Source organism: Burkholderia sp. Bp9142, from assembly GCF_003853415.1.
Classification (GTDB): Bacteria; Pseudomonadota; Gammaproteobacteria; order Burkholderiales; family Burkholderiaceae; genus Burkholderia.
The window spans coordinates 1-41,382 of the sequence record NZ_QTPP01000058.1 but is presented as its reverse complement, the minus strand read 5'-3'; the positions used below and the strand labels follow the sequence as shown (position 1 = coordinate 41,382).

41 protein-coding genes are annotated in these 41,382 nt (G+C 61.0%); 29 read left to right on the top strand and 12 right to left on the bottom strand.

Going from position 1 to position 41,382, the window contains the following annotated elements; genetic code table 11:
- Positions 1-94: 94 nt before the first annotated feature.
- The 9 genes from DIE22_RS35895 to DIE22_RS35855 form a co-directional block, all read right to left on the bottom strand.
- Complete coding sequence (locus tag DIE22_RS35895) at positions 95-1,135, bottom strand: 3-oxoacyl-ACP synthase (protein WP_124607338.1); 1,041 nt, start codon at positions 1,133-1,135, stop codon at positions 95-97.
- A complete protein-coding gene (locus tag DIE22_RS35890; protein WP_260426849.1) occupies positions 1,132-1,683 on the bottom strand; it encodes a GNAT family N-acetyltransferase in 552 nt (183 codons plus the stop codon). Before DIE22_RS35890 ends, DIE22_RS35895 begins: the two co-directional genes overlap by 4 nt.
- A 38-nt stretch (positions 1,684-1,721) precedes the next feature.
- On the bottom strand, positions 1,722-2,831 hold the full coding sequence (locus DIE22_RS35885) for an acyl-CoA dehydrogenase (RefSeq protein ID WP_124607336.1): 1,110 nt from the start codon (positions 2,829-2,831) through the stop codon (positions 1,722-1,724).
- Positions 2,832-2,860: 29 nt separating this feature from the next.
- Positions 2,861-4,069 (bottom strand): pyridoxal-dependent decarboxylase, exosortase A system-associated, encoded by a 1,209-nt coding sequence (locus DIE22_RS35880; protein WP_124607335.1) that lies wholly within the window; start codon positions 4,067-4,069, stop codon positions 2,861-2,863.
- On the bottom strand, positions 4,066-5,685 hold the full coding sequence (locus DIE22_RS35875) for an acyl-CoA ligase (AMP-forming), exosortase A system-associated (RefSeq protein WP_124607334.1): 1,620 nt from the start codon (positions 5,683-5,685) through the stop codon (positions 4,066-4,068). Before DIE22_RS35875 ends, DIE22_RS35880 begins: the two co-directional genes overlap by 4 nt.
- Before the next feature lie 50 nt (positions 5,686-5,735).
- Complete coding sequence (locus DIE22_RS35870) at positions 5,736-6,683, bottom strand: 3-oxoacyl-[acyl-carrier-protein] synthase III C-terminal domain-containing protein (protein ID WP_124607333.1); 948 nt, start codon at positions 6,681-6,683, stop codon at positions 5,736-5,738.
- Entirely contained in the window at positions 6,680-7,579 is a 900-nt protein-coding gene (locus DIE22_RS35865; RefSeq protein ID WP_260426848.1) for a 3-oxoacyl-[acyl-carrier-protein] synthase III C-terminal domain-containing protein, read from the bottom strand. The genes DIE22_RS35870 and DIE22_RS35865 overlap by 4 nt, the downstream gene beginning before the upstream one ends.
- Before the next feature lie 121 nt (positions 7,580-7,700).
- Positions 7,701-7,979: an acyl carrier protein gene (locus DIE22_RS35860; RefSeq protein WP_124607331.1), complete on the bottom strand. Its 279-nt coding sequence runs from the start codon at positions 7,977-7,979 to the stop codon at positions 7,701-7,703.
- A gap of 32 nt (positions 7,980-8,011) precedes the next feature.
- Positions 8,012-9,271, bottom strand: coding sequence for an acyl-CoA dehydrogenase family protein (locus tag DIE22_RS35855; RefSeq protein WP_124607330.1), 1,260 nt, complete (start codon positions 9,269-9,271; stop codon positions 8,012-8,014).
- A gap of 230 nt (positions 9,272-9,501) precedes the next feature.
- Here DIE22_RS35855 and DIE22_RS35850 point away from each other — a divergent pair, with 230 nt between their 5' ends.
- Positions 9,502-10,335: a FadR/GntR family transcriptional regulator gene (locus tag DIE22_RS35850; protein ID WP_124607342.1), complete on the top strand. Its 834-nt coding sequence runs from the start codon at positions 9,502-9,504 to the stop codon at positions 10,333-10,335.
- A gap of 213 nt (positions 10,336-10,548) precedes the next feature.
- Here DIE22_RS35850 and DIE22_RS35845 read toward each other — a convergent pair whose 3' ends face one another.
- A complete protein-coding gene (locus DIE22_RS35845; RefSeq protein ID WP_124607329.1) occupies positions 10,549-11,973 on the bottom strand; it encodes an amidase family protein in 1,425 nt (474 codons plus the stop codon).
- A gap of 343 nt (positions 11,974-12,316) precedes the next feature.
- Positions 12,317-12,556 carry a helix-turn-helix domain-containing protein gene (locus tag DIE22_RS35840; protein ID WP_124520945.1) on the bottom strand — a complete coding sequence of 80 codons (240 nt, stop codon included), beginning with the start codon at positions 12,554-12,556 and terminating at the stop codon, positions 12,317-12,319.
- 250 nt (positions 12,557-12,806) lie between these two features.
- Here DIE22_RS35840 and DIE22_RS35835 point away from each other — a divergent pair, with 250 nt between their 5' ends.
- From DIE22_RS35835 to DIE22_RS35690, 28 genes are all read left to right on the top strand, one after another.
- On the top strand, positions 12,807-13,682 hold the full coding sequence (locus DIE22_RS35835; protein ID WP_124607328.1) for a branched-chain amino acid ABC transporter permease: 876 nt from the start codon (positions 12,807-12,809) through the stop codon (positions 13,680-13,682).
- Between the two features lie 3 nt (positions 13,683-13,685).
- Positions 13,686-14,759: a branched-chain amino acid ABC transporter permease gene (locus DIE22_RS35830; RefSeq protein ID WP_124607327.1), complete on the top strand. Its 1,074-nt coding sequence runs from the start codon at positions 13,686-13,688 to the stop codon at positions 14,757-14,759.
- Positions 14,759-15,493 carry an ABC transporter ATP-binding protein gene (locus DIE22_RS35825; RefSeq protein WP_124607326.1) on the top strand — a complete coding sequence of 245 codons (735 nt, stop codon included), beginning with the start codon at positions 14,759-14,761 and terminating at the stop codon, positions 15,491-15,493. Before DIE22_RS35830 ends, DIE22_RS35825 begins: the two co-directional genes overlap by 1 nt.
- On the top strand, positions 15,480-16,250 hold the full coding sequence (locus DIE22_RS35820; RefSeq protein WP_124607325.1) for an ABC transporter ATP-binding protein: 771 nt from the start codon (positions 15,480-15,482) through the stop codon (positions 16,248-16,250). Before DIE22_RS35825 ends, DIE22_RS35820 begins: the two co-directional genes overlap by 14 nt.
- An 8-nt stretch (positions 16,251-16,258) precedes the next feature.
- A complete protein-coding gene (locus DIE22_RS35815) occupies positions 16,259-17,437 on the top strand; it encodes an ABC transporter substrate-binding protein (RefSeq protein ID WP_124607341.1) in 1,179 nt (392 codons plus the stop codon).
- A gap of 52 nt (positions 17,438-17,489) precedes the next feature.
- A complete protein-coding gene (locus tag DIE22_RS35810) occupies positions 17,490-18,902 on the top strand; it encodes an amidase family protein (RefSeq protein WP_124607324.1) in 1,413 nt (470 codons plus the stop codon).
- Positions 18,899-19,453, top strand: coding sequence for an amino acid synthesis family protein (locus DIE22_RS35805; protein WP_124607323.1), 555 nt, complete (start codon positions 18,899-18,901; stop codon positions 19,451-19,453). The genes DIE22_RS35810 and DIE22_RS35805 overlap by 4 nt, the downstream gene beginning before the upstream one ends.
- Before the next feature lie 61 nt (positions 19,454-19,514).
- Positions 19,515-20,552: a porin gene (locus DIE22_RS35800; RefSeq protein WP_185640767.1), complete on the top strand. Its 1,038-nt coding sequence runs from the start codon at positions 19,515-19,517 to the stop codon at positions 20,550-20,552.
- A gap of 134 nt (positions 20,553-20,686) precedes the next feature.
- Positions 20,687-21,163, top strand: coding sequence for a hypothetical protein (locus tag DIE22_RS35795; RefSeq protein WP_260426847.1), 477 nt, complete (start codon positions 20,687-20,689; stop codon positions 21,161-21,163).
- 261 nt (positions 21,164-21,424) lie between these two features.
- On the top strand, positions 21,425-21,676 hold the full coding sequence (locus DIE22_RS35790; protein ID WP_124607322.1) for an AlpA family transcriptional regulator: 252 nt from the start codon (positions 21,425-21,427) through the stop codon (positions 21,674-21,676).
- Complete coding sequence (locus DIE22_RS35785; RefSeq protein ID WP_124607321.1) at positions 21,663-21,956, top strand: hypothetical protein; 294 nt, start codon at positions 21,663-21,665, stop codon at positions 21,954-21,956. Before DIE22_RS35790 ends, DIE22_RS35785 begins: the two co-directional genes overlap by 14 nt.
- Before the next feature lie 470 nt (positions 21,957-22,426).
- Positions 22,427-23,272, top strand: a complete 846-nt coding sequence (locus DIE22_RS35780; RefSeq protein WP_185640766.1) for a ParA family protein — start codon at positions 22,427-22,429, stop codon at positions 23,270-23,272.
- Between the two features lie 357 nt (positions 23,273-23,629).
- Positions 23,630-24,307 carry a lytic transglycosylase domain-containing protein gene (locus tag DIE22_RS35770; protein WP_124607318.1) on the top strand — a complete coding sequence of 226 codons (678 nt, stop codon included), beginning with the start codon at positions 23,630-23,632 and terminating at the stop codon, positions 24,305-24,307.
- Between the two features lie 47 nt (positions 24,308-24,354).
- Positions 24,355-24,696 (top strand): TrbC/VirB2 family protein, encoded by a 342-nt coding sequence (locus tag DIE22_RS35765; protein WP_124607317.1) that lies wholly within the window; start codon positions 24,355-24,357, stop codon positions 24,694-24,696.
- Positions 24,697-24,713: 17 nt separating this feature from the next.
- Complete coding sequence (locus tag DIE22_RS35760) at positions 24,714-25,034, top strand: type IV secretion system protein VirB3 (protein WP_124607316.1); 321 nt, start codon at positions 24,714-24,716, stop codon at positions 25,032-25,034.
- A gap of 1 nt (position 25,035) precedes the next feature.
- On the top strand, positions 25,036-27,504 hold the full coding sequence (locus tag DIE22_RS35755; RefSeq protein WP_124607315.1) for a VirB4 family type IV secretion/conjugal transfer ATPase: 2,469 nt from the start codon (positions 25,036-25,038) through the stop codon (positions 27,502-27,504).
- The gene (locus DIE22_RS35750; protein ID WP_124607314.1) at positions 27,501-28,664 is read left to right on the top strand and encodes a type IV secretion system protein; all 1,164 of its coding nucleotides are present in this window, start codon (positions 27,501-27,503) and stop codon (positions 28,662-28,664) included. The genes DIE22_RS35755 and DIE22_RS35750 overlap by 4 nt, the downstream gene beginning before the upstream one ends.
- A 16-nt stretch (positions 28,665-28,680) precedes the next feature.
- Positions 28,681-29,376, top strand: coding sequence for a P-type DNA transfer protein VirB5 (gene virB5 / locus DIE22_RS35745; RefSeq protein ID WP_124607313.1), 696 nt, complete (start codon positions 28,681-28,683; stop codon positions 29,374-29,376).
- A gap of 203 nt (positions 29,377-29,579) precedes the next feature.
- Positions 29,580-30,275, top strand: coding sequence for a virB8 family protein (locus DIE22_RS35735; RefSeq protein WP_124607311.1), 696 nt, complete (start codon positions 29,580-29,582; stop codon positions 30,273-30,275).
- Complete coding sequence (locus DIE22_RS35730; RefSeq protein WP_124607310.1) at positions 30,272-31,096, top strand: TrbG/VirB9 family P-type conjugative transfer protein; 825 nt, start codon at positions 30,272-30,274, stop codon at positions 31,094-31,096. Before DIE22_RS35735 ends, DIE22_RS35730 begins: the two co-directional genes overlap by 4 nt.
- Positions 31,089-32,315 carry a type IV secretion system protein VirB10 gene (gene virB10 / locus DIE22_RS35725; RefSeq protein WP_124607309.1) on the top strand — a complete coding sequence of 409 codons (1,227 nt, stop codon included), beginning with the start codon at positions 31,089-31,091 and terminating at the stop codon, positions 32,313-32,315. Before DIE22_RS35730 ends, virB10 begins: the two co-directional genes overlap by 8 nt.
- The gene (virB11, locus tag DIE22_RS35720) at positions 32,312-33,430 is read left to right on the top strand and encodes a P-type DNA transfer ATPase VirB11 (protein ID WP_124607308.1); all 1,119 of its coding nucleotides are present in this window, start codon (positions 32,312-32,314) and stop codon (positions 33,428-33,430) included. The genes virB10 and virB11 overlap by 4 nt, the downstream gene beginning before the upstream one ends.
- 9 nt (positions 33,431-33,439) lie before the next feature.
- Positions 33,440-33,814: a hypothetical protein gene (locus tag DIE22_RS35715; RefSeq protein WP_124607307.1), complete on the top strand. Its 375-nt coding sequence runs from the start codon at positions 33,440-33,442 to the stop codon at positions 33,812-33,814.
- The gene (locus DIE22_RS35710; protein ID WP_124607306.1) at positions 33,811-35,529 is read left to right on the top strand and encodes a type IV secretory system conjugative DNA transfer family protein; all 1,719 of its coding nucleotides are present in this window, start codon (positions 33,811-33,813) and stop codon (positions 35,527-35,529) included. The genes DIE22_RS35715 and DIE22_RS35710 overlap by 4 nt, the downstream gene beginning before the upstream one ends.
- Positions 35,526-37,382 carry a PriCT-2 domain-containing protein gene (locus tag DIE22_RS35705; RefSeq protein WP_124607305.1) on the top strand — a complete coding sequence of 619 codons (1,857 nt, stop codon included), beginning with the start codon at positions 35,526-35,528 and terminating at the stop codon, positions 37,380-37,382. The genes DIE22_RS35710 and DIE22_RS35705 overlap by 4 nt, the downstream gene beginning before the upstream one ends.
- Positions 37,383-37,438: 56 nt before the next feature.
- Complete coding sequence (locus tag DIE22_RS35700) at positions 37,439-38,962, top strand: LPD7 domain-containing protein (RefSeq protein WP_124607304.1); 1,524 nt, start codon at positions 37,439-37,441, stop codon at positions 38,960-38,962.
- Between the two features lie 8 nt (positions 38,963-38,970).
- Positions 38,971-39,507, top strand: coding sequence for a plasmid stabilization protein (locus DIE22_RS35695; protein WP_124607303.1), 537 nt, complete (start codon positions 38,971-38,973; stop codon positions 39,505-39,507).
- Between the two features lies 1 nt (position 39,508).
- The gene (locus tag DIE22_RS35690) at positions 39,509-40,522 is read left to right on the top strand and encodes a relaxase/mobilization nuclease domain-containing protein (protein ID WP_124607302.1); all 1,014 of its coding nucleotides are present in this window, start codon (positions 39,509-39,511) and stop codon (positions 40,520-40,522) included.
- Between the two features lie 254 nt (positions 40,523-40,776).
- On the opposite strand, the gene DIE22_RS35685 is transcribed toward DIE22_RS35690, so the two are convergent.
- Positions 40,777-41,208 (bottom strand): hypothetical protein, encoded by a 432-nt coding sequence (locus DIE22_RS35685; RefSeq protein ID WP_124607301.1) that lies wholly within the window; start codon positions 41,206-41,208, stop codon positions 40,777-40,779.
- Between the last annotated feature and the right edge of the window lie 174 nt (positions 41,209-41,382).

The window sequence follows — 41,382 nt, the reverse complement described above, 5'->3', positions numbered from 1 at the left end:
TCGGCGGACTGTTTCGTTCGTTGGCCCCAGCTGCGAACGTCATCGACCGGCTCAGGCAGGTAGTAAGCGGTATGGACAATCCCGATGGATACGCTCATGGCGGGTTGAGATATACGAGCGGCCTGCCATGTGATTCGAACAATGCGCAACCGACGAAGCCGCCTAGGCCGATGCCCCACGTCAGGATTCGCTCGCACACTGGCAGGTCGTGAGATTCGAATACATTGGCGAGCTGCACGATAGGTTCGGCTGCGCCTAGATAGGCGCGACGGCGGTCGGAAAATTCAATGAGACTGCGACCGAGATGTCGGCAAATTGCTTCATCAAGTTGCGGATCTATTCCTGCTCCTACGACGGTGCCAACGTCGTTCGGTTGAAGCGCGTGTCGGAGCAGTATTGCGTCGATCGTCGATCGCAGAGCCCGAACCCAATCTGTGCGGATAGCTTGGTTTGAGAGCGGGGCGGATGTCGTGAGCCGGTGGAGGCGGTTGGCGCGAGCGTCGATCACCACCAGTCCGCAAGATGCAGGTCCGGAACGCTCCACCAGGATGGCGCCGGCTGCATCGCCCTGCACGATTCCCTGGTCGGTCCATCGCGAAAACGGCGAACACCACTTTTCTGCAGCGACGATCAAGATGGTGTGGATTTCGGGCTCCGCAATCAGCAGATCGCTGGCCAACTGCAGCGCAGTGAACGTGGAGGCTCCCTGCTGTTGGGAGACGGCGAACGGGAAGCACGGCGCGCCGATTACTGCGCGCAAGCGTCCAGCAGTCGTTGTGGATACGTGCTCGTTGAGGCTACTGTGGCAGAGCATGGCAATGTCGATCGGCGCTGCATCGGCGGGCCGCGCCGCACATATTAGCTGTGCCACTTTCGCGGCGAGTCCGGATAGATCGGTATCGCGCTCAACCGGCACACAACGAATTTCGTCCGCTGCTGCGTTAACTGCAGCGCTTCTGGTTACAGACGCTTTCTTTGTGGGGTGGGGAGCGTAATCCGCTTGCCACGACGCGACCCAAGCGTGCCAACCGGACCGTATCGGAGCATCATGCGTCGGCTCGATTCCGCAATCACGATAAACAGCGACTGTGCGCGGCACATAGCTTGCAAGCGCTGTGATCACGGGGGCATTCATGGTGTGCGCGGTAGCGCGAGGTCCGCGGGCAGCAGGTCATAAAGAAGCCGCCCGACGCGCGTGCCATCGACGGGATGACAGTCTCGTTGCAGTCCGATCAGACGAAAACCCAAGCGCGCGAGCAGACGTTGCGACGGAACATTGCCGTCGACAGCCCATGCAGTGATGCACCGCAGGTGATCACGGACGAATGCTTCCTGAAGGAGGTATGCCGCGGCGTTGTAGGCCATATTGACGCAGATTGGCCGCAACCGATCGCGAAGGATCCAGAATGAGCCCGTCGCGAAGCGGTGCGTGACATCACTGATGGCGACCACACCGCTCGGCACGGTATAGCCGGCCGAACCGAATACGCGTATTCGATGCTGTCTGCTATGGACCATCGCTTGCACCGCCAAGGCGGGCAGGGCTTGGCGGCCGAGCCCGAAGTCGAACCACCGACTGATGGTCGGCTGGGCGAGCCAGGCGACGATGTCGTCGATGTCATTCGGCCCTGGTTCGCGCAACCAGCACGTGGAGGAGGTTGCGTGCGATGCAGTGTTGTCCATCGAGGACTGGAGCGTGCGATCCGTAGGGGCGCAGCCATTCATGCGTCGACCTCCCGATTCGCCATTTGCGGTTCCGAGAGCCAGCCGAGCGCCGTGTCGATGCGCAGCAGGAGTTGTGCAATCCAATGGCTGCTCTGGAAGCGGGCTGCCGGCGGGAGACCTTCAACATAGCCGTGGCCGCCGCAAAGCTGCACGAATTCACGACTGACGTTGACCGATTCGGCCGCGACGTGTCGCAGTAACTGACGGACCTGCAAGGCCGGCCGCGACGGGCCGGCTGCACTGACAGCTTGCAGAAAAAGATGGGTGCCATGGGCGGCGATCAGCATGTCGGATAATCGCGCCGCGACGAGTTGATGGTTTGACAACGGCTTTCGGAACGCTTGCCGAGTTGCCGCGTAATCGAACGCGAACCGGATGCTATGTTGCATGGCGCCCGTCAAGAGCGCAGCGAGATAGAGGCCGATTTCCGTCAGGTACGTTTGCGCGGGAGGAGTGCTATCGCTGCCGGCTCGCGCAATCACGGCAAGCGGCGTTTCGGCCGCGGCCTCGTCAGAATGCAATTGCTCCAACACGAGGGCGCCGAGCGTGGCGATGCCTGTCGATCTCGAAGATCGCTGATCACGGGAGCGCTCGGTGAGGAGGAGGTGCCGCTTGTCATCTATCCGCATGGTGAGGGTCGCCGCGCCGCCCAGTGGACCAAGTTGCCATATTGTTGCGTTGTCGATGCCGGGTACGGATAACGCGATCGCTGTTGTGCCATCGAAATACGCCTGAACAGGCCGAGCCAGAACTGGACCGAGTGTATTGTGCGTCCGGAGCACCATGAGCGTGGGTGCGGTCAGTGTCAGCTCCAACGCACGCTCGAGCGGTCCAGCGGCGAGCGCTTCGACAACAAGTGCCAGACCGTGACGATCGATTCCCAGGCCGCCGTGTTCCTCGGGTAGGACCATTGCTCCAAGATCAAGCGTTGCGGCTGCGAGTCTGACGGTTTCTTGCCATGCTGCTACGCTGGGTGAACCGGTAAGCAAGGGCTCCAGTCGGTCGCGCGCGAAGCGTTGGCTGGCAATATAGAGGTTGCGTTGATCATCGGTCAGTGCCCACGGCGCCGGGGCCGGCCCCGACGGGAAGGAATCAGGGGAGAACATCACAATCCTCCACAAAGAACGAGGGTGGATCAGACGAGCATCTCGATCGCATTCGGGTGGCCGAGAAAGTCTCCAGGGCTAGCTGTGCGTCCATACGCACCCGATTGGAAGACGACCACAAAGTCCCCAATGCGAGCCTCGGGAAGGAGCACGTCATCGGCGATCCGGTCGAGCGGCGTGCACAGGCATCCGACGATGTGGCAACGCTCCGTAGGGGTTTGTGTCTGGCGATTCCCGATCGCGACCGGAAAATTGCGGCGCAGGATCTGCCCGAAGTTCCCGGATGCAGCCAGGTGGTGGTGCAGGCCGCCATCGGTGATCAGGAACGTTCGGTCTCGGGATACCTTGCGATCGATGACGCGGCACACATAGATGCCGGCTTCCCCGACCAGGTATCGTCCAAGTTCCAGGGCCGTGCGTGTGTCCGGCAAACGATCGCGGAATACGCCGAGCCAATCGTGCATGGCATCGGCGACCGCGGCGAGGTCAAGTGGTGTTTCCCCTGCGAAATAGGGGATGCCGAAACCGCCTCCGAAGTTCACGTATTGCGGAGCGGGCGACAGGCCAGCGGCCAATCTCACGACGAGATCTGCGCTTTTCCGTTGAGCCTCGATGACGGTCGGGGCGTGCAGACACTGGGATCCCCAAAAAATGTGAAAACCGGCCAACGTCACTTCTCTAGCATCGAGCTCGCGCAGTAGCTCGGGCACCTGTTCCGCATCGAGCCCAAAAGGGGTGGCCCCGCCACCCATGCGCATGCCGCTGTGATCGACGTGAAAGTCCGGGTTGACTCGTATGGCGACCTTCGGTTGCACACCCAGCTCCCAGCCGAGTGCTGTCACTAGGTGCAACTGGGTGACCGATTCGAGGTGAATGTTGACACCGCTCGCGACGGCGCGACGCAATTCGTCGCGGCTCTTGCCTGGGCCGGCGAAGCCAATCAGTTCTGCGGGCATGCCCGCATTTAGCGCAAGTGCCATCTCGTTGGCCGATGCCACGTCGAACCCGTCCATTTGTGGCGCGAGATGATGAACGACTGCGGCCATCGGGTTGGCCTTGATCGAGTAATGTAGGTCGATACCGGCTGGCAGCGTATCGCGCAGCGTGCATACTCGCTCGTCGAGCGTTGCGCGATCATAGGCGAAGAACGGTGTGCGCCCTGCGCGATCGGCCAGACGAGTGATCTCGACGCCGCCGACGGTGAGGACGCCGTCGCGCTCGCCAAACAGTCCGTTCATGATTGCCCCACTTCGGCGGTGGCGTCAGGGCTCGAGAAGGCGGCGCGCAATGCGGCCCGATCGAATTTCCCGTTAGGGTTGCGTGGAACCGTCTCGCGAACCACGATGCGATGCGGCACCATGTAGCGCGGCAGATGCTCCACACACCAGACCTGAAGCGTTTGAGCGTCGAAGCCCGTGGCGGCCGGCACGACCAACAAGACGATCGCTTCGCCAAGTTCATCGTCAGCGATGCCGAAGGCAACCGCTTCCGTGACAAGGCCACTGTCATGAACGACTTCTTCGATCTCTTCAGGGCTGATGCGATAACCGGAGCTCTTGATTTGCGCGTCGTTGCGCGCGACGAAGTACAGGAATCCTTCTGCATCTCTCCGTACTAGGTCGCCTGACCAGACCGCACGATCTCGTGGCGCGCCGCCCGGCTTCAGTTCGGGCGAAGGTCGATAGCGCTGGGCTGTGCGCGTCGCGTCGTTCCAATAACCGAGCGTGACGCAGGCTCCGATATGGACCAGTTCTCCGGTTTCGTCGGGTCCGCAAGGCGAGCCGTCATCGCGCACGACCAGAATCCGGGCATTAGGGACGGCTTTTCCGATTGAATCGGGGCGGTGGCCCACCTCTGCGGGATCGAGAAAAGTTGAACGAAATGCCTCGGTCAGGCCATACATCAAATAGGGTTTGGCCTGCGGAAACAATGCCCGGAGTTGCTGCAAGACGGGCGTCGGCAGCTTGCCGCCAGTGTTCGCGAAGTAGCGCAATGTCCGGTGTGCCGGCTCGGGCCAAGCCGCACGGACCAGGTGCATCCATAATGGCGGCACGCCCGTGAATGCTGTAATACGTTCGCTCGCGCAGGCATCGATGACGTCTTGCGGTGCAAGATAGTTGATGAGCACGGCAGTAGCCCCAGCGGCCCAGGTGGAAGTGAGCTGACTCAGGCCCGCATCGAAACTGAGCGGCAGAGCGGCGAGGATTCGATCCGATGAGACGTGGCTCAGATAATGGGCAACGCTCCAGGCGCCCTCGAGCAGGTTGCGGTGGCTCAACATCACGCCTTTCGGCAATCCAGTCGAGCCTGATGTGTAGAGAATGGCGGCCAGATCCGTATCGACATTGGCCGGCGCCGGTGATTGTGGTGGATTTTCACTATCGCGCTCCGTGCGATTTCCGCTTGCGGACTCGGGCCAGCTTTGAACGTGCGTTGTTGTTCGGAGATGTCGGCTTGCGGAGCCGGCATCGTCCACGATGATGGTGTTGGAAACGCCGGTGAGACCATGTTCGTCAAGGACCCGCGCGCGCAGCGCGCTGGTAATCAGGCATTCGGCACCGGAGTCGAGCAGGATGTGAGCGACCTGCTGGGGTTTGAGGAGCGGATTGATCGGAACGAACACGCATTGCGCAGCAGCTGCACCAAGCATCGACACGACGGTTTCGACACGTTTGTCCAGATAGATCGCAATGCGTGCGCCGGCCGCGAATCCAAGCGCGTCGAGCGCATTGCCCATGCCTCGCGCGCGGTGAACCAGGTCCTGATAGGTTACTCGGGCGGAACCGCAGACGAGAGCTTCCGCGTCAGGTGTGCGGTTTGCGGCGGTTTGCACGAGGTCGAGGACGTTTCTCATGATGGTATCCGGATCGAATGTCGAGCGTTGAAAGGAAATCGTTCAGGTGATCAGTGACGGACCACCATGGCACCGAAGCAGCCGGCGAGGCCGCACGAAAACAGCAGCGACCAGCCGCCCGGTTCCCGGTTCGAACATGTCTGGAAGTTAATGAATGGATCCGCGCCAAAGACGTGACCGATTGGCGCGAAGTTCGCCGTGAAAAGTCGCTCACGAGGAATGGAAAGCATTGTCATCAGCCTGAACCAGCCCGGAAGATTGGCGTGATGAGGCAGTACGTGCGTAATCTCGCGTGTCGTGATGCCTGCCTGTTGAATGGCGGCCCGCATGGTCGTGAATGCAGACCAGTAGTACCGGTCGTCGGGAACCGGCTGCAGATCCTCGTCGGTGCCGCGGAAGGATCGTCCGTCTGTATACACGTGCAGGCCCGCAATGGCGTTTCGATGACCGTCTCGTTCGAGCAATAGCGCACAGGCACCGTCGCTATGGAGGGCAAGATCCTGGATTGCTCGCAGTCGGTCGCAGTGGGAGCCGATCACATCGGCGCAGACCACAATCGCGCGCCGGATGGAGGGCCGTCGCAGGGCGAGCGTCTGCAATACACGGATCGCGGCCATTGGCGAGACGCAGTGCTGCTGCGTGACTGAAAATGCCAGCGCACGGTTCAGATCTGTTTGGGACTGAATCTGTTGGGCGGTACTTGCTGGTGGTGCGATAACGCTGGTCTGAATCGTGTGTGTGTACACGAACACATCGATCGTTTCAGGCGCTACTCCGGTGTCGCGTAGCAGAGACGATATAGCATCAACGGCGAGCGTCACGGGTGATTCGCCAGCCGCATCGTGGAACTGCGTTACGCCATTTTCGATCAGTGCACGCGCACGCGTCGACGGCTGACCACAGCGCTCCGCCCAACGATGCGCATCCACAGTTCGATCTGGCAGACTGAATGCGATGCCAGCCAGTGCAAGCGAGCTAGCCTGTTGCGACGCAATCATGATCCACCTCCGCGAAATTCAAGGAGAGCGCAACCGGCCTGCCCTTGGAAGCCGGTGGACCAAACGAGGGCATGTTGTCCCTCGCTAGGGTTGATCGACCGCAGCAGCGCGTCGAGACGTGCAGGCGTGTCGGCGGCGCAGAAATGGCCGGGCGCGTCCATACGTATGTGGCAGACCCGTTCGGGCCGCAGTCCGCAACGTGTATTGGTTTCGTGAGCCAGTCGAGTGTCGATTGGCGCTGGAAGTACCCAGTCAACATTGGCAGGTTGCACACCTGCGCTTGCGCACGTCTCGCTAATGACGTCCGCGAGCGTCGAGATGTAGACGGGTTCGCGCTCACTTGCGAGAGGTGGGATTCCGGGCGTCCGTACGGTGAGCCCGCTCACGCGCCATCCCGGGCCGGGGTGTCTCGCGATCAGTGCGGCAGCGGCCCCGTCACCCATGTCGATCAATGCAGTGACCCGACGTGGGAACGGCCGGCGCCAGCGCTCCGCGGCGACAATCACGACAGTACTCAGTCTGATGTCAGCGGCCATCATCGCTACGGCAATCTCCAACGCCATCAGGAACGACACGCCTTGAAGCTGGCCGACCGCCAGCGGTGCCCGGCCTGATCCAAGTTCGCTGTGGAGACGGCAGGCACACGACAATGCCAGATCATGCTCGAAGCTCGTTGTGCATACGATGATCTGATCGGGTATGGGCGCGGCGACCTGAGGCGAAGAATCAAGCAGCGCTCGTACCGTGGCAAGTGCCATGTCGGATAATGTTTGGTCAGACTCCGCAGCGACCCGGTTGTCAGTAACCGGCGATGCTTGCGGCAATGGAATGCCGGCCACGCCGAATGGGGCGCCACTGTCGCGCCACCGTAGCGTATCGGCATACACGGCTTGCATCACGTCCTCTCGCGCGGACCCGCCCGAAACCATGAATGGTTCGACGTGTGCATCGGGCGAGATGCACGGTGATGGGATATATCGCGCCGTGGCGACAATGCGTGGCTCGGCACTAGTGAAGTTAGTCGAGAGATGCATGGGATTCGACGAACGAGACGAGATTGCCGAAACGCAGGAACAAATCGGCGGACAGATCCTCGGGGGCCAGCGTGAAGCTGAAGCGCTGCTCGAGTTGCAGCAACAAGTCGGTCATATTCATCGAATCCACGCCGACATCGAAGAGGTTGGTGTCGTCTATGATGAGATCGGTGCTCAGGGTGCTGCCAAGTACCGATAGCAAGCAAGCTTTCACTGTCTCGGACACGCTGGTGGAGCTGGGGGAAACGGGATGGGTTGCCATGAACGATCTCCAGTGCGAAATTTCGGACGGGTTCAGGATGGGTGTGCTTCTGTAGAGCGCTGCGACGCGGGAGAGATGGCCTCCCAGGGAAGAGATGCCGAGCGGAGTGCGGAGCGAGCAATCATGAGCCGCTGCAGGTCCCCGGTGCCTTCCATGATGTCGAAGGCCTTTGCATCGCGATAGCTTTGCTCGAGCGACGGAAAGGCAGCGATACCATCAAGGCCGGCGAGATCGATTGCCGCTCGGGTGACCCGGGCGGCTACTTGTGACGCATACGCCTTGGCCATCGACGCATCCACCGAAGTGGTCATTCCTTGATCGGTTTTCCACGCCGCGTGTCGGCAGAGCAACTGGGCTGTAGCGATTTGCCGATCGATCTCGAGTAGAGCGTCGTTCACATCGACAGTGCGCTGGCGTTGATTCACAGGATTCCCGCCTGCCTCGAAATAAGCCGCGAGATCGTCGCGTACCCGTCGACATGCGCCCACCATGACCGCGGAAAGTAGGGGGCGGAAGTAATCCCATGCGTGTTGTGCGCCCGAAAACGCGTCGTTGAGGGGCTTTTCGTCACCGCGTCTGAGAAGCGCGTCGTTAGGGACTTCACAATCGGTGTAAGAGAGAACCGCAAGCTGACTCGCGCGCAGGCCGACCATTTTCTCGATGCGAACGACAGAGAAGCCCGGGATATTGCGATCGACGTGGAACGCTCGAACGCCGAAACGACCAGCGTGCCGATTGATGGTGGCGAACGTGATCACGTCGTCCGCGCGTGCGCCGTTGGTGATGAAGCACTTGGTGCCGTTCAGCACCCAGCCGCGTGCCGTCTTGCGAGCGGTGGTCCGCATCGCGGTCGCATCCGAGCCGCAGTCGGGCTCGGTAATGGCAAACGCGCCCCAGCGCGGTGTGTCGCTGCGAAATCGGTTGAAGAAGCGGGTCTGTTGCTCGCCGCTGCCGAGTGCGAGGACGGGCGGCATTGCAAGGCCAGGGCCGGGCAGCGCGAGCGCTAGCGCCGCGTCGGCGTACCCGAGATATTCCATCAGTGTGGTGCGCGACATCAGTGATTGCACGTCCGCGCAACCGCCGTACGCGGCCGGAACGAGATTCAAGTTCAGTGCAGTTACGTCCGAGGGGACACAAACTGCATCTGGAATTTGCCGTGTCCGGTCGGCTTCGGGGCCGTGCAAACGCATGCGTGCAGCAAGCTGATCCAGTTCCAGGCCGTCGGCCAAGAGGTTGGCACGGATTGTCGCAAGCGTGGATTGCACCTGAGACGACTTCACCGACTGTGACATGAGGGATTCCCTCCTGCTGGCGACCTATATCGAGTGACCGACATGCAGGGAAGCTGCGGGTACTCGGCGCATGGCGTTCGGATTGCAGCGTAGGTCTTGCTCACCATCCCTGCTACTCCTAACGTTGGGAGGGAGGTGCATGAAGCCGGAAATCTCGCCGTGCCGGGCAGGGATGCCTGATAATGGCGCCGGGATACAGCAGTGAATGGCCAACGACGGACGTGACCGATATGGCAGGGCGAAAACCGACAACCGAAAAGAAGATGTCGCCGGCGCAGCCGGATAAACGAGGTTCGCGCGCAATCAAGCGCGGCGACCAAGTGGCCGAGCAGATCAAGCGTTGGATTAACGACGGGCAGGCACGGCCAGGAAAGCGCTTGAACAAGGAGGCCGAGCTTCAGCAGATGTTCAACGTCAGCCGGGGTTCGATGCGCGATGCGCTCAAGGCGCTGGAGATGCAAGGGCTCGTGAGACTGAGTACCGGGCCGGATGGCGGCGCGACGATTACGCGCGTACCACTGGCCCGAGCATTCCAGTCGCTGCAGAACTATCTGTTTTTCGAGAGCGTCACGCTCGAGGACATTTATGCGGTACGCCGCACGCTGGAACCCATGGTGGCGGCGGGTGCTGTTCCCCATCTGAGCGACGCGGATTTCGAAGCGCTCGAGCGCAGTGTGTCCGTTTGCGAGCCGTTCGAAGCACGTCACGCCGAGGCGCTCGACCAGCGCCATGAGGATATTCACTTCCACGATGTACTGGCTGCGGCGCATCCGAATGCGTTTCTGCGTAGCCTGTGCCAAATCATTAACCAGATGCTGCATACGCTGGTGATCGTGGCAGGAAACGTGACGCAGCAGGACTATCAGGCATTCGGGCGGCACACGGTTGCAGCACACCGTGCAATCCTGGATGCTGCGCGACGTCGGGACGCCGACGCAGTCGCGCAACTCATGACGGCGCACATGGACGAAGCGCATTCGCAGCTGCGCACAGTGCACGCTGCGCTGCAGCAGAAGCTGGTACTGGACTCCGAATTGGATCTTAGCGAACGCGGCGAGTCATGATTGGCGATCAATTTTGACGCTCGCTGCGATCACCGGTTCGCGGACACGGTAACGACATCATCAGACCGGCTGAACCTACATAGTGTGCTGTCGATTCGATGAATTTGGATGTGTGCGGACGTTGCCGCCGGTTCCGCCGGTCAGCGTCACCCCCCATGACGCCTCAGCGTACGTTCGCTGCGAACGCGGTGTAATCCGCTTGGTCGTCTCAGGTCATTTGCACCTCACCCCGGCGGCAGAAGCCGACAGCGCGCGCGTCATCTCCGCAAATGGTGCTCTTCCCAATGCGAGCTCGAGCACATGGCTGACCCAAAGGACCAACGCATCGCAGTGACGGCCTCCCACGATCTGTACGCCAATGGGTAGTTGGTCATCCGTTAAGCCTGCGTAGAGACTCGCCGCCGGTAAGCCTAGTTGATTACACCATGCAGTGAAATGTGGAAACAGTTCATTGCTCGACGCTACCTCGGCGAGCGGCATGGCGACACGCGGGTACACAGGGCAGATCAGGATATCGTGTCGCTCGAAAAAAGCATTGACCGCGGCACCTAGGTCGCCGCGTTCGATCAGCGCACCTAGTAATGCCTCACGCGACACGTCATCTCCTGCACGAGCATATGCCTGCAGCGTCGGATCCAGATCATCGATGCCACTTGGCATGCCAGACGTGAGCTGTCGGCAGAACGCACGCCAGAGGGTCGCATGGACGGCGTTGCATCGACCGATGCTGGGCGGATCGGCAGCATCAACTCGGGCGCCCAGTTCACGGAGGGTGATTGCGGCACGCATCACGGCGGCATGGATTCCAGGTTCAACCGCAATCGGCAGCCCGAGCGTTGGGCTATAGGCAATACGGATACCGTCAGGGACAGGCCGACATTGCAGACCGCGTGCGTAGTCACCACCATCGAACGGTAGGGCGTACCAGTCACGGCTGTCTGGCAGGCTGATCACGGTCAGGATGCGTGCCGCGTCTTCGACGCAGCGCGTCATAGGGCCGACATGGCTGAGCAAACCGAACGGGCCGCGTGGCGCATGGGGCACGCGCCCGAAGCTTGGTTTGAACCCGAACGTTCCCGTGAATGCAGCGGGAATACGAATGGAACCACCGCCGTCGGTCCCGATTGCTGCGGAGCCCATCCCGAGCGCAACTGCTGCTGCTGCACCACCGCTGCTGCCGCCGGGCGTACGTGTGAGATCCCACGGATTGCGTGTAGTACCGGTAAGGGGGCTGTCCGTGACGATCTTATGTGCAAAGTCGGGCAACGTGGTCTTGGCAAAGCAGATTGCACCCGCTTCACGCAGCCTTGCAACGCAGGGACTGTCCGAATGAGACGCTTCCGGCGTGGTAACCCGAGAGCCGAACCGAGTTGCGACGCCTGCGATGGAAACGTTGTCCTTGATCGTGATCGGTACACCGTCAAGCGGCCCCAGGGGTATGCCGCGTCGCCATCGGGCCTCGGAGGCCTCTGCCATGCTGAACGCTGTGTCGGTGATTTTGCAGACCGCATTGACCACCGGATCGAGTGACTGAATGCGATCGAGCGCGTCACGCAAGACGTCGACCGGCGAGGCTTCACCGTTTTCGTAGAGGGCGCTCAGCTCGTGCGTCGTTAGCTCGCAAAGGTAGTTGGTCATCTCGGCTCCAATTAATTATAATAAATTGAAGGTAGGCGCGATGATGATGTGTGTCAAGGGTGCTTGAGGATGGGAATTTATAGGGTAAACGCGACGATGGCGGTCGTTGACAGTCGATTTCTAGACTCGTAGATTAGTGATAATAAATTTGTCGAAGAGGGTCGGCGCCGCCGGAAGGCGGCCTGTATGGTCTAGCGCTTCCAGCTCGCCTGGTGGCGAAGTCAGGTATATCCATCGAGCGCGCGTCACCACGGCCGTCAGCACGGCGCTGGCGGGTAGGGCTACGGCAAGTGTTGCGACGGGGGAAGTGCTCCGCAGAGATGGGGAGCCGAAACAGAGCGGATCAACGAAGACTGATGCGGTCCTCGGCGCCTTTGACTATTTGCGATAGCGGTGTGTCGAGTGCATCAGCCAGAACGAGTAGGGCTTCGAGTCCGGCAACCGTCTCGGCGCGTTCGATGAGCGAGACGGTGTTGGGGTGGACGTTTGCGCGAACAGCAAGCCCGACCTGTGTCAGCTTTTTTCTTTTGCGACGGCTGCGTATCTCGTTGCCGAGCGCTTTGATGAATGATTCTGTGGTCATGCCAACTCGATTTGATTAGGCAAATCGAGTATCGGGGAGCATTCGCTCCGAAATTCACAATAAATTGTGAATTCGATTTGTTTTGTCCTAATATTCACAATATATTGTGAATTTTGTGGGCGATGTCGGTCCAGCGCTGGGCCGGCGGAAAGGGGGGGGTGAGTCAGGGGGACGTTGACTGCCCCTAGGGTGACGTGTCACGTTGAGATCGCATGCGCCCCTTTGATTGGTGTGAGCTTGTGAGGAATATATGGTAGGAATCCTTAATATATTGAGTTACGTCTGCATCTTGTTGCTGATTGCTTTGGGGCTAGCCATTGTTTTCGGCCTGATGGACATCGTGAACCTCGCACACGCTGAATGGGTGACGATCGGTGCCTACACGTTGGCCGTCGCGCAATCGTTGGGCGGGCCCCATGCGTTCTGGCTCGCGTTGTTTGTGGCGCCGGTGGTTGGTGCGGTGCTCGGGTGGTTCCTCGAGCGCCTCGTGATCCGGCTCCTGTATGAACGGCCGCTCGACACATTGCTCGCGACGTATGCGATCAGCTTGATCGTCCAGAAAGCCCTTGAACTGATTTTCGGCACACATCCGATGTTGGTGTACGCGCCCATAAATGGGGCGGTTCCCGTGCCGGGAGGCAGCTATCCGGCGTATCGGCTGTTCGTGATTGGCGTTGCAGCGGTGGTGACGACCGGTTGCTGGCTGCTATTCGCCTATACGCGCTTCGGAACTCAGCTGCGTGCTGTGATCCAGCACCCGGCGATGGCGGAGGCGGTCGGTATTGACACGCGACGGCTGAATCGGCTGGCGTTCTGTGGCGGTGCCGCACTCGCATCGTTGGCGGGCGTCCTTGTCGCGCCGATGATATCGGTGGAGTCCCATCTTGGCGTCGCCTATCTGGCCAAGGCGTTCTTCGTGATCGTGTTGGGCGGTATCGGTTCGATCGCCGGCAGTCTGCTGGGTAGCGCCTTCGTCGGCACGGCTGAAACGCTGCTCAGCTATCGAGTGGATCCGTCCCTCGCCTCGGCGATCGTGCTGATTCTGTCGATCGTTCTGATCCGTTTTTGTCCACAAGGCCTGTTGCCCGGTTTCAGCGCCGCCCATCAGCTTCACGGTAAAGGTTGAATCATGCTCCAACAACTTCTTGCGAGTAAGCGCCGCTGGCTGTTTCAGCCAGCGATCAGTATCGAAGACATCTCTCCAATGGCAATCGGCGCAGCGATTGTTGCTGCCGCACTGATCTTGCCGTTTTGCCTAGGGAGCTATCTGCTTTCGATCGTGCGGGATGCGCTGATCATGGGACTGCTGGCGCTGAGCTACGACCTGTTGTGGGGCAGGGCTGGCGTGCTAACGCTCGGACACACGACCTTCTTCGGACTCGGCGCGTACGGTTTCGCAATCGCCACCGTGCAATATGGACAGACGTCAGCCATCGGAGTGATCGTGGGACTGGTCTGTGCCGTGGTCGTCGCGGCCGTGTTGGGCTATTTCCTGTTGTTCGCCGGTGTGCGGTTGCACTTTTTCGCCGTTATCAGCATGGCCGTGCTGATTGTCGTCCAGCAACTGGCGACAAGCTGGCAGTCGGTCACGGGCGGTGACACGGGCCTCCTCGGCATTCCGGGATTGTCCTTCTCGCCGGTCGGGCAGACGCTCGATTTGAGCGGAGCGCGCGGGTCCTGGTACACGGTCGTGACCGTGCTTGCCGTGCTGCTCGTCCCGACCTGGCTCGTATGCCGCAGCCGTTACGGCAAAGTCCTAACCGCGATCGCGACGAACGAATGGCGCGCAAAGGCATGCGGCTATCACACGTCCGGGCACCTTTTGCTGGTGTTCATCGCATCGGCCGGACTTGCCGCTATCGCAGGAACGTTGATGGCCGCCTGTTCGGGGGTAGTGGCGCCCGATGTGTTCTCGCCGGTACTGGCCACCGAAGTCATTCTATGGGTGGCGATCGGCGGTAAAGGCACGCTCGGTGGTCCGGTGCTCGCCGCCGTCGGGTTGACGCTGCTTAAGCAAACAGTATCGAGCGCAACTACTGACGGATGGCCGCTGCTGCTCGGCGCATTGTTCCTCTGCTGCGTGCTGTTCCTGCCCAATGGCGTACGAGTCGGTGGCTTGATCGCCTGGGCACGTCGGATCGACCGAATTCGACGGGGACGTAGCCCCTTACATCGTGCCGAGCGCGTGGAAGGAGGCCGGTAATGGATACGCCGCTGATAAAGGGTGAAGGGTTGCAGCGTGCGTTCGGCGGCATTCATGCGGTCGACAACGTCGATGTGTCGATTGGTTCACGCGATCTGCTGTGCGTGATTGGCCCGAACGGCGCAGGCAAGAGCACTTTGGTCGGACTGTTGTCCGGTGCGATCGCGCCGGGGGCCGGAGAGTTGTATCTCGCCGGTGAGCGCATGACAGGTCAGCCGATGCACCGATTTTGCCGACGCGGTGTGGTTCGCAAGTTTCAAGGCACGAACACATTTCTTTCAATGAGCGTGCGCGAGAACCTCGTCGTCGCGGGCCTCGGTGTTGCCTCGTACCGGGACACGCCGATGCCGGACCCGGACGCCATTCTGGACGAGATAGGACTGTCGGACCAGGCCAACATATGTGCGATGACCCTGCCGCATGGTGAGCGCCAGTGGCTGGAGATCGGTATGGCGATGATGTGCCAACCCGCGTTGCTCTTGCTCGATGAACCGGCCGCCGGCCTGTCGGTCGCCGATGCGCAGCGGCTCGTATGCCTGATTCACCGTCTGCGCGAGCGCTGTGCGGTACTCGCGATCGAGCACGACCTGAACTTTGTCGAGGCGCTACGGTGCGAGACCTGGGTCATGCACCGCGGCCAGATCGTTCGACGAGGTTCCTATGCGGACATCGCGCGCGATGAAGAAATCCGGCGCATCTATCTCGGTCAGGGAGCAGGTCATGCTACACATTGAGAATCTGTCTGCCGGATATGGCGACGTTGCAGTGCTGCATGAACTCAACCTCGACGTCGGGCCAAACGAAGTTGTTGGTGTGCTCGGCTGTAATGGCGTGGGCAAGACGACCCTGGTCAAAGCGATCATGGGCTTGTTGCCACGCATGACAGGCGACGTGCGGTTTCAGGAGCAATCCATCAACGGCTTGCGCACCCATGCGATCGCCCGACGCGGCATCGGATTGGTTCCTCAGGGGCGCTGGATTTTTCCCAAGCTGACCGTGCGCGAGAACCTCATGATGGGCACGCAGGCTGCGGGTGGTGGGGCGATTCTCGACGAGGTGTTCGAGTATTTCCCCATTCTCAAGTCCCGACTCTCGCAGCACGGCGGCACGCTGTCCGGCGGTGAGCAACAGGTGCTTGCGATTGCCCGGGCGCTGTGCGGTCGGCCGAAACTGCTGTTGCTGGACGAACCGTCCGACGGTGTGCAGCCGAATCTGGTCGAGCTGATTGGCGAGGTCATCCCAACGTTGTGCCGCCGATCGCAGCTCGCCGTGCTCCTGGTCGAACAGAACCTCGATCTCGTGCTGCGCAGCGCGCAGCGCTGCATCGTGCTCAAGAACGGGCGAGTTGCCCATGCCGGCCGCATCGAGCCGCGAAGCGGCGCCGCGGGGGCTCATCCGTTGGCGCAATATCTGTCGCCGGCCGCCGAGTCTGACCGGTCTTCAATCGCTACACCACATTCGACGCATTCCCACCTGGATCTCACCCGATGAAGACTACGATGAATCGTCGCGCCTTTACTCGAACCGCCTTATTCAGTGCCGTCGGCGCACTCACCACTTCCGCTATGCCATCGTTGGTACGGGCTACCACGCCGCTCAAGATTGGCTTGCTTGCACCGCTGAGCGGTCCGCTCACCCGAGTGGGTGAGACCAACCGCAACTGCGCGCAGTTGGCCGTCGACGAAATCAACGCCGCCGGTGGATTGTTGGGGCGCCCCTTGCAACTGAGCGTCGAGGATACCCAGATGTCCACCGCCGTGACGCTGCAGAAGGCCCGGCAGCTGTTGATGCGCGATGAGGTCGCGGTCCTGACCGGCATGGTGCTACCGTCCGAGCGCGAAGCAGCGTTGCAGGCCGCCAAGTCCGCTGGGCGGCTCGTGATCTTCCCGAACTTCGACGACGGGCGCTGCGATCCGAATCTGTTCACTACCGGCCTGACTGTCAACCAGCGCGTCGACCCACTGACCGATTGGCTAATGCGCAAGGGTGGTCGCACGGTCTGCGCGGTGGTCTCGGACATCGGCAGCAACCGCAAGGTTCTGATGCCCAGACTGCAGGCAGCGGTGAAGCGTTACGGCGGGCAGTTCCTCAACGTGTACTGGTTGCCGTTCGGCACACGCGATTATGGGGCGGTGCTGCAGCAGATCGCAAGCCAGCGCCCGCAAATCGTCTGGCACAGCATCGGCGACGACCCGGTCACCTTCGTCAAACAGTACCGCTCATTCGGCATGAAACCGCAACTGGTGACTGACATTGCGCACGAGTCGTTGTCGATCGCAACCACCGGCGCGTCGACCGGAATCATCGGCGTGTCCTCGTATTTCATGAGCGTTGACAACCCGGAGAACCGGGACTTTCTCGCGCGCTACACGGCACATGAAGCTGGCCCACACGACCCTCGGTTAGGGCAGTTGGCAGTGGTGCTACCGCACGGCGAGTGCACGTATGCCGGACTTCGCCTGTTTGCAGCGGCCGTCAAGGCGGCCGGAAGCGTCGACGTTGCCCGCGTGAAAGCCGCGCTGCCGAGTGTTTCGTTGAATCTGCCGCGTGGCAAGGCGGGCGTGAGCCGGGACGGCGACCATGTGTTGTGCCAAACCCGTATCGGCAGGGCACTTTCGGACAATAGTTTCGTGGTGTTGGACTCGGCCGGACCGATTCCACCGCAGTGCGAGGGGTAGGCATGAGGTAATCGAACACGTTCTAATTTCTCTCAATTACTAAGGATTACATATGAATGATGTACTGGGAATGAACGTCGAGCAGCTCATGATCGGCTACCGGCGTCGCTCGTTCTCGCCCGTCGAGGTTATTTGCGCGGTTCTGGACCGGGTCGCGCTCTTCAATCCCCTTGTCAACGGCGTGTGCAGCCTCGACGAGGACAGCGCGCTGGCCGCCGCACGCGAGTCGGAGCAACGCTGGATGCGCGGGGAGCCATGTGGATTGCTGGATGGCGTGCCGGTCTCGGTCAAGGACCTCGTCGCCGTGCGCGGACTGCCTACCCGATACGGATCGCTCACGTCACCCAGCGCGCCGGAGGCCGATGATGCACCCGCGGTCGCGCGATTGCGACAGGCCGGCGCGCTGCTGTTCGGCAAGACCACGACCTCGGAGTTTGGCAACAAGATCGTCACGGACAGCCCGCTCACCGGCATTACCCGTAACCCGTGGGACCGGCGTCTCACATCCGGCGGAAGCAGCGGGGGATCAGCTGTAGCGGTTGCGCTCGGCATGGGACCGTTGTCGCTGGCCACCGATGGCGGCGGGTCGATCCGCGTCCCAGCCTGCTGGAGCGGGGTGGTCGGAATGAAACCGTCGTTCAACCGGGTGCCGGCTGGTACGGCGGTGAGTTGGACTCACCTGTCGACGCTTGGGCCGATCGCGCGCTGCGTAAGCGACGTGGCGCTGATGCTGACCGTGATGGCGCGCCAGAGCGATGCGCGAGGCCTTGCTTCTGCTTGTCCCGATCTGCGTATCGGTCTGGATGATGGCATCGCCGGGTTGCGCATTGCCTATTGCCCTGCGCCTGCGGGCGTACAGGTCGAGCCCGACATCACCTCGAGCGTCCGTCAGGCGATGGGCGTGTTCGAGGCGCTCGGGGCACATGTCGAGGAAACGGCAGTGAAGCCGCTTGACGGCTATCTGGAGAGCCGCATGCACGCGATCCAGTGGGCCGTCTTCTTTGCACAAAGGGCCCGGCAGCTTCCTCCCTCGGCGCGGTTGCAGCTCGATCCGGATGTGTGTGCGCTGGCCGAGGCGGGCGATAGCGTCCCCACTTCGACCTTCGTCGATGCGCTTCAGGCGCGCCACGCGCTGACGGTCGCGATGGCCGCGTTCTTTGAAGACTACGACCTACTGCTCACGCCGACATTCCATTGTGCCCCGCCGCTCGCGCAGGGGCGGCCCGAGCACTCGCGCATGGCACCGCCGTTGACGTCGTGGTGCAACCAGACTGGGTTGCCGGCGGCGAGCGTGCCGTGTGGTTTGCCTGGCGGGTTACCGACGGGCCTACAGATCATCGGTCCGTCGGGCGGCGATGCGCTGGTGCTGCGCGCGGCACGGGCGTACGAGTACGCACGTGGTCCGTTTCCAGCTCCGCCAGAGGCGATCCGGGATCGGATCGAGGATATGGAGGTGCGCACGTGAATCCGCCTATTGCCAAGATCCTGGTTCATCTGGTCGAGCGACGTGCAGAACTACACGTACCGGTCGATCCGCCGCATCGACAAGTCGTCGCGGCAGCGGTCCTGCGGCTCGACGGCTGGCGAGCGGATGAACCGCTTGCGACGCTTGAGTCGCTCTATGAACTGGGCACAGAGCTCGGCACGTTGCTCACAGGCCGCGCGCGATGGGCGTTGGATGTCCCGCCGTCGGCAATTCAGGCCTACGGCAAGGCAGCGCTTGTGGGCAGCGAGGTCCCGCTCGAATGTGCGGCGGCGATCTTGCATCCCCGTATGGGCAAGGCCATGCGCGAGAGCTTGCCAGGCGCCACGTCGTTGATCCCGTCGGTCACCAAGCGCGGTGCGCCAGGGACGTGTGTGGACGTTCCGCTGCACGGCAGCACCGATATGTGGAGCTTTGACCACTTCGACACGGTCTCGCTGACGCTCACCGATGCACCGGCGCCGAACGAGATCGTGGTGGCGATCGCGCTGGCCGACAGCGGTCGGCCGCTCGCGCGTGTGCGACCGGACTGAAAAGTGTCGATGCCAAGACGGCACGACACGCACAAACAATCACAAAGAGGAAGGAGACATCATGCAGATAAGAAGACTTCGGGGAAGCGCGGGTAAGTTGGCTGTGATGTTGGGCATGTGGACCTGTGCCGGGATCGCACATGCGCAATCATCGGTCTCGCTGTATGGGTTAGCGGACGCTTTCGTTGGCGACGTGCATCCCGCCGGTGCAGCCGGCAATGCGTGGCAAGTCGGTTCTGGCGGGATGACGACTTCGTATTGGGGGATGTCCGGTAAGGAAGATCTGGGCGGGGGTATGAAAGCCATCTTCACACTCGAGAGTTTTTATCGCATCAACGGCGGCCAGGCCGGCTCGTTTCCTGGACAGTCTTTTTTTGGGCGAAATGCCTTCGTCGGTCTGAGCGGCCATTTCGGAGAGTTGACGCTGGGGCGCAATACCGCGCCGCTGTTCGTGTCGACGCTGCTGTTCAATCCGTTTGGCAATTCGTTCGTCTTCTCGCCGATTGTCGTACATAGTTTCCTTGGCTCGGCCATGGGTGCTGCGTCACTCCAGAGCGATACGGCGATCGATAATTCGCTTCTTTATCAGACCTCTGAGGTTGCCGGTCTGTCCGGAAGCCTGCTGTACAGCAATGCCGGCGTTGCGGGCCATGCCGGGCAGGCTAACTACAGCGCGAACGTGTTGTACTTCGCCGGTCCATTTTCTGCGACGGCGGCCGTGCAGAGTTTGCATACGGCATCGCTGTTTCTCAACGGCGCCACCGCGCAGACCGCATGGATGGTCGGTAGCGCGTATCGGTTGCGTGTGGTCAAGCTGTTCGCCCAGTACGAGCGCGTGGGCAACAACAATCACGTCACGGACGATACGGTGCAGTTGGGGGCGAGCGTTCGGATAGGGTTAGGAAGCGTACTGATGTCGTGGGCAGGAACGCGGCGACGACCGTCGGTAGGCGATCATATCCGTTGGTCGACGGTCGCGCTGGGTTACGACTACCCGTTATCGAAGCGGACCGATGTGTATGCAGCTTGGCGTTATGACACGATTACAGGTGTGTCGACTGGCAACAGCGTGGGTGCCGGGATGCGAGTCAAGTTCTGAGCAGCACTGAACCGTTGGAGCCGAACATCGCCGGAGTGGGTATCCGGCCTTCAGCCTAGCGCTCGCTGGAGTTCGAGACGGCAGCTTGCGTTCGGCTGGATGTGAGGCTCGCGGTATCATGTCCCAACATCATTATGAACACTTCATGGCTCATGGTTTTGCCGAAAGTCCGACGCTCGGGTCGCCAGCCGCTTACGAAAGGCGATCTCCTGCCATTGCCGACCGCGAAGGTCCGTGCGCTGTCCCTCGAAAATCATATGGCGCTGGCCGCGGTGCGGGCCGGACATGGAGGAGAAGAGCAAATCAGTTGTCTGCTCCGGGTCGTCTATCTTGCGTTTTATATGCGCAGCGAGACCGGACCGGGCGCGGATTTGAGTATGTATCGGCAAGCCGAGGCCGCTTTGGATGCATGCATTGCTCGTGCGGAGCAGGGTGCAGCTTGGCTGTTGCTCGATCGCGAGCAGTCCACGATCGAGCAGATCTTGGTTGTTCATGACGAACAGTTGGCGGCCGTGCCGATGCACAGGTACTGCGCTGCCTGGGAAAAGCTCCAACGACTGATGACGGGGCAGCTCGCGTCACCCATTACGGCGTCGAGCGCGGCGTCGTGAGACCGACAAGTCTCGCGTAGAGCACCCAGAGATCACCTTCACCTATGGGGAAGTTGCGAAGTCGGCCGCCGCGGGGACGTTGCATCAACGCGCGATGACCTCGCACCGCGCCTCGGTCATACCATCCGCGATTTCCGCCGGGATTCCGTGCTGAACCGACGGGATGTCCCGTCGATACGACGGGTTTGGTCCATTATCATCTTCGCTGCTTGAATGCTCTTCACTTCCGGCCACGTTCATGCCGGATATGGAGGGCGAATCATGTCTTGGAATGAAGACGGAACGCGGACAATCTTGCGCCGACGACAGGTCGAGCAGTGCACCGGTCTATCGAGATCGACGATCTACAAGCGCATGCAAGACGGAACGTTTCCCCGCGCGATTGCGCTTGGCGGGCGAATGGTAGGGTGGCGGGCGGCCGATATCGAACAGTTCTTGGCAGATCCTACGCGATATCGAGCGTCGCAGGCGCGCGAACCTGAAGAGCAGGACGGCAGCGATGAAAGACGATAAGCCGCCGCCGTCGCTTGATGAGCGTCTTCGCAACTGGGGGCAGTCGAATCGTGGCGCCCATGATTCCGTTGATGCCGAGTATGTGACCCGAGCGTGGCGAACACTGACGCCCCGAAATCGGGACCTTCTGCGAATGGTCTATCTCTGGCATGCGAGTCGGGAAGTCGTGTGTCGACGGCTGAAGATTGCCCGTCATCCGCGTCAACATTTCGATCTGGAGCTCCATGCGGCACAGTCTGCGCTTGCCCGCGCGCTGGCAGAAGCCGAGACCCAACAGTGATGTTCGCGGGATGAATGCAGGGGCGCTTCCCAGAATGCCCGCGCTGGCGAAGCATGAGTCGCAGCCGCTTCGCGTCGGTGTGTCATGGAAATATCCCGTTCACCCCGGGGCAAAAAATATAGGAATGGCCAGGAGCTTCACGGTACGACAGGGATATCGTGCTGCCTCGTCGACGCATGTCGGCTCTTGAATCGGCGTGCTGGCTGGCCTACAGTGAAGCCAACAATCTGATCCGGTCAACGTGCGCAGCACGACCGAGTACGCGTTAGCGGCCCCGCAGCATTGATGTTTGTGTGATGGTGTAGTGTGCCGTAGCGCTCGTGAGAAAGCCTGCAATCGCAGGCTTTTTTGTTTTCCGGTGTGGTATCGACAATGCCTGTTGAACACGTCGCGCCCCTTCCACATGCCGCAAGCCTTCATTTCCCTGAAGGGACGTCGATGCTCGGAGCCCCATCCGAGGAATGACGACCATGAAATCGCTTCTGGTGGCTTCGGCCCATGGTGGTACAGGCAGAACGACAGTGGTGTGTCAGTTCGCCCATTATCTTCGTCTTGTGTGTGGATATCGTGTGTTGGTGCTTGATCTGGCCGAGCCGGCACGTAGTGCCATTTCGCTTACACGCGGCGCAAGCGCACGGTTGATGAAGTGCGGGGCGCTCAATGTTAGGTCTGACAGACTGACCTGTCCGGCTGGATCCTGCATTGGAGTGCCTGCCGCGGACGCCATTGCGGGTATTGCGTACCGAGACGATCCGGTCGGTGCGCGTTGCTACGCCAACTTGCGACATCTACTGTCCCAAGTCGCGCCGTTGTTTGACGTATGTCTGATCGATAGTTCGCCGTGGCCTGATTCGCGAGCCATTTGTGCAGCGGCGCTCGTGGATGCGCTGATCAGTCCCGTTCTATTGTCGCCTGACACGTTTGAGCAGGTGGTCGAATTCGTCAATGGTAGCAATGGCGTGCGTAGCGTCCGAGCCCGGCTCAATCCCTCCTTGTGCTTTATAGGCATCGTGCCCAACTGCGTCGAGACGAGCCTGCGGCAGGAGACTCAATTCAAGCGGCTCGAGGCGTGCATAGCCGCCTGGCTTGTTCCGCATGATCAGAGTCCAAGCGGCCATCTATTGCTACCTCGGCTCGACACCATCTCGCAGGCGCAGGCGAACGGGGTCTCGATGATGGACCTCGGTTCGGCCGACTTGGCCGCTAATCGCGAATGGCAAGCCATGCGCGTGTGTTTCGATGTGCTCGCTCGTCGACTCTTCTCTGCGCATGAACCGGCATTACAGTCGGAAATAGTCGAGGTGTGCCATGAGTAATTCCGCGTTGCCTTCGGACGTGCGACAAAGCGTGTGGCGTCGCGTACTGTCGCTTGCGGTCGCGCTTGGCGTGTCGATGGCGTGGTCCGACGTTGCACGAGCGGACGATTGGGGTTGTCAGGTGAGGTTGTGTCTGTCTAATCCCGGTGGCCCGGAGCAGTACACCGAATGCGTGCCGCCAATCGAGAGACTATGGGCCACGCTGCGAGACGGCGATCCTGTTCCAACCTGTGATCTTGCTACAACTGGGACGTTGAACGGAGCGGCAAGCAACAACGCACATGCCACCCACTATCCTACGACGTCAGCAGGGCATCTCCTGCAGCAGGTCGTTCGCCCAGCAGAGGGGAATCGATAATGCCGCTCGATTTCTTGTCGCTCGTGCACTATTGCGCGCCGCAGATCGCCCCGGTCACGATGGCGGCGATCGTGCGCACCGAATCGGGATTCAATCCCTACGCGATCGGCATCGTTCACGGGCAGCTTCGTCGACAGCCATCGAATATGGCCGAAGCGGTCGCGACAGTGCACGCGTTGGAGTCGGGCGGCTGGAATTTCAGTGTCGGGCTCGCGCAGGTGAATCGAGAAAACTGGCCGACCTATGGCCTGACCGCCGAGAACGCATTCGAGCCTTGTCGCAACCTGGCAGCAGGCGCCGCCATTCTCCACCGCTGCTTTACAGCGGCCGTGACGACCGGAAAGTTCCACGCACGGACCGATTATCAGGCTGATGTACAGGCTGCACTACGCGCGAGCCTTTCCTGCTATGCGAGCGGCAATTTCTCGACCGGCTACCAGACAGGCTACGTCCGGCGTGTCGTGGAGAACGCGGCGGCGCAAGCCTCCTCGGATTCGTTCGTTCCCGCAATTGCACCTATTCCGGTCGTATCGATGGATTCTGCAGCGCCGATTCGCGCTCCGGGTTCTGAACCTGAGGTTCGGAAGCTATCGCGGCGGGATCGTGATGGTCTGAACGCCGCTTCGCCTGACACCCAAGAGCGGCTCAAACCGAACAGTAGCGCGGTGGTGTTCTAACTCGCCGTTGAAGAAATAGACAGCGATATATCGAACAGGATCCTAACATGTGCTTAGGAATGCGATTTAAATGGCGGAGATTAGTCGGAATAGCGATGCAATTGCTGTCTGACCGAAAGATGGCGCTGACGATCATTCTTGCCACTTCGTCCCTGATTTTCACGTCGCCGGCCTGCGCACAACTCTCACAGGTCAATACGCTGCTCAACACGATCCAGACGACGCTGCTGAGCGTCGGGGGCGTGATCTGTTCGATTTCCATCATCTGGGCGGGCTTTCGGATGATGTTCCAGCACGCCCGGTTCGGTGATATCGCGAACGTGTTTATCGGCGGTCTATTCGTCGGTTGCGCGACCGTCATCGCCGGCATGCTGATTCCGTCGAGCTGATCCGGAGGCGCCGAACCATGTATTCGCTCAAGGATCCCGTATTCAAAGGCTGCACGCGTCCCGCGATGCTCTGGGGTGTGCCGCTGGTGCCATTCCTGATGGTCGGCGGCGGCATGCTGATCCCAGCGATCTGGGCACTGCTGGCCAGCCCTGCGCTGGGTGTCGCGATCCTCTTTTTGATGATCCCGGTGTTCGTCGCGATGCGGGTAACGACGCGCCATGACGATCAACGGCTTGCCCAGCACGCGCGACGCGTTCGCATGGCGCTGCGTCAGGGCAATCGCCGCTTCTGGGGTGTACATGCCTATGTGCCGGTACGCCTGAAGAGGAGGGCATGACATGCCGCGCAAATCGCATGTCGGATCCGTCGCGCGCCGGGAAGTGCCGCTTGCCGGCTATATCCCGTACTCGACGCATGTGACCGACCACGTCATCAAGACGCGAGAAGGTGACTACCTGCAGATCTGGAAGATCGCCGGCATTGCGTTTGAGGCGGCCGATCCCGCCGACATCCTTGCGCGACATGATGGGTTCAACCAATTTGTGCGCGGATTGGCGGGCGGCCATGTGGCGCTGTGGTCGCACCGTCTGCGCCGACGGGTGTCGGACCGATTCTCGACGCAGTACGACAACCGCTTCTGCGAGGACCTGGCAACGCGCTACTACGCGAGTTTTGCCGGCTATCGGATGATGGCCAACGAGTTGTATTTGACGGTGGTCTACCGGCCCAATCGCACCCGCCTCGGACGTGTCTTCAGCCGAGCGGCACGCCGCACGCGCGACGATATCCGGCGCGATCAGCTCGACGCACTGAAGATGATGTCGGAGCTCGCTGCCCAGGTCGAATCGAGCCTGAAGCCCTATGAACCGGTCGCGCTTGGTGTCTATCGCAGGCCGAGTCCTATCGTGGCCACTTCGCGCCGCTATTCGTCGGCGTTGGAACTGCTCGGCTATCTGGTCAACGGTGTCTGGGAACCGGAGCCCGTGCCAACCGGCACGATTCGCGAGGCGCTACCGATTTCGCGGCTCTTTGTTGGTGCCGAGAAAATCGAGATTCGCATGCCGACGGCAACGCGGTTCGCGGCGATGCTCGACCTCAAGGATTATCCGGAAGACACCGAACCGGGCATGCTCAATGGCCTGTTGTACGGCGACTTCGAGTATATCGAGACGCAGAGCTTCAAGATTCTGGATAAACCCACGGCGAAGGAGGCGTTGGAGCGGCAACGCAATCAGCTTATCGCCGGTGAGGACGTTGCCCTGTCCCAGGTCGACGCGATCGACCGCGCCCTCGATGATCTGATCAACGGGAGTTTCGTTCTTGGCGAGTATCACTATTCGCTGGCGGTGCTCGGTGACTCGCTGAATGAAGTGTCTCGCAGTGTCGCGAAGGCACGAACGCAACTGGCCGATGCCGGGTTCCAGACGGCATTGATCGATCTCGTGGCTGATGCAGCCTGGTTTGCGCAACTACCGGCCAACTGGCGCTATCGGCCACGCGAAGCGAAGCTCACCTCGCGCAATTTTTGCGGTCTGGCAAGCCTGCACAACTTCGCGACCGGCAAGCGCGAAGGCAATCCGTGGGGCGAGGCAATCACGATCGTCAAGACACCCAGCGGCCAGCCGCTCTATTTGAACTTCCACGCGACACCGGATAAGCAGGATTCACTTGACGAGAAGGCACTCGCCAATACGCAGATCATCGGCCGGGCAGGAGCCGGCAAGACGGTGCTCGAACTGTTCTTGCTCGCGATGGCGACCAAGTATGACCTTACGGCGGTGCTGTTCGACAAGGATCGCGGCACGGAGATCGCGATCCGTGGGATGGGCGGCACCTATACCGTGTTCCGTCGCGGCGAGCCCACCGGGCTGAATCCGTTCCAGATGGCACCGGATGAGCCTGTGATCGATTTCTGGGAGCGCCTCGTGCGCAAACTCGTCGACATCGGCGAGCCATTGTCTGCAAAGGACGAACTCGACATCTCACGTGCCGTGCGAGAGGTTGCGCGTATGGACAAGTCCCTACGCCGTCTGTCGATGGTACGGCAGCTTCTCCCGAACGTAGGCGAAAACAGCCTGCATGCGCGGCTGGCCAAATGGTGTGCGGGCGGACGTCTGGGGTGGGTACTCGATAATCCGACGGACTGCATCGATCTGGCGCACGCGAAACTGTTTGGTTTCGATGACACAGAGTTGCTGGACGATCCCGAGGTGTCGACGCCGGTGACGATGTACCTGCTGCATCGGACCGAAAACCTGATCGACGGGCGACGCTTCATCTATGTGATGACCGAGTTCTGGAAGCGGCTCGGGGACCCGGTCTTCACTGATTTTGCGAAGAACAAGCAGAAGACAATCCGCAAGCAGAACGGGCTGGGGATTTTTGATACCCAGTCGCCGGCCGACGTATTGCGAAGCGAAATCGCAAGTGCGCTGATCGAGCAGAGCGCGACGTTTTTCTTCCTGCCGAATCCACGCGCCGACTATGACGACTATGTGCGTGGCTTCAAGCTGACCGAGGCCGAATTCAACATCGTGCGCAATCTTGGCGAGAGCAGCCGCTTGTTCCTCGTCAAACAGAGCCATCGCTCCGCGATCGGCCGACTCGATCTCGCAGGGCTTGGCGATGTGCTCGATGTCCTGTCTGGCACGACCGACAACGTCGAGCTGCTCGATGCGATCCGTGCCGAAGTCGGAGATATGCCGAAAGACTGGTTGCCCGTTTTTCATGAGCGACTAGCGAAGCGCCGGGCAGCTCAGGCGAGCTCGCGCTTGTCGCCGACGTCCGGGCCGGGAGGTGCGCGATGAGCGGCCTCTTTACTGCCGTGGGGGGCACCCTCGAAAACGGCATGTCGACCTACGTTACGACCGTGTCGTCGGCGCTTTCCGGAGCACTCGTGCCGGTCGTGACCACGGGCGTCACGATCTGGGTGCTGGCCTATGGTCTCGCGGTGGTGCGCGGCGAAGCCCACGAGGCGGTGCCGGCCTTTGCCTGGCGAGGGCTGAAAGTGTCGATTACGCTCGCGTTCGCGCTGAGCGCCGGGATCTACCAGCAGCAGGTCGTCACAGCCGTCAACGGCGCGACGGCCGGGCTGGCCCAGACAATCCAGAACGCGGCGAACACGACGGGTGGGGGCAATCCGGGATGCGGGTCGGCCAACGGCAGCACCGTGACCGGACAGGGTGCCGCGACCAGCATTTACCAGACACTCGACTGCTACGACCAACAGGTGGACCTCGTGATGGACGCCTACTTTAACAAGGCGACGCATGAGGGAATCAGTCCGAGCGGTCTGGCCGCCGCGATTGGGGATTTCCTTTGCGGCCTCATTGCTGCGCTTGGCGGGTCCATCTTTTTGATCGTGCTGGCCTTCGAGGTCGTGATGGCGAGGATGCTGCTCGATCTCGTGCTCGGACTGGGTCCGATCTTTATCGCGTGCGCCGCGTTTGCGCCCACTGCGCGATTTTTCGAAGCGTGGACCGCGAAGGTTGCCAATTACGCGTTGCTACAGGTTCTGGTTGCTGCCTTCCTTGGCATGGCGCTCACGGCGTTTTCGGCCGATCTCACTTCTTTCCACGCGACGGGCGGTTCACCCGGTGACGGTTCGTCAGCCCTGATGCAAGCCGTTTCCGCCTCCCTAGACGATGCCGCCGCGGCGGCGGCCGCGATTGGACTCTTTGCGACCGGGGTGTTCCTCGCGATGGTCGGTTGGCAGTTGCCTTCGGTTGCAGCGGGCTTGTCTGGCGGCGCCACGCTGTCGGGTTTCGGCGCGTTTGTGGCTGGCATGGCATCGCGAAGCCTCGTCACGGCGATCGGGCGAGCGTTTAGTCGTAACGGACGAGGCCCGCCCTCCGGTGGCGAAATTCGCGATCGGACGGGTTCGGGCGGGAGATTTGGGTCGGGCGGCGACGGGGCCCCAGCTTACCAGCGCGCTGCGCGCGCGAATTTGGGCCAGCAGGACAGCTGACCAGGAGGTAATGACCATGAATGGGCGAAGCAAATGGATCACTGTCGCATTCGTGTGTGCGGCGCAGTGCGCTGGCGCTCACGCGCAAGGGATCCCGGTTTACGACGCGCAGAACGTTGTGCAGGCCATTGCCACCGTGGGCCAACTCAAGCAGCAAGTGCAGCAAGAAATGCAGATCTATCAGTCGACGATTGGTTCACGCGGTTTCGGCACGCTTCTAAGCAATCCGGTCGTCGCCAACTCGCTGCCGTCGAACTGGCAGAACGTCTATACCGCGATCCAGAACGGCGGCTATGCGGGCCTGACGGGCAGTGCTCAGATATTGCGCTCGGCCAGTCAGGTCTACGACTGCGAAGACCAAACCGGGGTGGATCAACAGTTGTGCCGGCGCACGCTCAACAAACCCTACCAGGACAAGGCGTTCGGCCTGCAGGCATACCAGACCGAGCTGCAGGAGCTGGACCAGATCCAAAGTCTCGCGCAACAGATCAACGCGACGCAGGATCCGAAGGGCGTCGCGGAATTGCAGGCGCGTATTCAGACCGAATCCACGGCGGTCGGCAACGAGATGACCAAACTGCAGCTCTTTCGCATGCTGGCCGAGACGGAGGACAAGCTCGTGGCCGAGCAGCAAAGTGAGCTGGTGCTGAGCCGAGCGGGTAAGACCAACCGGCTCCAGGACCAGATGGTGCCCGCGTCATTCGGAAACTGAGGCGACACCATGTCCATACTGAGTTCGTTGACGTTTGCCGGGTGCCTCGCCTGGAGCCTTGCCGCCTGCAGCAGCGGGCCTCCCAAGCCCGTGTTGCCGGACGGCCTGCACCGGGTGCCAGTTAATCGTGTACCGCCCGTGCCTGACCTGCCAACGACCGTGCCGGCTGCTCCGGACCAGCAGCCGGATGCCGGAGATCACTCATGAGCTCGCACGATTATGGCCGCGTGCTCGACATTGAGGCGTCGCTGACGCACCTGCAGGAGTGCTCTGAACGTCGTGCATGGCATGTCGCTTACGCTGCCGTTGGCATTGCCGTGCTGAGCACGGTAGCACTCGCAGTGATGGTGCCGTTTTATCGAGTCGTGCCTCTCCCCATCGAGGTCGATCGCCTGACGGGCGAATCCCAGGTGATCGACGTGCTCGACGCCCGTCATGTGCATACGAAGGAAATCCAGGATAAGCACTGGGTTGAGACTTATGTGCGCGCACGCGAGCGCTATGACTGGGGTCTGCTGCAGATGGACTACGACAGCGTGCTCACGATGAGCGATGACGTCGTTGCTCGCGATTTCCGTGGCATCTACAGCGGTCCCGATGCACTGGATCGGCAGTTGGGTGCAGGTGTCGAGCGTCGCATCCGGATTCTCTCGGTTACGCTGCCGCCCGACGAACCTGGCCGTGCGGTTGTGCACGTCGAACGGACTTCGTTCAAGAATGGCGAAGCCCATGCCGAGCCGACGCAGCGCTTCGTGATCACGCTGGCCTATACCTACCGGCCGCCCGTGTTTACGCGTGAGAGCGTGGCGATCGTCAATCCATTCGGCTTCAAGGTCACGGCCTATAGCCGGGATGCGGAATATACGCCGTCGGCCTCGGCGGTAGGAGGCACGCCATGAGAGTGCTTTCGTTTGGCATCGCGCTGGTGAGCCTACTGTTCGTGGGGGGCGCGAGGGCGGTTGATCTGCCCGGTTGGAACGGTGACTCGCGCGTTCGCCAGGTGATCTATCGAGCCGACGATGTGGTGCGCGTGGAGGCTCAACGCGGCTTTGCGACGCATATCGCGTTGGGTTCCAACGAACACATTCAGGTAGTCGCGCCTGGTGATCGAGACGGCTGGCAGGTGGTCGCGAGCAAGGGCGATCACGATGTGTACTTGAAACCGCAGCTTGCCGCCCACGATTCAAATCTCGAAATTCGCACCGACCGGCATAGCTACAGCTTTGATCTCGTGGTGCTTCCGCTGAAGTCGAAGTTCGGCAATGACCGCGTGATGTATCGCGTGACTTTCGTCTATCCGGACGAGTTGGCGAAGCGGGCGTCGAGGGAACCGGACGCCGAGTTGGTCGCGAAGCGCCTAGCGCAACCGGCGGTCGTGCGTAACGCACGCTATTCAATGCAGGTGATGCCGAGCTCCGACGACATCGCGCCGACCGCGGCATGGGACGACGGACGTTTTACGTATCTGCGTATCCCGAACAACCGACGCATGCCGGCGATTTTCCGGGTGGCCGACGACGGCACGGAAAGCGTGGTCGACAAGCACATTGACGGTGACACGATCGTCGTGCACGAGGTGGCGAAGCGATTCGTGTTGCGACTCGCACGAGAGGTCGTTGGAATCTGGAATGACGCTTACGACATCGACGGCGTGCCCGCTCATGACGGCACGACGGTCAACGGGGTGAAGCGCATTCTGCGGAGCCGTCGCGATGAATGACGATACCCCGCACAACGTGATTGAGCCCGACGACGGCTCCGACCGTCAGTCTGAAGGTGGCCAGAACGCGAGCGCGTCAAATGCTTCCGCTGATCGCGGTATGCCAGCGTTGGGGCAATATCGTGGTGCACGCCCGCGCGCCTGGTGGCTGACGCCTATCGTGATCGTGCTGATCGTCGGGGTGGGCTCCGTCTGGACCGTGCACGGTTTTCTCGCGCGGCACGATGCCGAAGCGAAGGCGCGGCGCGATTCGATGGCCGGTACGTCTTCCCAAGGGCGTATGTTCAACGACCTGCCCGCGTCGTCGGCCGGTAGCGCAGCCTCGGCCACGGTACCAGCAAGCGCGGTTGCCGTGCGTCCCGCATCGAATTCGGGCGTGGTCACGCCTGCTCGTATCCCACGCGCTGCGACACCTCGCAGTTACTACGATGCGCCGCTGCTTGCAACGGGCGGTGGACAGGAGCCCGCGGGTGCGGCGCCAGGCGTGCAGGGGGCGGGTGGCACACCTTTCCCGCTTACCGCCGGCGTAAGCGGCGGTGCGGGCGTGTCAGCTCAAGGTGCGGGGCAGATGGGGGGCGGGCTTGCTCAGGCGCTGATGCCGACCGTGACACCGCGTGTTCAGGCCGGGAAGCTCGGTAATCGGAGTCTGGTGCTTGCGCAGGGTGCCAAGATCGATTGCGCGGGTGATACGGCGTTTGATTCGACCGAGGCTGGCTTGTCGACCTGTACGGTCACCAAGAACGTGTATTCCGACGATGGCAACGTCGTGCTGATTGAACGGGGTTCGCAGATCAACAGCCAGTATCGCTCGAACATGTCTCCGGGACAAAAGCGGGTATTCGTGCTGTCGGCCCGTATCAAGACACCCAACGGTGTCACGGTCGAGATAGATTCCCCGGCGGCCGACGCACTCGGCCGCATGGGCATCGACGGCTACGTGGACAACCACTGGAGTCAGCGCATTGGTGCAGCAATGCTGCTTGGCGTTACCCAGGACGCGATCGGCTATCTGTCGACGCGCGGCGGCAACACCAACGGATCGGTGGTGTTCCAGAGCACACAACAGCAGGGCAACGACATGGCCTCGCGCGTGCTCGACAGCACAATCAGTATCCCACCGACGCTCACCCAAAACCAGGGCGGGGAGTTCACGATCGTGATTGCGCGCGATCTCGACTTCGGATCGGTCTATGCCCTGCAGCCGGAGGGCGCGCGATGATGATTCACTCGCCCCTGCTCGATGCGTCGCGCGACGTGGTGCTCGCTCGATTACCAGACGACGCATCCGTGCGTGAACTGATGCGACCGTTCGCGCCGCTGCTCGACGATCCTCACGTGACTGAACTGGTGATCAATCGGCCGCAGCGCGTGTTGACCGAGAACTCGCTTGGCTGGCACGGCCATGACTACGCCGATCTCGATTTCGACCGGTTGATGTCATTCGCGGTCTCGGTCGCTACCCTGACCAACCAGGAAGTGTCGTCGCAGCATCCGATTCTGTCGGCGCTGTTGCCGGACGACGCACGTATCCAGATCGTGGTTCCGCCGGTCGTGCAGGCGCGGACGGTGTCGGTCACGATCCGCCGTCCGTCCCCAGACGAAAAGACGCTGCATGCGTGTCGCGACGAGGGATTGTTCGACGCTACGGTATGGCGTAGGCCGGACGGGCTCGATTCGGCTTTGGCGGACTTGCCTGTCGAAGACCGCAATCTCGTCCGGTGTCTGGAAGAGCATGACTGGTGCACCTTCTTCGAGCGCGCTGTCACGGGAAAACGCAACATCGCGGTGGTCGGCAATACAGGGTCCGGCAAGACCAGTTTCATGAAGACCCTGTGCCGCTCGATTCCTATGACCGAGCGGGTCGTGACGATCGAGGACGTTCGTGAGCTATTCATCCGGCACATCGAGAACTGCGTTCATCTTCTATACAGCAAGGGCGGGCAGGGTCACGCGCAGGTGACGCCCGCCGACCTGATTGCAAGCGCGATGCGCATGCGTCCGGATCGCGTGCTGTTGGCCGAACTGCGTGGTGCTGAAGCTTACGACTTCCTGAAATTGCTGACGACAGGGCACGCAGGGTCGATCACGAGCTATCACGCGCCCAATGTGACCGTCGCGATCGAGCGATTCGCGCTGATGGCAAAGGAACATCCGGAGGCCGCCGCCTGGGACGATGCCGCACTCAAGAGGTTGCTGTTTCTGACAGTCGATGTCGTCGCGCACATGGAATCACGCCCGGTGTTCGACGCAGAGGGTAAACAGACCGGCAGGCGTTGGGGCATGACCGAAGTCTGGTTCGATCCGGGGCGCAAGGCGCGCACCGCATTTGTATAGGGGGCGACCATGGACCATCCGTCTTCGCCTTTGCGCCAGCATATTCGGACAGCTGTAGTGACGTTGGTCGCCCTAGCTTGCTTGATGGCTGGACTGGCAGCGTCGCTCTGGCTTGCGTCGTTCCTCCTCTATGCCAGTCTGCGCATTAATCCGCTGTACGCGGGACTGTGGGGTTGGCTCGATGCGGTGCTGATGTGGCGAGACGGGCTGATGCCGAATATCGGGCGCAAGCTGGTGGGGGCGGCGCTGTTTGGCGTATTCGTGTCTTTGGGTGGTCCGGTATTGGGCGTCCACGCGCTATGGGTGAGCTCGCGTCGACGTCATCTCTATGGCAGTGCGCGTTTTGCGAACGAGGCTGAAATTCGGCGGGCGGGGTTGCTATGACGACGCAAGCCCACCTCAATACGTCGCCTGCGATTGTCGTGGGGGTATGGCGCGGCCGCTATTTGCGGTTTGCCGGCCAGCAGTTCGTGTTACTTGCTGCACCTGCCCGCTCCGGCAAGGGTGTTGGCGTAGTGATCCCGAATCTTCTCACCTTTCCAGATTCGGTGGTGGTGCTCGACATCAAGCAGGAAAACCATGCAGCCACAGCTGGCTTCCGTCGCGCGAATGGACAGGATGTGTATCTGTTCAATCCGTTTGCCGAAGATGGCCGGACACACCGCTACAACCCACTGTCGGCGATCTCCGATGGCTTGTTCCGGGTGGGCGACGTTCTCGCGATCGGCTATGCACTGTATCCACCGGGCGGCCACGACGATTTCTGGAAAGATCAGGCGCGAAATCTGTTCCTCGGCATCGTGCTTCTGCTGTGCGAATGGCGCGATGCGCATCGGGCTGGCAAGGACGCGTCGATTCCCGATTTTCCCGTCACGATGGGAGAAGTGCTGCGGCAGTCGTCGGGCAACGGCATGCCGGTCAAAACCTATTTGCAGCGAGCGCTGGTCCGGCATCGTGGTTTGCTCTCGGGACAGTGCGTGGATGCGCTGAATCGCTTCCTGTCCAATGACGACAAGGTGCTGGCGAGCGTGTTGGCGACCTTCAATGCGCCGCTGACGATCTGGGCCAATCCGATTGTCGACGCAGCAACGAGCGCGAACGATTTTGATGTGCGTGATCTGCGGCGTCGACGTATTTCCATCTATATCGGTGTCACGCCCGATCATCTGTCGGAAGCGGCCTTGATCGTGAACCTGCTCTTCTCGCAGATTATCAACTTGAACACGAAGCAGCTGCCCGAAGCTGATCCTGCGCTCAAGTTCCAGTGCCTGCTTTTGTTCGATGAGATGACGGCAATCGGAAAGATCCACATTCTTCCGCGCGCTATTGCCTATATGCCGGGCTTCAACCTGCGCGTGCTGTCGATCGTGCAATCGATCGCGCAATTTGAATCCGTTTACGGTCGATCCGATGCCCGGACCATCATCACGAACCACGCGATGCAGATCCTCTATGCGCCGCGCGAGCAGAAGGACGCAAACGAATACTCGGAAATGCTCGGTACGTTCACCGACCAGTCGCGCAGTGTGAGCCGCCCCAATGCATTCTTTGGTGGCCGGGGAGGCTTAAGCGAAAGCGTATCCGAACGGCGCCGGCCGTTGCTGTTGCCGCAGGAGTTGAAGGAACTGGAGCGAGATAAGGAAATCATCTTGCTCGAAAACACCAAGCCGATTTTGGCCGACAAGATTTGCTATTGGCGCGATCCCGAGTTTGCGTCTCGCGTCGTGCCCGCGCCGTCCGTACGTGCCCTGAACATGGCGCATTTCTCTGCGGTGGTCGAGCGCCGATTGCGCGATCTGCATCCTGATGAGCTCGACCCGGAGGGTGCGGGGCTCATCCATCTTCCGCACGAGTACCTGGAAGTATTGCAGGCGTGGGATCCGCGTGATCTACCGCCGAATCTGGCCGACATCAGCGAGGAGGAGGCTGTGGCCTACGTGAAGCGGCATTTCATGCTGCTGGGCGTGCCGCTCAGTAAGGTTGAGCAGGCGAGACGTTACCTTAGCGTGAACGATCTTGATGTGGCTGAGCTCGATTTTGTTGAACCGGCGCGCCAGGCAGCCGTGAGCGGTCCTCCAGTTGTAGGAGCCCGGCAATGACGACACCCAATGTGCATGATGCAGACCGCGCACGTGCAGCGCTTGCCGTCATTCCGGCTGACGACTACCAGACCTGGGTCGACATGGCGTTCGCGCTCAAGCAGGGCTTCGGTGACGAAGGCTTTGAAATCTGGGACGCGTGGAGCCGGACGGCAGCCAACTACGACGAGCGTGCGGCCCGGACGACGTGGCGCTCGGCCAGTGCATCGGGTGGCAAGACGCTCGCTACGCTTTTCTGGCAGGCACGTCAGCACGGCTTCGATCTGAAGCGGGCGAATTATCCGGATCGCATGACTACCGTACTGGCGGCGTCCCCCGAGGTGTTGGCTCAGCGCGTACGGGAGGAGGCTCAACTGCAAGCACGTCACGCAGCTGTTGCCCACGAGGCCGCATCAATCTGGCAGTGGGCTCGGCCAGTCGGCCCGGAGCATCCCTATCTTGTACGTAAGCACCTTGACCCTGCATACACGCTGCGTGAGCTCGATGCACTTGAACTCCGTGCGCTGCTTGGCTACCCGCCGGTCAGCGAGGAGATAGCGCTGAGTGGACGCGTTTTGATTGTGCCGGTCTGGAACGGATCGATCTCGACACTCGAACTGATCGACGAACACGGTTGCAAATCGTCCCTAGCTGGCGGCGCGAAGAGAGGGGGCTATTGGACGACGGAGCCGATATGGGTTCCGGCCAGCGCACCCTCGCGGGTTCTGATCGCGGAAGGTATGGCGACGGCATTGGCGGCTTCAAGAGCCACAGGCTGGTTTGCGACGGCGGCGCTGTCCAGTGGGAACCTGGGGCTGGTGGCGCAGAGCTTGCGTGAACAGTATCCCGCCGCGGAGCTGATCCTGCTAGGTGAACTGGGTAGTGGCGAGGCGCAGGCTCGGCGTGCGGCGCAAGACGCGAGGGCACATCTGGTTTGGCCACGATTCGCCGCAGATGCACGCATCCACGACATGGTACCGAACGACTTCAGTGACATGGTGGTACTGAGCGGATTTGAAGCGGTCGGCGAATACCTGCGCGCAGTGGTCCGTTCTGTTGTAAGGGCAGATGGTCAATCGGGAATCTCTACCGAATCCGGCGTGACTGTGGTTGAGGTGAATGAGCATGAGGAGGGCGGGAAAATGAGCAACGTCAAGGAAAAGCTGTTGGCGGAAGATGACGGCACGCCGCGTCGCCGGCCCTCAAAGCGCGGTGCACTGAAACAGGCCGCACCGGATGTGTCGGCAACGGATAGCGCATCCGGTTCGGTATCACCCTCGGTGGATTCTCCGCCGAACGTTCTGTCGGTTGCGGCATCATCGGTTGCCGATCCGCCTCGATTTGCGTCGACGCGCCCGCCAATCGGTGAGCCGTTGTTTGGCGTGGGCGACGTTCCAAACGAGGTCAGGGCGCTAGCGGAACATCGGTTTGGCTCACCGCTAAGGCTGGGGACGCCGCGCGAAAACGGTGGCCCCTATCGGGGGGAGGTGTTCAACACTGAACACTATCTGATCCAGCAGGTCGCGACACGCAGTGTCGTGTTCCACCGCAAGGATCAGATGACGTTTGTATCCGAGCGTCTGAAATGGATGGATGAAAACTCCCGGCTGAACGGATCCGAGTTGCAAGTGGGTTATGACGGCGACCAGGCGAAGGTCTATCCGTGGGACCGGGCGCGCGATCTGCTGGAACGCATGGTCGGTTCGCTGAAGAAGTCGGCACGCGAGTTGAATTACAGCCCCAATCTGGAGGCGATGCTCGATCAGTTGCAGGCGAGATCTTGGACACGCATCCGCGAAGCGCGTGCGGCCGCACTCGAGAAGTCGCGAGAACAGGAAGCGTCTCGCGAAGCCGGTTCAATGCCCGACCGATAAGACATACCGGCATCGCGCCGACATTCAACGCCGATCTCTAGCATGCGAGGTGCCACATGGCTCTGAGAACTTCCGCGGACGAAACCGATCCGGTTATCAACGTGATTGAACAGGATTTGCCGGCCAACGGTGGCGGACCGGCTGCGTCGGGCGAACGTCGGGACAGGCTGGAATCGGCTGCAATGGCGGCCGTATCGGCTCGGCGCCGGCGTGAGTTCGATGCCGCTCGAGCGCGATTGCGGGAGCAGGCAATTCGTGACGATGCCACTACATCGAGGCAGGCCGAGACTCGGTCGTCGAGCGGGACACCGGCCGACATGGCTGCGACCAGTATGCCGCTCGACCAACCGCCGGAACGCGTACGCAAGCGGTACTTGCGCGCTGGCAACCAGTATTTCCTGAAGGACGCGCCGTATCAACTCGCGTTCGAAGATTCAGGGCCATATCTTGTCACCGAGCACAACCGGCCGGACGTGGTCGAGTCGATGATTGATATGGTGCACGCGAAATCGTGGCGGCGCATTCGTGTGTCGGGCCACGAAATGTTTCGTAGCGAGGCGTGGTTGCAGGGCACGTTGCTCGGCATTGACGTGAGCGGCTACGAGCCGAAAGCGGCAGATCTGGCACGGCTGACAGATGCGCGGCAGGCGAAGTTGGACAATCGCATCGAGGTGGTCGCGCAAGTCGAGGTACCAACTGCTGCGAGCGTGCTGGGTCACGCAGAGAGTCAGGCCATGGTTTCAAGCGCATCCGGAGTCAACGTAGGCGAGAATCGTAACGGAGATTCTTCAACCCCTTCGGTCCGAGCATCGGTGTCGGAACCGCCGATTCCTGAAGGCAGCCGCAGTGCTGCAAACGACGAAGCCGATATCCCGCGACGATACGTCGGGGAACTGCTCGAGCATGGCGATGCCCCGTATCAGCACAATCCAGCGCGCAGTGACTCGTACTACGTGGCATTTCGCGATGTGGCGGGCGTCGACCAGGTCGTGTGGGGTGTCGATCTCGAGCGTGCGGTGCGTGAGGCGAATGCCAAGATCGGGCAGCACGTGACACTCGAAAATCTCGGCAAACGCCTCGTCACCGTGCGAATGCCGATCCTGAATGACGAAGGAAGTGTGATCGGTGAAGAAGAGAAGGTCGTGCATCGCAATACCTGGCAGGTAGAGATCGTGCAGCGGGGCCATGACGTTGTAGTCTCACAGAAACCGGACCATTCGCAGGCCGACGAAGCCCGATCTATAGATTCACTCGGTGCTCCAGTCGATGAGACAGAGCTGCATGGTAGTCACGATGCGCGCCATTTGGGCGGCGAACGGGCATTGCATGTGGCCGTGCTGACGGCCGCCATGCGCGAACAGGGTTTCAGCGAGCGCTCCGTTACCCGGGTGCGGCAGCACGCTGAACGCATGCTGGCGGAGTTCCAGCGCGAAGGCATTCCGCTCCCGGCGCCGAAGGTGTTCGATCCGAGTGCGCCATCGGGCCGGAATCGTCGCAAGCATCAGACTCCCGAACGCACGCCCGCCCGCGAACTCGAGCCCACGCCAGTCGAGCCATCACGATCATCACCTTCTCGCTGAGGCGAATCGTGGTCGTGCGCGAGCGTTTGTGCGTCGAACTCGGGGCAGTCAGGTTGCGCTGGGACGACTGGTGCGCTCGCCGAGGTTTGACAGCGGGCGAGGGCGTGCGCCAGTTGGTCGCAATCGCGATTTGCGCCGATGCGAACGGCGAGTCCGGCACAACCATGTGGCGCTTGCCTCGACCGATCGTTGGGGAGCCGCGCCATCGCGTCGAAATCCGACTGACCAGTGCGGAGCTGGATGCAGTCGAGCGGCGCGCCGCAGCAATGGGCCTACGCAGTAACCGCTGGATCGTATCGCTGATTCGGGCGCAATTGAGCCGGGAACCGCAGTTGGGTGAGCCCGAGTTGAATGCACTGTTTGTATCAAACCAGCGACTTGCTGAGATCAGCCGTTTGTTGGGCAAACTTGCACGTGCCGACGAAATCGAGCCGGTGCGTCGAGATTTGATGTTCGAGTGGGCGGAATTGCGAAAGCGTGTTGACGAACACCTGCGTACGACGGCCGCGATCATGCGCGCGAACCTTGATCGATGGAGCCGTTGACATGCCATACCCGAAAATCTACATCGACGCGATGCTCGTGAACTGGGGCGATCGCCTGTTTCATGATCCGCTACGACATGCGCAAGCGTCGCGACTCTCACATGTGGGCATTCGCGACGCTGCCGCTCGCATGCGTGCGCAGGTCGCCCGCACGCTCAGGCGCTCTCCGGAAGTCATGGTCAAGATCACCAACAAGGCGGCGAGTGCGCAGGGCATGGGAGCCGTACGTCGACATCTGCGCTATATCTCTCGTAACGGCAGGATCGAACTGGAAGATCAGAACGGTGACTGGATTGAAGGTAAGGATGCGCTGAACGATCTCACGAAGACCTGGCAATTCGGTGGGTGGGGTATCCCCGAGACCAGCACGCGCCGCGAGACTTTCAACATCCTGCTGTCGATGCCACCGGGAACGGATCGGAAGGCAGTGCGCGATGCGGCGCGAGATTTCGCGATGCTCGAGTTCGGTGACGGCAGGGCGTACGTTTTTGCCGTACACAATGACGAAGCACATCCGCATGTGCATCTGAGCGTACAGGTGCGTGGTCCGGACGGCCATCGCCTGAATCCCCGTCATAAGGATCTTCAGCGATGGCGCGAGCGTTTTGCGGAGAAACTGCGTGAGCATGGTGTCGAGGCGAATGCGACGCAGCGGCGTGTGCGTGGCGTGACGCAGCGCTACCCAAAGCAGCCCGTCATCCATATGGTGGGGCGTGGCGAAACGCCGAGGTACTGGAAATCAATGCCGACCGATGTGCAGCGGGACGCAGGATGGGCCGCACAAGGTGGCGTATTTGTCGCCTGGCGAGAAATAGCCTACGCAATGGCGAGGTCGGGGGCGCGCGAGGATCGCGCGATGGCCGTTGAAATGGCGTACTTCGTCGGGTCCATGCCGGTGCAACGAAATCGACCAATGGTAGGGCGTGAGCCGGATGATAGAGGAGAGAAGCCCGATCGTCAGGTGCCAGATACCGTAGAGCGTTCAGACGGTGCCAGGCCGGATGTGGAACGCTGATGAGCAGAGTGCATGATGGCTATCGCTATCATGCCGCGAATCGGCAGCAATCGTATTTGTGATCCAAATCCCGGGTGTGTGGAAAGTTAGTGCCCGTTTGGGTGCGCGGCGCCTTTTTGCTCGCAAATGCGACGCGGTCTTCTATGCTGGACCCCGGATGATCCGTCGGACCCGGCTTGACGGCAGTCTCGAACAGTGCCGAGGATATTGCTCCGTGTGTCTCGACGTGAGACTGCGGTTTCACGCCGCTGGGTTCATTCCCGATCGGAAAACCAGGCTGGTCCGGCCTTGAACGTCACGAAGAGCAGAAACAGGAGCGTGATCGCGAGAAGCGGGATGCCGTAGACTGCCACCGGAAAAAACAGCACAAGTTGCAAGATCGACCCGGAAACACCATATATGGGTGCCGTGTTCCTAACGTTTTCGTAGATCAACCAGATGACTGCAGCAAGTCCCATCGCCACGAGGACGAGACCGGCCCACGCCGGTTCGTGACGCAGTATCGCGGTTCCCCATCCGACGTATCCCCACCATGTGAGATTAATACCGACTGCGGCAAGCCAAAATCCACATGCCGTGAAGAAGCTGTAACCGTACCGGTGTCGCGAGTGACGACTAAATAGCTGAACGCTCTTTGCAATCGCGATGACGGTACCAAAGATGATCGCAAGTCTAAGAAATTCCACGGAAAATTCCTCCAGACTGTCACCCCGATCAGGGCGCCTCCTTTGCCGACATGAATGGCTCCGCCGGGAAATGTGATGTATCGACTGCCCTTCCTTCTGACCTGCCCCCTGCAAACAGGGCCAACCGGAGTCTAGTAAAGTTCGTTTTCGGAGAAGAAGACGAACATGAAGAAG

Coding starts and splice junctions, on each gene's coding strand:
- DIE22_RS35895 (WP_124607338.1), bottom strand. CDS start 1,135: ATGAATGCCCCCGTGATCACAGCGCTTGCAAGCTATGTGCCGCGCACA.
- DIE22_RS35890 (WP_260426849.1), bottom strand. CDS start 1,683: ATGGACAACACTGCATCGCACGCAACCTCCTCCACGTGCTGGTTGCGC.
- DIE22_RS35885 (WP_124607336.1), bottom strand. CDS start 2,831: ATGTTCTCCCCTGATTCCTTCCCGTCGGGGCCGGCCCCGGCGCCGTGG.
- DIE22_RS35880 (WP_124607335.1), bottom strand. CDS start 4,069: ATGAACGGACTGTTTGGCGAGCGCGACGGCGTCCTCACCGTCGGCGGC.
- DIE22_RS35875 (WP_124607334.1), bottom strand. CDS start 5,685: ATGAGAAACGTCCTCGACCTCGTGCAAACCGCCGCAAACCGCACACCT.
- DIE22_RS35870 (WP_124607333.1), bottom strand. CDS start 6,683: ATGATTGCGTCGCAACAGGCTAGCTCGCTTGCACTGGCTGGCATCGCA.
- DIE22_RS35865 (WP_260426848.1), bottom strand. CDS start 7,579: ATGCAAGCCGTGTATGCCGATACGCTACGGTGGCGCGACAGTGGCGCC.
- DIE22_RS35860 (WP_124607331.1), bottom strand. CDS start 7,979: ATGGCAACCCATCCCGTTTCCCCCAGCTCCACCAGCGTGTCCGAGACA.
- DIE22_RS35855 (WP_124607330.1), bottom strand. CDS start 9,271: ATGTCACAGTCGGTGAAGTCGTCTCAGGTGCAATCCACGCTTGCGACA.
- DIE22_RS35850 (WP_124607342.1), top strand. CDS start 9,502: ATGGCAGGGCGAAAACCGACAACCGAAAAGAAGATGTCGCCGGCGCAG.
- DIE22_RS35845 (WP_124607329.1), bottom strand. CDS start 11,973: ATGACCAACTACCTTTGCGAGCTAACGACGCACGAGCTGAGCGCCCTC.
- DIE22_RS35840 (WP_124520945.1), bottom strand. CDS start 12,556: ATGACCACAGAATCATTCATCAAAGCGCTCGGCAACGAGATACGCAGC.
- DIE22_RS35835 (WP_124607328.1), top strand. CDS start 12,807: ATGGTAGGAATCCTTAATATATTGAGTTACGTCTGCATCTTGTTGCTG.
- DIE22_RS35830 (WP_124607327.1), top strand. CDS start 13,686: ATGCTCCAACAACTTCTTGCGAGTAAGCGCCGCTGGCTGTTTCAGCCA.
- DIE22_RS35825 (WP_124607326.1), top strand. CDS start 14,759: ATGGATACGCCGCTGATAAAGGGTGAAGGGTTGCAGCGTGCGTTCGGC.
- DIE22_RS35820 (WP_124607325.1), top strand. CDS start 15,480: ATGCTACACATTGAGAATCTGTCTGCCGGATATGGCGACGTTGCAGTG.
- DIE22_RS35815 (WP_124607341.1), top strand. CDS start 16,259: ATGAATCGTCGCGCCTTTACTCGAACCGCCTTATTCAGTGCCGTCGGC.
- DIE22_RS35810 (WP_124607324.1), top strand. CDS start 17,490: ATGAATGATGTACTGGGAATGAACGTCGAGCAGCTCATGATCGGCTAC.
- DIE22_RS35800 (WP_185640767.1), top strand. CDS start 19,515: ATGCAGATAAGAAGACTTCGGGGAAGCGCGGGTAAGTTGGCTGTGATG.
- DIE22_RS35795 (WP_260426847.1), top strand. CDS start 20,687: ATGAACACTTCATGGCTCATGGTTTTGCCGAAAGTCCGACGCTCGGGT.
- DIE22_RS35790 (WP_124607322.1), top strand. CDS start 21,425: ATGTCTTGGAATGAAGACGGAACGCGGACAATCTTGCGCCGACGACAG.
- DIE22_RS35785 (WP_124607321.1), top strand. CDS start 21,663: ATGAAAGACGATAAGCCGCCGCCGTCGCTTGATGAGCGTCTTCGCAAC.
- DIE22_RS35780 (WP_185640766.1), top strand. CDS start 22,427: ATGAAATCGCTTCTGGTGGCTTCGGCCCATGGTGGTACAGGCAGAACG.
- DIE22_RS35770 (WP_124607318.1), top strand. CDS start 23,630: ATGCCGCTCGATTTCTTGTCGCTCGTGCACTATTGCGCGCCGCAGATC.
- DIE22_RS35765 (WP_124607317.1), top strand. CDS start 24,355: ATGTGCTTAGGAATGCGATTTAAATGGCGGAGATTAGTCGGAATAGCG.
- DIE22_RS35760 (WP_124607316.1), top strand. CDS start 24,714: ATGTATTCGCTCAAGGATCCCGTATTCAAAGGCTGCACGCGTCCCGCG.
- DIE22_RS35755 (WP_124607315.1), top strand. CDS start 25,036: ATGCCGCGCAAATCGCATGTCGGATCCGTCGCGCGCCGGGAAGTGCCG.
- DIE22_RS35750 (WP_124607314.1), top strand. CDS start 27,501: ATGAGCGGCCTCTTTACTGCCGTGGGGGGCACCCTCGAAAACGGCATG.
- virB5 (WP_124607313.1), top strand. CDS start 28,681: ATGAATGGGCGAAGCAAATGGATCACTGTCGCATTCGTGTGTGCGGCG.
- DIE22_RS35735 (WP_124607311.1), top strand. CDS start 29,580: ATGAGCTCGCACGATTATGGCCGCGTGCTCGACATTGAGGCGTCGCTG.
- DIE22_RS35730 (WP_124607310.1), top strand. CDS start 30,272: ATGAGAGTGCTTTCGTTTGGCATCGCGCTGGTGAGCCTACTGTTCGTG.
- virB10 (WP_124607309.1), top strand. CDS start 31,089: ATGAATGACGATACCCCGCACAACGTGATTGAGCCCGACGACGGCTCC.
- virB11 (WP_124607308.1), top strand. CDS start 32,312: ATGATGATTCACTCGCCCCTGCTCGATGCGTCGCGCGACGTGGTGCTC.
- DIE22_RS35715 (WP_124607307.1), top strand. CDS start 33,440: ATGGACCATCCGTCTTCGCCTTTGCGCCAGCATATTCGGACAGCTGTA.
- DIE22_RS35710 (WP_124607306.1), top strand. CDS start 33,811: ATGACGACGCAAGCCCACCTCAATACGTCGCCTGCGATTGTCGTGGGG.
- DIE22_RS35705 (WP_124607305.1), top strand. CDS start 35,526: ATGACGACACCCAATGTGCATGATGCAGACCGCGCACGTGCAGCGCTT.
- DIE22_RS35700 (WP_124607304.1), top strand. CDS start 37,439: ATGGCTCTGAGAACTTCCGCGGACGAAACCGATCCGGTTATCAACGTG.
- DIE22_RS35690 (WP_124607302.1), top strand. CDS start 39,509: ATGCCATACCCGAAAATCTACATCGACGCGATGCTCGTGAACTGGGGC.